General features: G+C 40.6%; 47 protein-coding genes (2 of these 47 running past the window's edge). 21 read left to right on the top strand and 26 right to left on the bottom strand.

What is annotated here, in order from left to right; translation table 11 throughout:
* From aroB to QL986_RS07730, 7 genes are all read right to left on the bottom strand, one after another.
* On the bottom strand, window positions 1-82 hold the 5' end (the start) of the coding sequence (gene aroB, locus QL986_RS07700; RefSeq protein ID WP_033104301.1) for a 3-dehydroquinate synthase. Its footprint begins 989 nt before the window's first position; only the first 82 of its 1,071 coding nucleotides appear in the window; it begins with the start codon at window positions 80-82; its stop codon lies off the left edge, out of view.
* Between the two features lie 29 nt (window positions 83-111).
* Entirely contained in the window at window positions 112-630 is a 519-nt protein-coding gene (gene aroK, locus QL986_RS07705) for a shikimate kinase AroK (protein WP_008466255.1), read from the bottom strand.
* A gap of 447 nt (window positions 631-1,077) precedes the next feature.
* On the bottom strand, window positions 1,078-3,168 hold the full coding sequence (locus tag QL986_RS07710) for a type IV pilus secretin PilQ family protein (RefSeq protein WP_036955760.1): 2,091 nt from the start codon (window positions 3,166-3,168) through the stop codon (window positions 1,078-1,080).
* Window positions 3,155-3,691 (bottom strand): pilus assembly protein PilP, encoded by a 537-nt coding sequence (locus QL986_RS07715; protein WP_008115036.1) that lies wholly within the window; start codon window positions 3,689-3,691, stop codon window positions 3,155-3,157. The genes QL986_RS07710 and QL986_RS07715 overlap by 14 nt, the downstream gene beginning before the upstream one ends.
* A complete protein-coding gene (locus tag QL986_RS07720) occupies window positions 3,691-4,293 on the bottom strand; it encodes a type 4a pilus biogenesis protein PilO (protein WP_008115035.1) in 603 nt (200 codons plus the stop codon). The genes QL986_RS07715 and QL986_RS07720 overlap by 1 nt, the downstream gene beginning before the upstream one ends.
* Window positions 4,283-4,855 (bottom strand): PilN domain-containing protein, encoded by a 573-nt coding sequence (locus QL986_RS07725; protein WP_008115031.1) that lies wholly within the window; start codon window positions 4,853-4,855, stop codon window positions 4,283-4,285. Before QL986_RS07725 ends, QL986_RS07720 begins: the two co-directional genes overlap by 11 nt.
* Window positions 4,843-5,922, bottom strand: coding sequence for a pilus assembly protein PilM (locus QL986_RS07730; protein WP_013463905.1), 1,080 nt, complete (start codon window positions 5,920-5,922; stop codon window positions 4,843-4,845). The genes QL986_RS07725 and QL986_RS07730 overlap by 13 nt, the downstream gene beginning before the upstream one ends.
* Before the next feature lie 131 nt (window positions 5,923-6,053).
* On the opposite strand from QL986_RS07730, the gene QL986_RS07735 reads away from it, so the two are divergent.
* A complete protein-coding gene (locus QL986_RS07735; RefSeq protein WP_290191438.1) occupies window positions 6,054-8,528 on the top strand; it encodes a PBP1A family penicillin-binding protein in 2,475 nt (824 codons plus the stop codon).
* A 48-nt stretch (window positions 8,529-8,576) separates the two neighbouring features.
* Here the strand turns inward: QL986_RS07735 and metL are convergent, their stop codons facing one another.
* Window positions 8,577-10,922 (bottom strand): bifunctional aspartate kinase/homoserine dehydrogenase II, encoded by a 2,346-nt coding sequence (gene metL, locus QL986_RS07740; protein ID WP_290191439.1) that lies wholly within the window; start codon window positions 10,920-10,922, stop codon window positions 8,577-8,579.
* Between the two features lie 49 nt (window positions 10,923-10,971).
* The gene (gene metB, locus QL986_RS07745; protein WP_290191440.1) at window positions 10,972-12,219 is read right to left on the bottom strand and encodes a cystathionine gamma-synthase; all 1,248 of its coding nucleotides are present in this window, start codon (window positions 12,217-12,219) and stop codon (window positions 10,972-10,974) included.
* A gap of 198 nt (window positions 12,220-12,417) precedes the next feature.
* On the opposite strand from metB, the gene metJ reads away from it, so the two are divergent.
* The gene (gene metJ / locus QL986_RS07750; RefSeq protein ID WP_008115021.1) at window positions 12,418-12,738 is read left to right on the top strand and encodes a met regulon transcriptional regulator MetJ; all 321 of its coding nucleotides are present in this window, start codon (window positions 12,418-12,420) and stop codon (window positions 12,736-12,738) included.
* A gap of 68 nt (window positions 12,739-12,806) precedes the next feature.
* Here the strand turns inward: metJ and QL986_RS07755 are convergent, their stop codons facing one another.
* Complete coding sequence (locus QL986_RS07755) at window positions 12,807-14,048, bottom strand: malic enzyme-like NAD(P)-binding protein (RefSeq protein ID WP_016899301.1); 1,242 nt, start codon at window positions 14,046-14,048, stop codon at window positions 12,807-12,809.
* A gap of 524 nt (window positions 14,049-14,572) precedes the next feature.
* The gene (gene rpmE, locus QL986_RS07760) at window positions 14,573-14,788 is read right to left on the bottom strand and encodes a 50S ribosomal protein L31 (protein ID WP_008115018.1); all 216 of its coding nucleotides are present in this window, start codon (window positions 14,786-14,788) and stop codon (window positions 14,573-14,575) included.
* A 230-nt stretch (window positions 14,789-15,018) separates the two neighbouring features.
* On the opposite strand from rpmE, the gene priA reads away from it, so the two are divergent.
* The 5 genes from priA to QL986_RS07785 all read left to right on the top strand — a co-directional run bounded on the left by priA (window position 15,019) and on the right by QL986_RS07785 (window position 20,126).
* Complete coding sequence (priA, locus tag QL986_RS07765; RefSeq protein WP_016899302.1) at window positions 15,019-17,202, top strand: primosomal protein N'; 2,184 nt, start codon at window positions 15,019-15,021, stop codon at window positions 17,200-17,202.
* A gap of 20 nt (window positions 17,203-17,222) precedes the next feature.
* Window positions 17,223-17,750, top strand: coding sequence for an SPOR domain-containing protein (locus QL986_RS07770; RefSeq protein WP_008115014.1), 528 nt, complete (start codon window positions 17,223-17,225; stop codon window positions 17,748-17,750).
* A gap of 80 nt (window positions 17,751-17,830) precedes the next feature.
* Window positions 17,831-18,349 carry an ATP-dependent protease subunit HslV gene (gene hslV / locus QL986_RS07775; protein ID WP_008115012.1) on the top strand — a complete coding sequence of 173 codons (519 nt, stop codon included), beginning with the start codon at window positions 17,831-17,833 and terminating at the stop codon, window positions 18,347-18,349.
* Between the two features lie 12 nt (window positions 18,350-18,361).
* Window positions 18,362-19,690, top strand: coding sequence for an HslU--HslV peptidase ATPase subunit (gene hslU / locus QL986_RS07780; protein WP_290191441.1), 1,329 nt, complete (start codon window positions 18,362-18,364; stop codon window positions 19,688-19,690).
* Between the two features lie 61 nt (window positions 19,691-19,751).
* On the top strand, window positions 19,752-20,126 hold the full coding sequence (locus QL986_RS07785) for a gamma-butyrobetaine hydroxylase-like domain-containing protein (protein WP_290191442.1): 375 nt from the start codon (window positions 19,752-19,754) through the stop codon (window positions 20,124-20,126).
* A 71-nt stretch (window positions 20,127-20,197) separates the two neighbouring features.
* Here the strand turns inward: QL986_RS07785 and QL986_RS07790 are convergent, their stop codons facing one another.
* Window positions 20,198-22,078 carry a methyl-accepting chemotaxis protein gene (locus tag QL986_RS07790; RefSeq protein ID WP_290191443.1) on the bottom strand — a complete coding sequence of 627 codons (1,881 nt, stop codon included), beginning with the start codon at window positions 22,076-22,078 and terminating at the stop codon, window positions 20,198-20,200.
* Between the two features lie 428 nt (window positions 22,079-22,506).
* Here QL986_RS07790 and rraA point away from each other — a divergent pair, with 428 nt between their 5' ends.
* Both rraA and QL986_RS07800 read left to right on the top strand, forming a co-directional pair.
* Window positions 22,507-23,004 (top strand): ribonuclease E activity regulator RraA, encoded by a 498-nt coding sequence (rraA, locus tag QL986_RS07795; protein WP_008115004.1) that lies wholly within the window; start codon window positions 22,507-22,509, stop codon window positions 23,002-23,004.
* A gap of 1 nt (window position 23,005) precedes the next feature.
* Window positions 23,006-24,055 (top strand): formimidoylglutamase, encoded by a 1,050-nt coding sequence (locus tag QL986_RS07800; RefSeq protein ID WP_290191444.1) that lies wholly within the window; start codon window positions 23,006-23,008, stop codon window positions 24,053-24,055.
* 6 nt (window positions 24,056-24,061) lie between these two features.
* Here QL986_RS07800 and QL986_RS07805 read toward each other — a convergent pair whose 3' ends face one another.
* Window positions 24,062-25,786: a GGDEF domain-containing phosphodiesterase gene (locus tag QL986_RS07805; RefSeq protein WP_290191449.1), complete on the bottom strand. Its 1,725-nt coding sequence runs from the start codon at window positions 25,784-25,786 to the stop codon at window positions 24,062-24,064.
* Window positions 25,787-25,845: 59 nt separating this feature from the next.
* A complete protein-coding gene (hutI, locus tag QL986_RS07810) occupies window positions 25,846-27,093 on the bottom strand; it encodes an imidazolonepropionase (protein ID WP_290191445.1) in 1,248 nt (415 codons plus the stop codon).
* A gap of 110 nt (window positions 27,094-27,203) precedes the next feature.
* On the opposite strand from hutI, the gene hutC reads away from it, so the two are divergent.
* The 3 genes from hutC to hutH are packed head-to-tail and all read left to right on the top strand — an operon-like array spanning window position 27,204 to window position 31,163.
* A complete protein-coding gene (gene hutC, locus QL986_RS07815) occupies window positions 27,204-27,932 on the top strand; it encodes a histidine utilization repressor (protein WP_290191446.1) in 729 nt (242 codons plus the stop codon).
* 22 nt (window positions 27,933-27,954) lie between these two features.
* On the top strand, window positions 27,955-29,634 hold the full coding sequence (gene hutU, locus QL986_RS07820; protein WP_290191447.1) for a urocanate hydratase: 1,680 nt from the start codon (window positions 27,955-27,957) through the stop codon (window positions 29,632-29,634).
* Window positions 29,631-31,163: a histidine ammonia-lyase gene (gene hutH, locus QL986_RS07825; protein ID WP_024602136.1), complete on the top strand. Its 1,533-nt coding sequence runs from the start codon at window positions 29,631-29,633 to the stop codon at window positions 31,161-31,163. Before hutU ends, hutH begins: the two co-directional genes overlap by 4 nt.
* Here the strand turns inward: hutH and QL986_RS07830 are convergent.
* Entirely contained in the window at window positions 31,160-31,930 is a 771-nt protein-coding gene (locus QL986_RS07830) for an NADP-binding protein (protein ID WP_016899310.1), read from the bottom strand. The genes hutH and QL986_RS07830 overlap by 4 nt on opposite strands.
* Window positions 31,931-32,551: 621 nt before the next feature.
* Here QL986_RS07830 and secA point away from each other — a divergent pair.
* Both secA and mutT read left to right on the top strand, forming a co-directional pair.
* Complete coding sequence (gene secA / locus QL986_RS07835) at window positions 32,552-35,260, top strand: preprotein translocase subunit SecA (RefSeq protein ID WP_016899311.1); 2,709 nt, start codon at window positions 32,552-32,554, stop codon at window positions 35,258-35,260.
* Between the two features lie 70 nt (window positions 35,261-35,330).
* The gene (mutT, locus tag QL986_RS07840; protein WP_016899312.1) at window positions 35,331-35,729 is read left to right on the top strand and encodes an 8-oxo-dGTP diphosphatase MutT; all 399 of its coding nucleotides are present in this window, start codon (window positions 35,331-35,333) and stop codon (window positions 35,727-35,729) included.
* Window positions 35,730-35,837: 108 nt separating this feature from the next.
* Here the strand turns inward: mutT and QL986_RS07845 are convergent, their stop codons facing one another.
* From QL986_RS07845 to pmbA, 3 genes are all read right to left on the bottom strand, one after another.
* Window positions 35,838-37,910 carry a M13-type metalloendopeptidase gene (locus QL986_RS07845; protein WP_036955748.1) on the bottom strand — a complete coding sequence of 691 codons (2,073 nt, stop codon included), beginning with the start codon at window positions 37,908-37,910 and terminating at the stop codon, window positions 35,838-35,840.
* Window positions 37,911-38,149: 239 nt separating this feature from the next.
* Window positions 38,150-38,629, bottom strand: coding sequence for a DUF721 domain-containing protein (locus QL986_RS07850; protein WP_013463884.1), 480 nt, complete (start codon window positions 38,627-38,629; stop codon window positions 38,150-38,152).
* Between the two features lie 109 nt (window positions 38,630-38,738).
* Entirely contained in the window at window positions 38,739-40,088 is a 1,350-nt protein-coding gene (pmbA, locus tag QL986_RS07855) for a metalloprotease PmbA (RefSeq protein ID WP_013463883.1), read from the bottom strand.
* A 145-nt stretch (window positions 40,089-40,233) separates the two neighbouring features.
* On the opposite strand from pmbA, the gene yjgA reads away from it, so the two are divergent.
* The gene (gene yjgA / locus QL986_RS07860) at window positions 40,234-40,758 is read left to right on the top strand and encodes a ribosome biogenesis factor YjgA (RefSeq protein ID WP_013463882.1); all 525 of its coding nucleotides are present in this window, start codon (window positions 40,234-40,236) and stop codon (window positions 40,756-40,758) included.
* A 116-nt stretch (window positions 40,759-40,874) separates the two neighbouring features.
* Complete coding sequence (gene hemN, locus QL986_RS07865; protein ID WP_013463881.1) at window positions 40,875-42,248, top strand: oxygen-independent coproporphyrinogen III oxidase; 1,374 nt, start codon at window positions 40,875-40,877, stop codon at window positions 42,246-42,248.
* Between the two features lie 72 nt (window positions 42,249-42,320).
* Here hemN and QL986_RS07870 read toward each other — a convergent pair whose 3' ends face one another.
* The 3 genes from QL986_RS07870 to QL986_RS07880 form a co-directional block, all read right to left on the bottom strand.
* Window positions 42,321-42,836 (bottom strand): DUF2489 domain-containing protein, encoded by a 516-nt coding sequence (locus QL986_RS07870; RefSeq protein ID WP_013463880.1) that lies wholly within the window; start codon window positions 42,834-42,836, stop codon window positions 42,321-42,323.
* Window positions 42,837-42,848: 12 nt separating this feature from the next.
* Window positions 42,849-43,433: a Der GTPase-activating protein YihI gene (gene yihI, locus QL986_RS07875; protein WP_013463879.1), complete on the bottom strand. Its 585-nt coding sequence runs from the start codon at window positions 43,431-43,433 to the stop codon at window positions 42,849-42,851.
* A 732-nt stretch (window positions 43,434-44,165) separates the two neighbouring features.
* Complete coding sequence (locus QL986_RS07880) at window positions 44,166-44,798, bottom strand: c-type cytochrome (protein ID WP_013463877.1); 633 nt, start codon at window positions 44,796-44,798, stop codon at window positions 44,166-44,168.
* Window positions 44,799-45,079: 281 nt separating this feature from the next.
* Between QL986_RS07880 and yihA the strand changes: the two genes are divergently transcribed.
* Complete coding sequence (gene yihA / locus QL986_RS07885; RefSeq protein ID WP_013463876.1) at window positions 45,080-45,736, top strand: ribosome biogenesis GTP-binding protein YihA/YsxC; 657 nt, start codon at window positions 45,080-45,082, stop codon at window positions 45,734-45,736.
* On the opposite strand, the gene QL986_RS07890 is transcribed toward yihA, so the two are convergent.
* The 3 genes from QL986_RS07890 to polA all read right to left on the bottom strand — a co-directional run bounded on the left by QL986_RS07890 (window position 45,737) and on the right by polA (window position 50,075).
* The gene (locus QL986_RS07890) at window positions 45,737-46,255 is read right to left on the bottom strand and encodes a DUF1285 domain-containing protein (RefSeq protein WP_013463875.1); all 519 of its coding nucleotides are present in this window, start codon (window positions 46,253-46,255) and stop codon (window positions 45,737-45,739) included.
* Window positions 46,252-46,839 (bottom strand): YceI family protein, encoded by a 588-nt coding sequence (locus QL986_RS07895; RefSeq protein ID WP_013463874.1) that lies wholly within the window; start codon window positions 46,837-46,839, stop codon window positions 46,252-46,254. Before QL986_RS07895 ends, QL986_RS07890 begins: the two co-directional genes overlap by 4 nt.
* A gap of 500 nt (window positions 46,840-47,339) precedes the next feature.
* A complete protein-coding gene (gene polA, locus QL986_RS07900; RefSeq protein WP_013463873.1) occupies window positions 47,340-50,075 on the bottom strand; it encodes a DNA polymerase I in 2,736 nt (911 codons plus the stop codon).
* A 510-nt stretch (window positions 50,076-50,585) separates the two neighbouring features.
* On the opposite strand from polA, the gene elbB reads away from it, so the two are divergent.
* The 3 genes from elbB to QL986_RS07915 all read left to right on the top strand — a co-directional run bounded on the left by elbB (window position 50,586) and on the right by QL986_RS07915 (window position 54,588).
* Window positions 50,586-51,233: an isoprenoid biosynthesis glyoxalase ElbB gene (elbB, locus tag QL986_RS07905; RefSeq protein ID WP_028834474.1), complete on the top strand. Its 648-nt coding sequence runs from the start codon at window positions 50,586-50,588 to the stop codon at window positions 51,231-51,233.
* A 223-nt stretch (window positions 51,234-51,456) separates the two neighbouring features.
* Window positions 51,457-51,849, top strand: a complete 393-nt coding sequence (locus QL986_RS07910; protein ID WP_016899314.1) for a cytochrome c5 family protein — start codon at window positions 51,457-51,459, stop codon at window positions 51,847-51,849.
* A gap of 174 nt (window positions 51,850-52,023) precedes the next feature.
* A complete protein-coding gene (locus QL986_RS07915; RefSeq protein ID WP_013463870.1) occupies window positions 52,024-54,588 on the top strand; it encodes a diguanylate cyclase in 2,565 nt (854 codons plus the stop codon).
* 13 nt (window positions 54,589-54,601) lie between these two features.
* Here the strand turns inward: QL986_RS07915 and rep are convergent, their stop codons facing one another.
* On the bottom strand, window positions 54,602-56,620 hold the full coding sequence (rep, locus tag QL986_RS07920) for a DNA helicase Rep (RefSeq protein ID WP_016899315.1): 2,019 nt from the start codon (window positions 56,618-56,620) through the stop codon (window positions 54,602-54,604).
* A gap of 113 nt (window positions 56,621-56,733) precedes the next feature.
* On the opposite strand from rep, the gene QL986_RS07925 reads away from it, so the two are divergent.
* Window positions 56,734-56,997 carry an accessory factor UbiK family protein gene (locus tag QL986_RS07925; protein WP_008112735.1) on the top strand — a complete coding sequence of 88 codons (264 nt, stop codon included), beginning with the start codon at window positions 56,734-56,736 and terminating at the stop codon, window positions 56,995-56,997.
* A gap of 48 nt (window positions 56,998-57,045) precedes the next feature.
* On the opposite strand, the gene QL986_RS07930 is transcribed toward QL986_RS07925, so the two are convergent.
* Window positions 57,046-57,671, bottom strand: partial view of an NAD(P)H-binding protein gene (locus QL986_RS07930; protein WP_028834472.1) — the 3' portion only. It continues 19 nt past the right edge of the window; only the last 626 of its 645 coding nucleotides appear in the window; its start codon lies beyond the right edge, outside the window — the gene reads right to left on this strand; the stop codon is at window positions 57,046-57,048.

Raw genomic sequence — 57,671 nt, forward strand, 5'->3', positions numbered from 1 at the left:
GACGGCCTGTATCTTGAAGTGCAGATTGACCAATATAAATAGGATAACTTCGCTCGTCTAAATTAACAGTTAATTCAAGCATGCTGGGTTAGTCCTTTTTAATACTGGCTTTTAAAAATCCAATTTCTCGATGATTTGGTTAGCAACAACTTTCGCGCTCTGCTCATCAGTGCGTACAACAAAATCAGCTACTTCTTTATATAATGGTTCACGCTCTTCTGCTAAGCGCTCAAGTACATCACGAGGTGCTTCTTCTGTTTGCAGTAATGGGCGACGCTTGTCGCGTTGCGTACGTGCAACTTGCTTTTCAATCGGTGTCTCTAAGTATACAACAATACCGCGAGCCGAAAGCTTGTTTCGAACTTCTTTACTCATTACTGAGCCACCACCGGTTGCAAGTACAATACCTTGCATTTCGGTTAAGTCACCAATAACAGATTCTTCACGAAGTCTAAAGCCTTCCTCACCTTCAAGATCGAATACCCAGGCAATATCTGCGCCCGTGCGACGTTCGATTTCTTGATCAGAATCAACAAATTCAAGGTGTAATTGGTCAGCGATGTGACGACCAATCGTGCTTTTGCCAGCCCCCATGGGGCCAACTAGAAATATATTACGTTTCTCAGCCATATCTTTTAGTACAAACGAACTCTAAAATTTGAAATAAAACCCCGCCTAACGACCTGGCCCCAAAATTAAGAAAGGGATTATCTCAGTAATCGGTCGGGTATTTCAAGTCAATTAGGATAAAAAGCCATATAACGAGTAATTAAACTAAATAATTACCCACTGGTTAACAAAAAAGCACCTTATTATAGGCAAGTTTATCTTCTAGGGTTAAAATTTATGCAATTAAGGTTACTACATTGTTGCTTCATGAAAGCTTTCGCATGGTAACTTTACAAGAGCCTGAATTACAAACAACATAAACGCAGCCTTAAATACATCCGCAGTACAGTACATGATCAAAATTATATACTGTCTTATTGTACATTTATAGGGAGTGTTCACACCACGATAACTAAATTACATACCCATACTATCTAGGCTGGTATTCAACCTAGATAGCTTAAATATTTAGTCTATTTGGATTTTAGGTGTGACAAAAATCAGCAGTTCGCGCTTTTCATTGAACTCGCTTGTGCTTTTAAATAGTCTTCCTACGTAAGGAAGGTCGCCCAATAAAGGTACTTTTTTGGTCGAATTAATAATTTGCTGTTGGAAAATACCACCCAACACTACCGTTTGTCCATTCTCAACGAGTACTTGAGTCTCAATTTGTTGCGTATCGATGGCAACCGCTGGGCCTGTACCTGTTTGAACCGTATCCCCTCGGGTATCTTGAGTAATGATTAAATTTAAAATAACTTTGTTATCGGGTGTGATATGAGGTGTCACTTCTAGGCTTAGTACCGCCTTTTTAAAACTTACGGTTGTTGCACCACTTGAAGCTGACTCCACATACGGGATCTCAGTACCTTGTTCAATACGCGCTTTTTGCTGATTAGCAGCAGTAATACGTGGGCTTGCAATGATTTCACCTTTGTTTTCTTCTTCAAGGGCGGTTAATTCTAAATCAATTAATGTTCCGTTAGCCAATTTAGCAATGTGCATACCTATACTTGCCGATGGATTCGCCACAGGTAAATTAACGTTAAGTCGATCAGAAAGGCTAGGAATATTACCATTAGAAATCGTTTCAGCTCCTTCTAATGTGCCAGAAACACCGTCTGAGCCTTGCTGATCACTAAACCCCCAACGAACCCCCAAGTCTTCAGTTACGTTGTCACGTACGGTTACCATACGCGCTTCAATAACCACTTGTTTAACCGGTATATCTAAGGTCTCGACCATACGACGAACACTTTCAATACTTTTTGCAGTGTCTTTCATTAATAACGTATTAGTACGTTGATCAACAGACACGCTCCCTCTGGCTGTAATAATACTATTGGTATCTGTTTTTAATAAGTCGGCAAAATCTTCTGCTTTTGCATAATTTAAGCGGATGTATTCACTGTAAAGTGGCTCTAAATCCTCAACTTGCTGTTTAGCTTTTAACTCTTTTGCTTCACGGGCAGCCAGCTCTTCAGATGGTGCAACCATTAAAATAGAACCGTCCATGCGTTTGTCTAAGCCTTTTATTCTAAGCACGACATCTAACGCCTGATCCCACGGAACCCCATCAAGGCGAAGAGTAATATTGCCTGTCACTGAGTCGCTTGTTACCAAGTTAAAATCATTGTAACCAGCAATAATCTGTAACACAGCACGAACAGAGATATCTTGAAAATTAAGCGTCATAGGACGACCCAAGTACTCTTTACCACCATCTAAGTAGGCATTTTGCGTTTCATCTTTCTCAACCGTTAAGGTAAAAATATTCTCAATTTGCTGATAGGTATAGGCAAAAGCAGTGTTCGGTTCAATCACTAAACGTGTAAGGTTATCTTCTTTAAACGTTTCAATACTGCTCACCACAGTACCAAAATCAAGTACATCTAATTCATACAATAAATCATCTAAAATATCGGTATGATGAAACTCGGCAATGATTTTTCCGCCGCTTTCATGCACCTCTACAGCTGCCTGAGTATCTTGTAGATAAACAAGTACTTTCGCTTCACCTTTTTCTCCACGTCGAAAGTCAATTGCTTGAATACCGTTAATATAATTAGACGTGTAAGCAGGCTTATCTTCGCTGGTTGCTAAAATTTGCTCTGTGAGTGGGTTATCAGAAATTCTAATAGAAACTAAATTATTGTTTACTTCAGTCTCATAAATTTTTAATCGGTCCAAGTTAATGGTCACTTTTAAACCCGCACTGGTCATCATACTCGTGATGTTACTGATACCAGCTTGGTTGATAGCGATATTCGTCAACCCTTCATCTAATTCTACCCCATCAAATAGTAGCTCTATTCTTGCAGGGCTATTAAAAACTTGTACTGCTGGTTGCTGCTGCAACTCTTCATCAAAAACTAGCTGTAATTCGGTTTCACCTTTAAGCAATGGATTATACCGAACGTCATAGAGTAAAGGGGCTGCACTTACGGCTTTTGTCATTAGTAGTAAAAAAACAAACAATAAAGCAGATAAAATACGATGATGCGAACACTCACCTTTGTGCATATAGGGTATACCTTTTTTCTTATTAATTTGCGCCATTGGTTGCCGCCTCTAACATTTCTAATTTGGTCAAACGTTCTTTCCAACAACCTGACCCATCAGGGATTAATTCTACTAATTCAATATAGTCACTATTAACACTGCTTACTTTTCCGTCATAGGTGCCTAAATAGCTTCCTATTGTTACTCGGTGCAAGGTGTCATCAGCAGCTGTAATGAGCGCCCATGTTTTGCCGTTCGATCCTATTGTGCCCCTCATTGCTAAATTATCTAATGGGTACTTCTCCAGTGGCTGACGAACACGCTCTGGATCTGGGTGAAGACAGTTTTTAACTTGTGTTAGCTTGTTTTGAATAATTTCTGGTTCTGGCGCTACAAAAGGGCTACGTAAATCTTTGGCGTTATACTCAAAGTGCTCAAACTTAACTAGCTCAGGTATTTTTTCAATACGTGCCGTGGTATTTGCCTTAACCTGATCAATAAATTCTTTTTGCTCCGATGTATCCTCGTTACAGCCACTGAGCAAAAACATCGCAGTGGTTAAAAAGAGAAGCTGCTTCATCATCTCACCCCCTCTTCATAACGGTAAGTTTTTGCTACTACACTGAATGTTAGCTGCTTTTCGCCAGATGATAAAATAGAAAAGTCATGTAAACTGACAATTCTTGGTAGTTGAGCCACTTTCCCTACAAATTCGCCAAACTCATGATAAGTACCTACCACTTCAATTTTAATTGGCAACTCGGTATAAAACTCTTTTTCAACTTCTGGCAACCAACCAATTTTTAAAAATGTTAACCCGCTGGTTGTTCCCACATAAGAAAGGTCGTCCAATAATCCTGGCGTCTCATTTGAAGTAGGTAGGCGTTTTAATAATTGAGAGAATTTATCTTCCATCTCAACCATTTGCTCACGATAAATATCAAGCTTACTGGCAACTGCATATTTAGTTCGGTAGGTTGTGCGTAACTCAATTTCCTTAGCAACGGCATTGTGGTAGCTGTCTATTTCATCCGACACTAATAAGCTGTAGCTAAAAAACAACACCAAACAAGCTACAAAAGTTCCGCATATTGCTTTTACAATAACAGGCCACTCACCGATGTTATCGAGCTCGATTTCATTCCAATCGATTTCTGTAAACGATTTAAAATCAAGGTTCATTACGTACCTCACCTATTTTGCCAAATGGTTTTACGTAAAACTCCATATTAAAATCGCTGAGTAAACGTGAAGATTGATCGCCGGCAACAATACCTTGCATAGTCGGGCGCTCTAATAAGTAAGAGCTTTGTACCTGTCTGAGCATAGTAGATAAACGATTATTAGACTCACTTTTGCCTAACACATGAATTTGATTACCTTTGCGCTCCAGCTTGGTTAAATAAACCCCTGCAGGCACTATTTTTGCCACTTCATCCATTATTTGGGTGCCTAAATTACGACTACTTTGTAACTCTTCAATTAAACGCATACGTTGTTGTAAGTTTTCTTTTTTCTTGTCTAGATCACGTATGTCGCGAATTTTATTGTCGAGGGTTGTAATTTCTGAACTAAGATAATTATTTTTTAACGTCTGTCCTTCTTTTAGAGCACCATAAAACACACTCAGCATATACATACCAGCAAAACAGACGATAACCACAGCCATAAGAAGTGTTATAAATTTCTTTTTAGACTGCTCACGCTGTAGCTCACGCCAAGGTAATAAATTTATATGTGGCATGATGAAAAGCTCCTCAACGCCAGGCCAGTCGCAATTGCAAATTGAGTGCGGTGGCGCTGTATTATATTACGATCAACTCTAGGGGATATTTCCATCTTATCAAATGGTTCAACAACAACTGTGTGTATTCCTAATTCTTCAATCAGCAATCTATCAATGCCTTTAATCATCGCTGAGCCGCCCGTCAATACAATATAGTCCAATTGTTCTTTACCTGTGGTGGTTAAAAACATTTGAACAGCACGACGAACCTGCTGGAGTAACGATGTTTGAAAAGGAGCTAACACTTCAAATGTATAGTTTGGAGGTAAATCACCGGTTGTTTTGCCAATTTCAGCTTCATCAAAGCCTTTGTTGTAGTAAGCAACGATACTATTTGTGTATTGGTCGCCACCAAATACTTGGTCACGGGTATAAATTGTCTCACCAGATTGCACTACACTCACCAAGGTGAGTACAGCACCAATATCAACCACTGCAACCGTTTTGTCATATGCATCTGATGGTAACTGTTGGTAGTAAACATCCATAGCGCGACTTAGCGCATAGCTTTCAACATCCACTACTTTTGCGGTTAAATTCGCAGCACTTAACGCACCGACTCTGGCTTCAACGCTTTCGGTTCTAGCGGCAGAGAGCAGTACATTTATTTTGCTCGGGTCAGCACTATTTGTAGAGAGCTTTTCAAAATCAAGACTCACTTCATCTAGTGGGTAAGGAATTAAGCTGTCGGCTTCAATTTCAATCTGCGACTCTAATTCAGCGTCGCTTAAGGAAACATCCATGAAAATAACTTTGGTAATCACGGTTTGCCCAGAGACGGCAACAGACGCGAATTTTAGCGACTTTGGTAGCTTTCGTTTTAACTTGATTATCACATTACCAATTGCTTCAATATCTTGAATATTACGCTCGCTCATAGCGCCTTTTGGCATAGGTTCAATTGCAAGTGCTTCTAGTCGAAGCCCAGTTTCTGTTTCACTTAAAAGTACGGCCTTGATAGAGTGCGATCCAATATCAATACCTACCATCATTGGTGACGGTTTTTTTATTAGTTGACTTAGCATGTTTGCAACTTTGCCTTTGTTTTAATAATAAACAAGTTATAATTTATATCTTAAAAAATATTATTCAATTTTTAATCAATATATACTAGCAGTCTCAACCTGTAATTGGGAGTCCGTTTAGGGAAATATCAGTGATTTTATTAAAAAGAACTTTACAATTTTTGATCATTTGTGTATTACTTGCACTAATTACATTGCTCAGCCTTTATTACTACGTTAAATCCGATATTCCCAGCGTGCAAGTTTTAAAAAACGTGCAATTACAAACGCCTATGCAAGTATTTACTAAAGATGGGCTTTTAATCAACCAATTTGGTGAAAAAAGACGGATCCCTGTAACTATAGACCAAATTCCCCAGCCTTTATTGCAGGCTTTTTTGGCAACTGAAGATAACCGCTTTTACGATCATATCGGTATTGATCCAATTGGTATTGTGCGCTCAGCGCTAGTACTTATTTCTACTGGTGAGAAAAAGCAAGGTGCCAGTACTATTACCATGCAATTAGCTCGTAACTTCTTTTTAACACGAGAAAAAGCCTACATTCGTAAAGTAAAAGAAATATTTATTGCCATTCATATCGAAAACCTCCTCTCAAAAGATGAAATATTTGAGCTTTACCTAAATAAAATAGAATTAGGAAATCGTGCCTTTGGTATTGGTGCTGCGGCTCAAGTTTATTATGGTAAAGAACTAAAAGAGTTAACTCTTGCGCAAATGGCAATGATTGCTGGTTTACCAAAAGCTCCTTCGGCACTTAATCCTATTCGTAATCCAGAACGTGCTAAAGCAAGAAGAAATGTGGTGTTAGGAAGAATGCTTGAAGAGAAGTATATTTCAAGAGCGCAGTATAATGAAGCCACTAACCAACCAATTACCGCGTATTTTCATGGAGCTGAAATTGACTTATACGCGCCGTACATTTCAGAAATGGTACGAGCAGAAATGGTGTCACGCTACGGTATAGATAAAGCCTATAACTCAGGGTTTAAAGTGTACACTTCTGTTGAATCAGATGTTCAAAAAGCAGCACAAACAGCTCTAGTTAATAACCTGCATGCCTACGATATGCGCCATGGTTTTAGAGGCCCTGAAGCCATATTGTGGGATCCGCAAACAGAGCCGCCATTAACGCAGTCGAAATTATTAAATACTTTAAAAGCTGTTAATGAATTTGGCCCTTTAAAAACGGCTGCGGTGTTAAGCGTGAGCGATAAAAGCGCTGAAGTTATACTTAAAAGCGGCGAGCGCACAACCCTTACTTGGGATAACCTAAAATGGGCACGTAAGTTTATTACACGCTATCGCCAAAGCTTTGCGCCTGAAACAGCAAGCGATATATTAACTCCAGGCATGCAAATATGGCTGCGCAAAAATGACGATAATAGCTATATTTTAAGTCAAATACCTGAAGCGGCGAGCGCCATTGTTTCTTTAGACCCACAAGACGGGCGCATAAAAGCCATTGTTGGTGGATATAGTTTTGAACAAAGCCAATATAACCGAGCTGTACAAGCTAAACGCCAAGTAGGCTCAAATATTAAGCCGTTTATATATTCAGCTGCGCTTGAAAAAGGCTACACACTAGCGTCAATTTTAAATGATGCTCCTATAAATCAATGGGATAAGAGCCAAGGCGTTGCATGGCGACCAAAAAACAGCCCAGCTATTTATAATGGCCCAATTCGCATTCGTCGTGCTTTAGCCCAATCTAAGAATGTAATTTCCGTACGTTTATTAAGGGGCGTTGGACTGCAAAGAACAGCCGATCATTTATTAAAATTTGGTTTTGACGATAAAGATATAAATCGTAGTGAGTCACTGGCATTAGGCAGTGCATCCATTACGCCGCTTGAATTAGCACGCGGGATGAGTGCTTTTGCTAATGGCGGTCACCTAATTGAGCCGTACTTTATTTCACAAATCCAAGATGCAATGGGTAATACGTTATTTAAAACCAATCCCACCATTATTTGTGATGATGAAACGACAACACCTAGCTCGCTAATGCTAGGTGAGCAAGTAGCACCAAATTGTGCGCCGCAGATCATCTCTAAACAAAATGCATTTTTAATTGCCAGCGCAATGAATAGTGCTATTTGGGGTGGCGGTAGCTGGTCACATAAAACCGGTTGGAGTGGAACAGGCTGGCGTGCACAAGCGCTAAAACGTCGCGATCTTTCTGGTAAAACAGGCACGACAAATGATTCTGTAGATACTTGGTTTAGTGGCTTTAACCGCGATGTGATGACATCAGTTTGGGTTGGCTTTGATAACCCAGGTAATACACTGGGACGCTCAACCTACAATAACAACTTAGGAAGTGGTCAAATATCAGGTGCTGAATCAGGCGCAAAAACAGCTCAGCCTGCATGGGTTGATTTTATGCGCGCCGCACTGGATGGCAAACCTGCTGCGCCCATCGAACCACCTGAAGGCTTAGTTTCTATTCGTATTGATTTAGAAACCGGATTATTAAGTCATAAAAACGATTACACCAGCCGTTTTGAATACTTTGAAAAAGGCACCGCTCCTACCAAGTATGTGTTATCACAACCAAATGATATATTTGAAGAAAACACTAAAACTGAAGAAGAGCTATTTTAAATATAGCGAACAGTAAAAAGGCCGCAAATTAGCGGCCTTTTTGATGGTCTAACTAATATTTTGTACCAACCAGTATAAGTCAGAGTGAACGCCAGCAGCAGTCACTTCTTTACCCGCACCGGGGCCTTGTATCACTAATGCGTTTTGGTTATACCACTGGGTATTAATCACAAAAATATTATCGCCAGGGGTCAAATTCGCAACCGCTTCGCTTTTTGGTACATAGGTAATCCCTACCTTAGCGTTTAACGTGTTGTTTTCAAACTCTAATAACCCGGTGTAGCACAGTGCAGCATTTTGTTGCTGAGCCGCTTGCGCATGCTGCTCAATAAATGCATCTAAACGAGCCTTATTATCAATAAAGTTATTCCAGCTGCCTGCACTTAACTCATCGGGCATCAAAGCGGATAAAGAAATGTCATCAAGTTCCAATTCAATACCTAATTCACGCGCTAAAATAAGCAACTTACGTTGCATATCTCGTCCAGATAAGTCTTCTCGAGGATCAGGCTCTGTGAACCCCAAAGCTTGCGCTTCTAGAACTAAATCTGAAAACGCTTTACTGCCATCATACATACTGCATAACCATGACAGCGTGCCTGAAAAAACGCCTTCTATTCGCGTTATTTTATCGCCACTATTTTGTAAATCAGCCAAGGCAAAATTAATCGGTAGTCCGGCCCCTACACTTGCATTATAACGCCAATGCAAGCCACGTTGAGCAAGGCTTTCACGTAGTGTTTGATACCACGAAAGCGATGCGGTTCCCGCGTATTTATTAGCACTAATTAGATGGCAGTTTAATTCAACTAACTTACTATAAAGCTGACTAAAATGTTCACTGGCGGTAATGTCGATCACTATTTTGTGTTCATACTCAAGAGTATCTATGTATGACAATAAATCGGCTTGTTTATAGGAGCTTGCATGGTTTTCCCATTGAAGTTGCCAGCTTTCACAGTCTAATCCATTAGCATTCACCAGCATCTGCTCTGAGCGTAAAAGCGCTACTAACTTGACGTTAAAATCAGTTGATAAGCGTGCTAGTTGAGCAGGTAATTGGCGCATAAACTCAGCACCTACATTACCAAGTCCTGCAATAATTAAAGCTATTTCTTGTGCTTTATTAATGAGCTTGTCATGTAATAGGCTCAGCACATCACTTTCAAGTACTTGATCGGTTAATAGTAACGTATATCCCTCACCGTAATGGGTAAACCGAGGCTGGATAGATTGTGTTTGTAATAAGGCTTCACTTTGCTTACCAAGCGGCGCTACCTCTTGATCAGGTGCAATAATCGCCACCCCATTTAAGTTTGACTCACTAATATTGGCGCGGCCAGCAAAATAATTAGCCACCTGATGTGTCGCTGACGCAGGGACTAGTAAGTAGATTTCGCCTTCGTGTTCAAAGTGATGCAAACTATGCTGAATAAGTTGGCTAACATGTGCTACTTCGCCTTCACTCAGATCATCAACAATGAGTAAATCCACATTATTTACTGTGGTTAAAAAGCGTTTTTGTTTACTCATTCCTAGTTTAACTATTTCGGTATGACTGCCTTGAGGATCGTAACTACTGCGAACAACTAATTCTATATCGGTATCTTTTAATGGCGATAATGTTTTAGCGTGTAATACTGGATTACCTAACCTCGCTAATAAATTCGCTTGATCACGGCACACTCGCGCATACTTAACCGCATTAGCAACCTTACGCGGATCAGTACTAAAAACACCTTGAGTGTCAGTCCAAATAGAGACTTTTTTAGCATTGCAATACCGCGCTAATAAAGTGGCACTGTAATCACTGCCATTTCGCCCTAAGGTCACTGTTTCACCATGTAAATCAGCCGCAATAAACCCCGTAACTACATTAATTTTACTCGTCTGTATGGCTTTTAAGCACTGCTGCTGATTATTAGCATGCTGCAGCTGTCCGGTATCTAACGTAAATAACTGCCTAGCGTCATGGGCACAAGCGCTAACGTTAAGCTGTTCTAAGTAAGCGCTTAGTAACCTTGCAGACCACAATTCACCATGTGCTAATAACGCAGCTTCAGCTAATGTCCCTTGCTTAGCCTGCTTGGTAATAATACTGAGCTCAGTTTCAAGTAAATCAAGCGCATGGTGCTTAGCGTTAGCTATTAATAATTGCTCAATTAGAGCTATTTGATGGTTGCTCAATAGCAATACAATATCAGCAATAGCTTGAGTGTCTTGCTGTTGGTAGCTTTGCCACAGTTTAACTAAGGTATCGGTGGTTTTACCGGCAGCCGATACCACCACACAATCCCCAGCTTGAGCGTGAGTTAAAATAATATTTGCGACACTTTTAAAGCGATCCGCTGAGCTTAAACTCGAACCACCAAATTTATGAACCTGATTTACCATATTAATACCGACTCGCATTTATGTTTTGTATTTTGAAGATTGGTATGCACTACCATAACGCCGGATGCGCCGCGTTTAACTTTACTGAACCAAATGATTCACTAGCACCACTTTTTGCCGATAGGCCGGGATTGGCTTGCCCTGGGCGCACCAAATTAAATACCCTGTCTAAGTCAGCGAGTAAATCATTTACATCTTCAATACCCACCGAGATACGAATAAGCGTGTCGCCTACTCCGGCTTCTGCACGCGCGGTTGCGTCCATGCCGGCGTGGGTCATAGTCGCAGGGTGACAAATCAAACTTTCTACTCCACCTAATGATTCCGCTAAGCTAAATTCATTTAAGCGCGTTAAAAACGCTGCAGCATCGTTTATATCGCCTTTTATATCAAAGCTAACCATAGCACCAAAGCCAAGCTGCTGCGCCTTAGCTAGCGCATGTTGAGGGTGTGATTCAAGACCTGGGTAGTAAACTTGGGCAACAAACTGGGAGCGTTCTAAATACTGTGCAATGGCGAGTGCATTTTCTTGGTGTTGCCTTAAACGCACGTTTAACGTACGTAAGCCTCTGAGCGTTAAATAGCTATCAAATGGCGCGCCGGTGATGCCAATGTTATTTGCCCACCACGCTAACTCTTCACCTAACTCAGCAGTCGCTGCGATAACCGCGCCACCAACAACGTCTGAATGGCCATTGATATATTTTGTGGTTGAGTGCACCACAATATCAGCGCCAAACTTAATCGGGTTTTGTAATGCTGGCGATAAAAATGTGTTGTCGGCGGCAACCAGTGCACCACACTGTTTAGCTGTATCAGTTACCGCTTTAATATCTGTTAAGCGTAAAATAGGATTGCTAGGTGTTTCAATCCAAATCAGCTTAGGTTTAATAGCAAGGATGCGTGTCAAACTGTCGCTTTTGGTAAAATCGACCACTTCTAGTTTTAATAAGCCGCGCTTTTCTAGCGAAGTAAATAAGCGATAGCTGCCCCCATAACAGTCATGAGGGATCACTAACGTATCGTCACTATTAAGTAATTGTGTTGTTAGGTGAACGGCTGCCATGCCTGTTGCGGTAATAATGCCTTTAGCGCCACCTTCAAGCTCCGTGAGCGCCTCAGCCAAAATGTCACGATTAGGGTTACCACTGCGGCCATAATCATATTGACGCTTTGTATCAAAGTCAGCAAATGAGTAAGTTGTTGATAAATAAAGCGGTGGAACAACCGCACCATGCTGTTTGTCGGCTTCTATTCCACTACGAACAGCAATTGTTGCCTTATTTTTTTCACTCATTTTCGCTACCTTTACTAATTTGGATGTTTAGACGTCTAAAAGGTAGCGCATGCAATTTAAGATGTCAAAACATTTAAATGTCTAGATAGCTAAATAACTAGTATTTGACTATCTTTTTTAAACCGATAGAATTTCACGCATATTTACACGCTTTGATGCTGTGTGAGCAATTTATAATCTGAGGCAACGATACATCTTATGGCTAAATGGAATGGTGAATATATTCACCCATACGCAGAACACGGGAAAAAATCCGAACAAGTAAAGAAGATCACCGTTTCGATCCCGCTAAATGTATTAAAAGTATTAACTGATGAACGTACTCGTCGTCAAATAAACAACTTACGTCATGCAACAAATAGCGAGCTTTTATGCGAAGCGTTTTTGCATGCGTTTACCGGGCAACCGCTGCCTAATGATGATGATTTGCGTAAAGATAACGCAGAAAAAGTACCTGAAGAAGTGAAGAAAATAATGCAAGAAATGGGACTAGAAGTGCCTATTTTAAATGAAGACTAGAAGGGTCTTTATACAAAAAAACCTCAGCAAATGCTGAGGTTTTTTTTGCGCTAATTTACACTTAACAATTACGCCATGTAGTTTTCTGGCATATCAATTTGTGCAACGCCAGAGTCTACCGCCGCCTGCGCAACCGCTTTAGCTATACGTGGTAACAAACGTGGATCCATTGGTTTTGGTATAATATATTTAGCACCAAACTCTAATTTGTCGATGCCTGCGGCAGTAAGCACTTCAGCCGGTACGGGCTCTTTAGCAATACTGCGGATTGCTTCTACAGCAGCAATTTTCATCTCGTCGTTTATTTCACTGGCACGTACATCTAACGCACCACGGAAAATAAACGGAAAACACAATACGTTATTAACTTGATTCGGATAATCAGAGCGACCTGTAGCCATAATTAAATCGTTACGTGCGGCGTGTGCTAATTGCGGATCGATTTCAGGATCGGGGTTTGAACAAGCAAATACCACGGGTCTATCAGCCATTAATTTTAAATCTTCAGGGGCTAATAAATTAGGGCCCGATACACCCACAAACACATCGGCATCTTCAATTACATCTTGTAAAGTACGTTTATCGGTATTGTTTGCAAATAATTGCTTATATTCATTCAAGTCATCACGACGCGTATGAATAACTCCTTTGCGATCTAACATATAAATATGTTCACGCAACGCGCCACATTTAATTAAAAGCTCCATACAAGCAACAGCTGCAGCGCCGGCACCTAAACATACAATAATTGCATCTTCAATTGCTTTGCCCTGTACTTCCAGCGCGTTTAGCATACCCGCAGCCGTTACAATAGCCGTACCATGCTGATCATCATGAAAAACAGGAATGCTACAACGCTCTATAAGCGCTTTTTCTATTTCAAAACATTCGGGCGCTTTAATATCTTCTAAATTAATTCCACCAAAGGTGTCGGCAATATTAGCCACTGTGTTAATAAAGTCTTCGGTAGTACGGTGCTTAACTTCAATATCTATAGAGTCTAACCCTGCAAAACGCTTAAATAGTAGCGCTTTACCTTCCATAACGGGTTTTGAAGCGAGTGGACCTAAATTACCTAAGCCTAAAATTGCGGTGCCGTTAGTAATAACCGCAACCATATTTCCTTTACCAGTATATTTGTAGGCATTTGCTGGATCAGCGGCAATTTCACGAACAGGTTCTGCGACACCGGGGCTGTATGCGAGCGCGAGGTCTTTAACCGTCTCAGCGGGCTTGGTCAGCTCAATACTGATTTTACCTGGAACGGGATGGGCATGGTAATGTAGTGCTTGTTCACGAAAATCTGACATAACGCGATTATATCCTGCAATTTAAGTTAAAGTGAGAGGTAGTTTTAATCTACGATACCTTTATTATTTTTAAATTCCAAGCAATATCAGGTCTATCCTGTTATATGCTAGAACTGTTAATTTTAAGTGATTTATCAGCAACTTCCCTAGATTATCCTGACATTTTTAAAATATAAATTCGTCATAAAAATGAAAAACACAGGTACTTTTTGCCCTTGTTCTATTTTTATAAAGCGTATTTTTTAGTCTTAAATTAAAATAGTGAAATACCGAATTTTATTTAACTTTAAACACAAATAACCTCACGTTACCTGCATTTGAGTACCATCTTTAAAGTTTAACAAATAAAAATATAGAGAATATTGGCTGTTTTGTCTGCAAATGTTTATGCATACTCAGAATAAGAACAGGAAATAGTTATGCAAAAAAAATAAATACAAAATTGCTAAGAAAGCAGGTAGGAAAGTAAATTTTGGCCACAAAAAAAGCACCCTAAGGTGCTTTTTTTACATAGAAACAAAAAATTATTTTTTGCTGCTAAGTGCACCGAAGCGCTTGTTGAAGCGATCAACACGGCCGCCAGTGTCTAAAATCTTTTGCTTACCAGTGTAAAACGGGTGACACGCAGAACATACGTCTAAGTGAATGTCTTTACACAGAGTAGAACGAGTTTCGAATTTGTTTCCGCATGAACAAGTTGCAGAAATTACTTCGTACTTAGGGTGAATACCTTCTTTCATAGGAACCTCTAGTTAAGGCCGCATCGCTCTCCAAACCCGAAGTCTGGCACCATACGTCGTTAAAACAAATTTATTGGCCGCGAATTTTATCCAACAACCCGCACGCACACAAGCTTTAATTACCCTTTTTGCTAAAAAGTCGGCAAACACCTATTCATTACTGATTTGTCGGTAGGCTTTTAATGCTATTTTTAGTACATTAAACCATTACGTTAATTGGTTGAGTTGTTATGCGTTTTGCTGAAGTTGCAATAAAAGTCCCCTTGCCTCGCACCTTTGATTATAAAGTGGATGAGCAATTAGTACCGCTGACTCAATTACAGCCCGGTATGCGCGTGTTAGTCCCTTTTGGTAATCAACGTAAAGTAGCGGTTATTCTTAGCTTAAAAACGGAAACAGCAGTCCCCGAAGGCAAAATAAAATCTATTATTGAAGTTATTGACGACTCACCGGTATTATCTGCGCAGCATTTAGAGCTACTGAAATTTACAGCGCGTTATTATTGCTATCCACTCGGTGAAACTATTCATATTGCATTGCCCAGTGCACTGCGCCAAGGTGAGTGCCCTGATAAAACCAGTATAAACATGGTGACATTAAGCGAAAAGGGGGCACTTTTACCGTCTTTAAAAGCTAAAACACAGCTTAATTTGCTTAAGCAATTATCAGCATCCGGTAAATCATCATTAACCGAACTCAAAGCCCTCGGGTTTAATAAAAAAACCATTGATACCCTTTTAGATAAAGAGCTAATAATTCAAACCATTGAGCACGACAATCAATGGCAACATACCTCGCCAACGGTTGGCAGCAAGCCTCGTTTGAATAAAGAGCAAGCCATTGCCTGCACTGCAATTAATCAAAGTACGGGGTTTAATAGCTTTTTGCTAGAAGGTGTCACTGGCAGCGGAAAAACCGAAGTTTACCTGCAATGCCTAGAAGAAGTATTAAAACGTGGCGAACAGGCGTTAGTGCTCGTTCCTGAAATAGGACTAACGCCTCAAACGGTCAATCGTTTTAGACGTCGCTTTCCTGACACCCCTATTATGTTATGGCACTCGGCATTAACCGATAACGAACGTCTACAAACATGGCGCTTTTGTGAAAAAGGCAGTTGCGCCATTGTTATAGGTACCCGTTCGAGTATTTTTCTGCCATTTTTAAAGCTTGGGATGATTGTGGTTGATGAGGAGCATGATGCCTCATTTAAACAACAAGACACTTTACGCTATCATGCCCGTGATTTAGCTGCGTATCGTGCCTATCAGCATCAAATTCCACTTATTTTGGGTAGCGCCACGCCGGCATTAGAAACACTGCATAAAGCTATTAATAACAAATACCAGTTGCTTACATTAAGTGAGCGCGCACAAACCGCCACCGATAATCAGTTTAAGCTGCTCGACATGAAAGGTCAGCCTGATCGAGCCGGTATTGCGCATGCCAGTCTTGCAATAATGCGCCAGCACCTAAATAGAGGAAAGCAGGTGATGGTATTTTTAAATCGCCGTGGGTTTTCTCCTACCTTGATTTGTCATGAATGTGGTTGGTTGAGTGAATGTAACCGCTGCAGCACCAGTGCGACTTTTCATAAGGCAATAGGCCAAATGATTTGCCACCATTGTGGCGATCAATATCATGTACCGCATCAATGCCCTGACTGTGGTAGTACGCAAATCTTTCCTAACGGCAAAGGCACCGAGCAAATAGAAGAGTTTTTAAGTAGTGAATTTGCAGACACCCCGATCAGCCGTATCGACCGTGACTCAACTCGGCGTAAAGGTAGCCTTGAAAAAGCACTGGATGAAATAAACCAAGGCGGCGCACGTATTTTAGTTGGTACGCAAATGCTGGCAAAAGGTCACCATTTTGCTGATGTTAGCCTAGTACTTATTTTAGATGTCGATAGTGGTTTGTATTCGTGTGACTTTAGGGCTACTGAGCATTTAGCACAATTAGTAACTCAAGTTGCAGGACGCGCGGGACGTTCTGGCGAACCCGGTGAAGTATTATTACAAACGCACTTTCCTGAGCACCCGCTATTACAAGACTTAGTTAATAATGGCTATCAAGATTTTGCCCGCTTTGCACTCACTGAGCGAAGTGATGCACAGTTGCCACCCATTACGAGTATGGCAATTGTTCGCGCACAAGGGCATAACATAAAGCAAGTCGTCGACTTTCTAACGGATTTGGTTCCTGTCAATGGGGTATCTGGTATACAATTGCTCGGACCGATCCCCGCGCCTTTAGAAAAAATTGCGGGAATGTATCGTTTTCAATTACATATTCAAGCGCAAGATCGACGCATACTACATCAGTATCTCGCGCAAATGGTTGATTATCTCAGCACTAGCAAACTTGCACAAAAAGTTCGCTGGAGTTTAGACGTAGACCCTACAGACATGATTTAGGTAAGGCCACATATAACACCATGGCACAGCACGATTATATTAATAAAAAACCAAAAAATAGAAAAAATACTAAACAAGAGCCGGCTAAAAAACCCTTCCCGTTTTTGTTAATCATTATTGCCTTGTTACTAATCGGTGGTTTTGCATACGGACTCTGGTTTGTTAAAAACAATGCAGATCCAGAGCTTGTTGAAAAGCAAGCAAATCCAACACCCGAAAAACAAGTAGAAATAGCTAAACCGCGGCCACCTAAATTTATTAAAGAAATTAAAGAGCATGAGATTCAGGTTGAAGTAAAAGAACTTGAACAAAAAGGCCCTTATGTCATGCAATGTGGTTCATTTAGAACCCATCAGCAAGCTGAAACCTTAAAAGCTAAAATAGCGTTTGCAGGATTAATTTCAGAAATCAAAAAAACCACAGGCAGCAATGGTATTTGGTACAAAGTGCGTTTAGGGCCTTATGAAACCAAGCGTCATGCAGAAAGTGACAAGAACAAACTTAAACGAATTAATATTGTCGGCTGCGGAATTTGGGGCTGGACTTGAATTTAAACCATTCACCCATATAACCTCTTCATAATCGTTTTTTACGCGCTGCCCCTTGCAGCGCGATGATGAGGAATAACATGACTACAATCGTAAGTGTACGCCGTGATGACAAAGTTGTTATTGGTGGTGACGGCCAAGTATCTCTTGGTAACACAGTAATGAAGGGCAATGCCCGAAAAGTTCGACGCCTTTATAATGGCAAAGTTATCGCTGGGTTTGCTGGCGGCACTGCTGATGCCTTTACTCTTTTCGAACGTTTTGAAAGCAAACTAGAAATGCACCAAGGTAACCTCACTAAAGCGGCTGTAGAAATGGCTAAAGATTGGCGTAGCGATCGTGCCCTGCGTAAACTTGAAGCTTTACTTGCTGTTGCTGATGAAACAGCTTCGCTAATTATCACCGGCAACGGTGACGTGGTGCAACCAGAAAACGACCTAATCGCAATTGGCAGCGGCGGTAACTTTGCGCAATCAGCTGCAACCGCCTTATTAGAAAACACCGACTTAAGTGCTCGTGAAATTGTAGAGAAAAGTCTAACAATTGCTGGCAACATCTGTGTATTTACGAATAACTTCCAAACTATCGAAGAATTGTAATAGGAACTCGCTATGTCTGATATGACCCCAAGAGAAATTGTTCATGAGCTAGACCAACATATTATTGGCCAAGCTAAAGCGAAAAAAGCGGTTGCTATTGCCCTTCGTAATCGCTGGCGCCGTATGCAGTTAAACGAAGACTTACGCGCAGAAGTAACGCCAAAAAATATCTTAATGATTGGCCCTACGGGTGTAGGTAAAACTGAGATTGCTCGTCGTTTAGCAAAGCTTGCCAACGCACCTTTTATTAAAGTTGAAGCCACTAAATTTACAGAAGTAGGTTATGTCGGTAAAGAAGTTGAAACTATCATCCGTGATTTAGTTGATGTTTCAATTAAAATGACACGAGAGCAACAAACTAAAAAGTTCAAACATCGCGCTGAAGAAGCGGCTGAAGAACGTATATTAGATGTATTACTGCCTCCAGCGAAAGATCAATACGGTGAAGTTCAGCGCGATGAAAATTCATCGACACGCCAATCGTTTCGTAAAAAGTTACGCGAAGGCCAATTAGATGACAAAGAAATTGATATTGATTTAGCCCAAGCTCAACCTAATATTGAAATTATGGCTCCTCCTGGTATGGAAGAAATGACCAACCAGTTACAGGGAATGTTTCAAAACATGGGTGGTGATAAACGCACTAAGCGTAAGCTTAAAATTAAAGAAGCGTTTAAGTTACTTACTGAAGAAGAAGCCGGTAAACTGGTTAATCCTGAAGAATTAAAAGAACAGGCCATTTTTGCAGTAGAGCAAAACGGCATTGTGTTTATTGATGAAATAGATAAAATTTGTAAACGTGGTGAAGCCTCAGGCCCAGATGTAAGTCGTGAAGGTGTACAACGTGATTTACTTCCGCTTATTGAAGGCTCTACCGTTAATACCAAGCACGGCATGGTAAAAACTGACCACATGTTGTTTATTGCCTCAGGCGCATTCCAAATGTCTAAACCATCAGACATGATCCCTGAGTTACAAGGCCGTTTACCTATTCGTGTTGAACTTGAAGCACTCACAGCCGATGACTTTAAACGCATTTTAACTGAGCCACACGCATCACTTACGGAGCAACAACGCGAGCTACTCAAAACAGAGCAAGTCGCTGTTGAATTTAGCGACGATGCAATTGAGCGAATTGCTAAAGCCGCGTGGCAGGTTAATGAGAAAACCGAAAACATCGGTGCTCGCCGTCTGCATACTGTTATGGAAAGATTAATGGAAGAAATTTCATATGATGCTACTGAAAAAGCGGGTTCAAGTTTAGTTATTGACGCTGCCTATGTTGAAAAGCACCTAGGTGCGCTGGTTGAAGATGAAGACTTAAGCCGCTTTATTCTTTAACAGCCGTTTAATGTATACTAAAAGCCTCCAGCATGGAGGCTTTTTTGTAAGTGAGATGACGATGAAACAAGTAACTAAAGTGCACTATCATAGTGTAAGTAAAAATTTAGATGTGTTTTTTGATGATCATTCAGAGGCAACCTTCAGTACTGAGTTTTTACGGGTTCACTCTCCCTCAGCCGAGGTGCAAGGCCATGGCTCTGAGCCTATGAAATTAGTACTTAATAAACAAACAGTGAGCATTAAAAGCATTACGCCGGTAGGGCATTACGCGTTACGTTTAGAGTTTGACGATGGCCATGACAGCGGGCTGTTCAGCTGGCAATATTTTGCTAAGTTACAAGCTGAACAAACAAGCTTATGGGATACGTATTTAGAGCGTGTTAAACAACATGAAAATAACAAAGACAGCGTACCAATAAAATTTGTACCTTAGCGCCAGTGGGGATGCTTCTGCTTAGTTAGTAAGAAAAAAGCGGCAATTAAGCCACTTTTTTCTATGGAAAGTTATACTTTATATTTTGAGATTGCTTGATGAAGCACCCTTGATTGCTCAGATACCTCTTCACTGGTTTGCGCATTAGTTTGTGAGTGAGCGGCAGCTCCTTCAGCAATATCTCGAATACGGACTACATTTTTATTAACCTCTGATGCTACCTGACTCTGTTCATCAATAGCAGTGGCTATATGTGTACTCATTTCCATAATCGTTTGCACATCAACAGTGATTGCTCCTAGCAATTCACCCGCTTTTGTTGCTTGTGTAGCACTTTCGCCACCTTGAGTACGACATTGGTGCATGATACTCACAACTTCTTGAGTACGCTGTTGTAGGGTGTTAATAATGCCTTCTATTTCGCTGGTTGACTCCTGCGTACGCTGTGCAAGTGAGCGCACTTCATCTGCAACAACCGCAAAGCCACGACCTTGTTCACCCGCTCTCGCCGCTTCAATGGCAGCATTTAAAGCAAGTAAATTAGTTTGCTCTGCAATCGCACGAATTACATCAAGTACAGAACCTATGGTTTCACCATCTTTTTCTAGCTGAGACACCACGCTGGAAGCTTTACCAAGTGAATCAGATAAGGCATTAATATGCTTAATGGTTGACTCTACTTCAACCTGACCTTGCTGGGCGCTTACATTGGTCGATTCAGCTTTTTTAGCCGCAGCTTCAGTATTGTGTGAAATATCTTGAATCGTTGCCTGCATTTCTGTAGCAGCGGTTGCTACCATATCCGCTTCATGTAATTGCTCTTGCATACCAGAGCTAGTCGCTGAGGTTGTTTCAGATAGATTCCCTGTTGCTATATTAAGCGTTGTTAGAGCCGTATTTACTTCATAGATGAGATCTTTAAAGTCACTAATTAAACTATTAAAGTCTATGGTCATCCTCGTTACTTCATCTTTCCCTTTATGCTCTATAAACAAGCTTAAGTCATTGCTTTGTCTGATCTTACCTATTGCTTGATAAACTTTTTCTATAGGTTGGATAATTGAACGACTGGTTAAGTACACAAGTAGCATAACGATGATACTTGCAATTATAAAAATGACTATTGCTAATAATTGCGCCTGCTGCGCCGTTTCAGTTACTTGCTCTTTAGTCGCATTAGTGATCAAAGTGACCACTTCATCACTTTTCTTAACACTTATTCTCATTTTCCCTAGGGCACCCGAATTTAAATCGACGCCTAGTTCCACCTGCGCCTCTACCAATGCAGTAAATTTATTTTGGTAGTTGGTCATTAACGAGACCAATTGATTGCGTAAATTATTAGGTAGCTCTGCAGCATTTACTTGTTGTTTTAACTCGCTTGCTAATTTATTAAATCGATCTAAATACTTGGTATCTAAACGTAACATAAAATCTTTTTCAGCTCGGCGTAGCTGTAGCATAGTGGTGAGTAATTGGTAATTATTATGCTCACTAAGCAATGTTTCTATTTTATGAACTGCTTCTCGCAGCTCGCCATATAAAGCGTCTTTTGGGTGCAACCCGATTTTACGCTGTAGTTTTACAACATTTTGAAAGTCGTCATAGTACTGTTGGGCTAACGTAGAAAATTGATTGACCTGAGCCGTAGCAATATTTAAATCTGCAGATAAAACAGATAGCTTTTCTAGTTTAAATTGTAGTTTTTTATATTCTTGTGCAAATAGCTCTAAACTAGACTCATCTTTGTAAAACAAAAAGTCTTTTTCGTATTTACGCATCGAAAGCTCATGCACTTCTAGCTCTTCAGCGTACTGAATAGTTTCATTTAATTTAAGCATAATACGTGCTTCATAAATGATGATGCACAGCATAACAATCATGGCTAAGCCAACGATTAATGCGTTAAATTGTAAACGACGTTTAATCGTTAGATTCTGTAAAAAGTTCATTGTAAATACCTATATTAAATTTGCCAGTTCAGTATAACGTGATGCTTTCTTGTATTAACATAATTTTGTTACATGAAATAAACAATAATGCCTATCATTAAAAACCATAAAAAAGGGCTACCAGTAAAATTTAACCATTAACAAACTCCCTTTATACAAATGGACAATATAATCATCGGCCTGATCACAGTATTGTTTAATTTTAACAGTCTCGCCAATCAGAACTTAAATCTCTCGCACTTATAAACGCTCAGTCCATAGCTTTAAAAATATTTATTTATAAAGATGACAATTTTATTAAAAAATTATGAGTCGTGTTATTGATTTAGTTCTATTTCTGGCTAAATTTACTGCAATTAAGTCGTTGTTATTGAATATAAGGAGGGTATACTAAGTCACTAACTTATGTATCTTTTGAGGATAAAATAATGGATTACAGCACTTCTGATTTATGTGACCATTTCGCTGATGTGGTTGACGTGCTTGAACCTATGTTCATCAACTTTGGTGGTCGACACAGTTTTGGTGGCCGCATTAAAACGGTAAAATGTTTTGAAAATAATGAACTGATCCGTCAATTGCTTTCTCAAGATGGTACAGATCAGATTTTACTTATTGATGGTGGAGGCTCCACTCGCAGAGCCTTAATTGATATTGAACTGGCTGAGCTGGCACTTGAAAACAATTGGCAAGGTATTATTGTATATGGTGCACTGCGCCATGTTGATGAACTTGAAGAACTGGATTTAGGAATTCAAGCCATTGGATCAATTCCGGTTGCAGCTGACAGTGAAGGCGCGGGTGAAAGCGGCATAGGCGTTAACTTTGCGGGTGTATCATTTTTCGATGATGATTTTGTTTATGCCGACAGTACAGGTATTGTACTTTCTGCTGAAGAATTAGAGCTAGAAATAATAGAACTGTAGCGTGACAGCACACCTTAAAGTATATAACGAAAGCACGCTCAAGCGCATTTGTTCTAACCGTGCTGGTGAACAAAAAGCGTGGCAGTCAATGGCATTACTTGACGCAAACGTTAATATACAACAAGCGCTTACTGATGCTGCACAGTTTGGTATGCGCTTTGTTTTACTGGGCGTTTGCGAAGACATTGGACCTAGAGCCAATTTAGGTAAAGGCGGAGCACAACATGCTTGGCCCGCTTTTTTACAACACTTTTTAAACCAACCTCACAATCACGCTATTGCCATGCAAAAAGTGTTACTGCTTGGCGAAGTAAACCTCGATGACTTAATGGAACAAGCACACCCGCTTGATAACCAAAATCCTCTCGATTTAGACCAATTACGTCAGTTGTGCGCTGAGATTGATGTGCGGGTTGAAGCAATTTTAAGCATGATTTTTAAAGCCGGTCTTGAACCCATCATTATTGGTGGCGGACATAATAACTGCTTAGGTATTATTCGCTCGCTTGCAAAATATAAAAACAGCGCAATTAACGCCATTAATTTAGACCCCCATGCCGACTTTAGAGAGTGTGAAGGCAGACACAGTGGCAATGGGTTTCACTACGCCTATCAAGAGCAGCACCTTAACAGTTACCATGTAATTGGCTTACATGAGCTTAAAAATAATCAACAAATTTTTAATGCGATGCAAAGTGCAAAATTTAGTTTCACCAGCTATCAAGCGATTAATGTTAGGCGAGAAATAAGTTTAACGGAGGCAACTAACAATGCACTAAACGCATTTGATAACGCACCGTTGGGAATAGAAGTTGATTTAGATAGCCTAACCAACATGCCTGCAAGCGCATTTAATTATTGCGGTTTTGATGTTAGCGATGGCGAGCATTATGTTTATTTAGCTGCAAGTAATCATCACAGTGCTTATTTACATTTATGCGAAGCAGCACACTCGCAACATCCTCACTCTCTTGCTGCGGGTAAATTACAATGTGGTCAAGTAATCAGCGCCTTAGTAAATACCTACCTACAAACAAAGCAAAAAATCTAATCTTCCCTAGTCTTCTTGTGCCTGTAACCACTGTTTAAACCAACTCATTAACCCCAAGCTACTTAAAGGGTGTCCGAAGTAGTAGCCTTGTGAGGCATAAGCTTTCAAACTTTTCACAAATTTAAGTTGGTCCAGTGTTTCAACACCTTCAAAAATCACTTTTGTTTGTTGCTGATTATGCATTTCTACCATACCGCTTACTAAGCTGCGTATATTATTTTGATTACTAAAGTCTGCAGTTAATGCAGGCGATACTTTAATATATTCCACCGCTAAATTAGGTAACTTAGAAAGTAATACAGGGTTATCACCTAAACCATCAACACACACTTTTAAACCTAAACTATTAAGCCTTGCAATCATGGCTCTGCCTTTATCATCTAGGCTGGTAAAAACATGAAGCGGACATTCTAAAATTAAATCACCAGGCCTGAGTTGATGCTCACCAATAACCCCATAAACAAAATCAACAAACTCTTCGTTGAGCATTTCTGGGCCAAATAAATTAACACTCAAAGGTACCGATATCCCTTCCATACGAAGTGCCATGGCTAATTCACCAGCACGCTCTATAACAAAGGTAGCCAGTGAATAACCAAGCCCTGCAATTCTAATATCATTGATAAATCGGCTTGCCGATAAGGTGCCTTGCGCGGGGTGTTGCCAACGTAATAACAATTCTAAAAATTCAATTTGGCCATCGCCGTTGCGAATAACGGGTTGAAAAAACAGCTCAAACTCATCAGCAAAGCTGATATTCGCAAGCTCTGTTAATCGCGCTTGTTGCTCTAAATGCTCAACCGTCATTTGTTGATGATAAGCCACTATTTGTTTACTTGGCTGACTATCAAGTGCCAAGTAAGCATGACTAATTAAATCATCAAAGTTCGTACTTTGTTGATCGCAATGAACATAACTGGCTCTTACCTTTACTTCAATAGTGCAATTTGCCACGTTAAAGGGCTTTAATGTAGCGCCAATAATTTGCTTGATAAGCTGTTGATGTAAATGATTATGGCTTTGTAGATCACAAATAAACGCAAAATTTAAGCCGCCTAAATGCGCTAATTTAGCGTGCGGAGCAAGGAACAACACTTCATCACTGTCTAGTAAGTCTTTTATTCGATTTGCCGACTGCGACAACAATAAGTCACCAAAATCTCGTCCAATATGTTGATTTACCTGCGAAAACCCCTCTAGCCTTAATACAATAAGTGCGGCTCTGAATGAACCTTCATCAATAAGCTCATTATATTTTTGACGTAACTGTTGTTTATCGGGGAAGCTGGCTAAGGGTGAGTTTTCAACATACACCTCAGGCTCGGTTTGCGGCTTTAAAGGCGCAGTAGCTTTAGGCTCATTATCAGCTAAAAAACCACTGACTGAGAGCAGTAAAATAGCCATGAGCAACCACGCTAAATGCAGCGTAAAAAAGAGATACCCTATTAATAATAAAACAAGAAATGCGCTTGCACAGGCACTGATAAGAAGCGGTTTTTTTTGCTTTTGTAACTTCGCTTGATATAAATTAAAACCAAAACCTAGCGCTAGTAAAATAGCGAGCCAAGGTATTGCGCTACTCACCATAGCTAAGCCAATGAGCCCAGTACATAAAAAGCTGAGTCTCATTACGTTACTTTTAACGGTTAATAGCGTGGCAACCATTGCCATTAAAAGTGCACCACTTAAAAAAATAGCTAAATTGCTGTAGCTCAATAACGTTCCATCCATAGCTGACGTACTCACTGACATTAAATAAAACATAGGTTTAAGAGTTAATTTTATACAAACTAACTAAGTTTACCCAATATCCATAGATTTAACAGTTTATTTACCCCAAACTGATAACTTAATTGTGCAGGATGGTCAATTTGCCAATGAGCGATATCTGCGCGAGCGCCAACTTTTAACACCCCTCTATCAGTAAAACCTAAAGCACGAGCCGCATGTGCTGTTACGCCAGTTAATGCCTGCTCTGGGGTGAAATTAAATAAGGTGCAGGCCATATTCATCATTAATTGCAACGAACACAAGGGTGATGTGCCGGGATTAAAGTCACTGGCGATCGCTATGGGTACTTTGTATTTATTTAACAGCTCAATTGGTGGGTATTTCGTTTCTTTTAAAAAATAAAAAGCCCCAGGCAGTAATACCGCCACAGTGCCTGCGTTTGCCATAGCTTTAACGCCTGCTTCATCAAGGTATTCTAAATGATCAGCCGACAGGCCATTGTATTGTGCTACCAGCGCTGCACCGTGTTGATTTGATAATTGCTCGGCATGACACTTGATTGCCAAACCCTGTTTTTTAGCTGCATCAAATACGCGTTGAGTTTGTGCGTAGCTAAAGCCAATGTCTTCACAAAATACGTCAACGGCATCTACTAGGTCATTTTCAACAAGCGTGCTTAGCATTTCATTGCATACCAAATCTATGTAATCATCACTGCGGTTTTTAAACTCCAAAGGTAGCGCATGTGCCCCTAAATAGGTGTTAACTACTTCAATGGGGTGATGTTGATTTAACAGCCTAGCCACCTCCAATATTTTTTTCTCATTGTCTATATCAAGCCCATACCCTGACTTAATCTCAACCGTCGTCACCCCTTCAGCTAACAATGCATTTAAACGCTCTTTTGCTGCTACAAATAACTGTTCGTGGTCAGCCTCTCGGGTTGCTTTAACTGTACTTGCTATTCCCCCTCCCTGCGCGGCTATTTGCTGATAGCTCACGCCCTGCAAACGCTGCTCAAACTCTTGCGCACGAGAACCGGCAAACACTAAATGTGTATGGCAATCAATTAAGCCTGGGGTTAACCATTGCCCTTTTACACTTAATATCGGGGTGGCTAACACATCAAAATTAGGTACGTCAGCTTGCTTACCTAGCCACACTATTTTGCCATTTTTAATAGCTAGCGCCGCATTTTCTATCGCCCCATAAGGCGCATCAATATTGCTATCCATGGTCGCAATGTTGGCATCTGTGAGCAATAAATCGATATCATTTAACTGTTCTGTAGATTCTGTGGCTTGCATAAGTTTCTCCGCGATAATGTTCAAACGAGTTTAACAACACATCTTGTATATACAAGGTAATTATGCCATCTTATTAAGTATTGTTTATTTTTAATACACCAAAAGCGTTTATGCCAACACCTAAATTTACACAAATAAAACAGTTTATTGTGGACAAAATACGCAGTGGGCTTTGGCTTGAAAACCAACGCGTGCCCTCAGAAAATGAACTGGCAAAGCAGTTTGCGGTAAGCAGAATGACCGCACGTCGAGCGTTAAGTGAGCTAACTGATACAGGCATTTTAACCCGTAGCCAAGGGCTAGGTACTTTTGTCGCAAGCTTTAAGTCGCAGTCATCACTACTGGAAATAAAAAACATTGCACATGAAGTCAAAGAGCGAAACGGAAACTACAGCTGCACAGTACAGGTGTTGGAATCAATCAATGCCGTGGCGCCAATTGCTATTGCTTTAGGTGTTGAGGTAGATAGTGTGGTGTATAGAAGTGTCATTATTCATAACGAAAACGACAGTCCCTTGCAAGTTGAAGAACGCTTTGTAAACCCGTTACTTGCCAAGGATTATTTACAACAAGATTTTACCGCTCTCACCCCACACGAATACCTATCAACGGTTGCCCCTTTAACACAAGCAAGGCACACCGTAGAGGCTATAACGCCAAATAATGAAATGTGTCAATGGCTTAACTTATATAACGAAGAGCCATGCTTACAAGTAATACGCCGCACTTGGTCGATTAACGGGATTGTTAGCTTTGCACGACTTATATCGCCGGGTAGTAAGTATCGCTTGGGCGGGCAATTAACATTTAAAAATAATAATAAAGCGCATAACGCTTAATACTATTTAACAGGAGTGAACAATGAATCATCGACTGGACACACAACGCGAAATACGCGCGCAACATGGCAATAAAATAACCACCAAAAGCTGGCAAACCGAAGCGGCTAAACGCATGCTAATGAATAATTTAGACCCTGATGTTGCAGAGCACCCTCAAGCTTTGGTGGTGTATGGCGGGATTGGCCGTGCTGCCCGTGATTGGCCAAGTTATGACAAAACAATTGAAACGCTTGAACGCCTAGAAGATAACGAAACCTTATTAGTGCAATCAGGCAAACCTGTGGGTGTATTTAAAACTCATAGCAATGCACCACGGGTATTAATTGCCAATTCAAACCTAGTACCGCACTGGGCAAATTGGGAGCACTTTAACGAGCTAGATAAAAAAGGCTTGATGATGTATGGCCAAATGACCGCTGGGTCTTGGATTTACATTGGCTCTCAAGGCATAGTGCAAGGCACTTACGAAACGTTTGTGGCTATGGCAAAACAGCATTTTGCTGGTAATGCTAAAGGTAAGTGGGTATTAACGGGTGGTCTTGGAGGTATGGGGGGCGCACAACCATTAGCGGCTACTATGGCAGGCTTTAGTGCCTTGGTGGTGGAATGTGATGAAAGCCGTATCGATTTTCGGATAAAAACAGGATATGTCGATGTAAAAGCCACAGATCTTGAGCATGCACTAAAATTAATAACAGATGCTTGCATAAAAGGTGAAGCGCTTTCTGTGGGGTTACTAGGTAACGCCGCCGATGTGTTTAGTACCTTAGTAAAAAGTGGGGTGACCCCCGATATAGTTACCGATCAAACCTCAGCTCATGATCCACTTAACGGTTACCTGCCACAAGATTGGAGTATGGAATACGCAGCTAAAATGCGAATCGATAACCCACAAGCAGTTGTAAAAGCGGCTAAACAGTCAATGGCAGTCCAAGTAAAGGCGATGCTGGCACTACAAAAAGCGGGCGCAGCAACAACCGACTATGGCAATAATATTCGTCAAATGGCCCTAGAAGAAGGCGTGAGTAATGCATTTGATTTCCCTGGGTTTGTGCCTGCGTATATTCGTCCATTATTTTGTGAAGGTATTGGCCCATTTAGATGGGTAGCACTATCGGGCGATCCCGAAGATATTTATAAAACCGATGCAAAAGTAAAAGAGCTCATTCCAGATGATAAACACCTGCATAATTGGCTTGATATGGCGCGTGAGCGAATTCAATTTCAAGGCTTGCCTGCACGTATTTGTTGGGTCGGTTTAAAAGATAGAGCGCGCCTTGCTGTTGCCTTTAACGATATGGTTAAAAGCGGTGAGCTTAAAGCGCCGGTAGTTATTGGACGAGATCATCTCGACTCAGGCTCAGTTGCCAGCCCTAACCGTGAAACTGAAAGTATGAAAGATGGCTCCGACGCGGTCTCCGATTGGCCACTATTAAATGCCCTGCTTAATACCGCAGGCGGTGCTACTTGGGTATCACTTCACCATGGCGGTGGTGTAGGCATGGGGTTTAGCCAGCACTCAGGCGTAGTGATTGTTGCCGATGGTACTGATGAAGCAGAACAGCGTCTTGCTCGAGTATTATGGAACGATCCCGCCACCGGTGTAATGCGCCATGCTGATGCGGGTTATGAAATTGCAAAAAACTGTGCGCAACAGCAGCAGCTAGACCTACCAATGCTTAATGAGGACAAGTCATGATTTCATATACACTCAAACCGGGTCAGCTTGACTTAAACACGCTAAGAAAAATTAACAAATCAGCCATACACTTAACTCTGGCCAATGATGCACAGGCGCAAATAGCTGCCAGTGCTCAAACAGTCCAAAACGTGATAAACGAACATCGCACTGTATATGGTATTAATACTGGCTTTGGGTTATTGGCCAATACTAAAATCGCTGACGATGAACTCGAACTATTACAACGCAGTATTGTGCTTTCACACGCCGCAGGTATTGGTGAGTTAATGGATGACAGCACCGTTAGATTGATGATCACACTAAAAATAAACTCTTTATCGCGCGGTTATTCTGGTATTCGCTTAGCTGTGCTTGAGTTTTTTATGCAGCTGCTTAAAAGTGAAGTTTACCCTTGCGTGCCTAAAAAGGGTTCAGTGGGTGCATCGGGCGATTTAGCACCGCTTGCGCATATGTGTTTGCCTTTATTAGGTGAGGGTAAAATGCGTTATCAAGGTGAGCTGATAAGCGCTACACAAGGGCTAAAAATTGCAGGTCTTGAGCCACTAACATTAGCTGCAAAAGAAGGGTTAGCCTTATTGAATGGCACCCAAGCATCCACTGCATTTGCACTACAAGGCTTATTTAGAGCCGAAGACTTGTACGCACAAAGCTGTGTTATTGGCTCTATCAGTATAGAAGCGGCCATGGGCAGTCGCGCGCCATTTGATGCGCGTATTCATGACATTCGTGGTCAGCAAGGGCAAATAGATACGGCTCACGTATTTAGAGAATTACTCGATACCCACTCACAAATTAGTGACTCACATATTAATTGTGAAAAAGTACAAGACCCATATTGCCTGCGCTGCCAGCCGCAAGTACTTGGTGCATGTTTAACCCAAATACGTCAAGCCGCCGAAGTACTACTGTGTGAATCAAACGGAGTAACCGATAACCCTCTCGTATTTGCCGATGTAGGGGATATTATTTCAGGCGGAAACTTTCATGCTGAGCCCGTCGCTATGGCCGCTGATAACCTGGCGATTGCTATTGCTGAAATTGGCGCCTTAGCTGAGCGACGTATTGCCCTACTGATTGACTCTAATTTATCAAAATTACCGCCATTTTTAGTAAAAAACGGCGGAGTAAATTCAGGATTTATGATTGCTCAAGTCACCGCTGCTGCACTGGCCTCTGAAAACAAATCCTTAGCACACCCAGCTTCGGTAGATAGCTTACCGACTTCAGCTAATCAGGAAGACCATGTTTCCATGGCAACGTTTGCAGCACGACGACTGGTTGATATGGCTAATAATACGCAGGGCGTACTGGCCATAGAATGGCTCAGTGCTGCCCAAGGGCTTGAGTTTAGAGCACCACTACGCGCGTGTGATAAAGTAGAAAGTGCCAAAGCACTGCTACGCCAACATGTTAGCTATTACGACAAAGACCGGTATTTTGCTCCCGATATTGAAGCGGCCAACACGCTACTAAGTGAAGGTAAGTTGTGTGACTTCATAAGCCACTCCCCCTTACCTTCTTATTAAATACCATACTGATAACTAAAACCCAGTGCTTCTATCGCTGAGCCAATAACTTTGCGCTCAGCGACCTCATTACTACTAAAGCTCGGCATTTGTGTGCCATACAGCTCACACTTTTGTGCATAATAATCTGCTTTGGTCGGGTGCGCTGGGTTCACCACGTTATAAATGCTCTGTCCTTGCGACCAGTTATTAAGGACCGCATAAATAGCATTGATCACATCTTGTTGATGCACCATATTCACCACTTGCTGACTAGAGGTATTGAGTTCTTTACCCGCCACAAAACGACCAGGCTCTCTGTTTGGCCCCAACAATCCGGCTAAGCGAAGCACTTTACCTTGCTGTTCAAGCACTTGCTCTTCAGCGTCATACAGCTTTATTTGTCGCTCGTTAGTGCCTGATATATCGCTGCTTTCACTATAAACGCCAGGTTCTTGATCATACACCCCAGTCGATGAGCACAATAAAAAGCCTTTGCAATTAAGCTCAGTTGCCAGCTTTAACGCCTGCTCAAGCACTTGCGGATAATCACTTTCGCTATCTCGACTGCGAGGCGGGATTGCACAGACCCAATACGCATTTTGTAAATCAACTTGGTGCTGCAACTCACCGTTTTGTAAAACAAACTGACGTTCAAAATCAAATTGATGAGTGTCACTTCGATGAGTCCCCTGCACTTGCCAACCTTGTTTTTGTGCATCAATACATAAGGCTTGGCCAAGCCAGCCAGCGCCAAGAACGACTAAATTATCTTTGTTGGTTTGCACTTTATTTACCCTTATTAAAACTCAATCAACGCGTTTTATAGCGATAAAAAATATAATTAACTTTATGCGACTAAAAATAATATTAGCAAACGCTGGTTGCAGAAGATATTAACACACGCTTTTTTTGCAATTAGTAATCTCTTTAATGATACCGCAACCATTCATTACATACCTGCAGATAAAGCGTATGACTTAAGTGACTTATCGAGAGTAATATATAAAACGATTGCTCAATTTAAGCTTTAAAAAACGATGGCTGCTAACAAGGTGTTTAAGGGTGAAATTTAAGCGCTTTGCTCTTGTTTTTAATTTATTCAGCACCATATCTTTAGGGTCTGTTTATCTGCAGTTTTAATCAAGTTTCGTTACATAACGCTATTTTTATGAGCGAGATCTCATTTTTCTGTTTTAAATGAAGATCTTTTTATTGAGGTAGTTTGATGTTTAGCAGAGTCTGGTATAGTAGCGCAGGTAATAAACAGTGCTTTTTAAGCAGCTTAATACAAAATTGCTAATTAATGTGTCCTAAAGGTTAATTTAAAGAATACATTAATTATCAATTGTAAAAAATGGGTTAGCCGATGCACGGCTAGCAAAAAAACACATTGTAACGGTTTTATCATGATATCTAATTTATTTACCAAGATTTTTGGTAGTCGCAATGACCGCACTATTAAAAACCTAAGAAAGACGGTCGCACTGATCAATGCACTTGAAACGCAGCTAGAAGCGCTTTCAGATGAAGATTTAAAAGCTAAAACAGCCGAGTTTAGAGAGCGTTACGATAACGGACAAAGCTTAGGCGATATTCTACCAGAAGCATTTGCAGTGGTACGTGAAGCATCAAAACGTGTAAACGGTATGCGTCATTTCGACGTGCAGTTATTAGGTGGTATGGTTTTACACCAAGGTCGTATCGCAGAAATGCGTACCGGTGAAGGTAAAACACTCACAGCGACACTGCCGGCTTATTTAAATGGTCTAACAGGTAAAGGTGTTCATGTCATTACCGTGAATGACTACTTGGCCAAACGTGATGCTGAAACCAATCGCCCATTATTTGAATTTTTAGGGTTAACCGTAGGCTGTAATGTTCCGGGCATGATGCCACAACAGAAAAAACAAGCTTATGCAGCTGACATCACTTACGGTACCAATAACGAATTTGGTTTTGATTACCTGCGTGACAACATGGCATTTAGTATTGATGAGCGCGTACAACGCCCATTATTTTATGCTGTAGTGGATGAAGTGGATTCAATCCTTATTGATGAAGCACGTACGCCACTGATTATTTCTGGTCCCGCTGAAGATAGCTCTGAGCTATACACTGAAATAAATACCATCGTTCCTCTACTTGAATTACAAGAAAAAGAAGACGAGGAAGGAATTGAAGGTGATGGCGATTTCACCATCGATGAAAAATCTAAGCAAGTTCATCTTACTGAGCGTGGGCAAATAAAAGTTGAAGAGTTACTTACCGAGCGCGGCCTAATTGAAGAAGGTGACTCACTATATTCAGCAGCGAGCATTACCCTACTTAGCCATGTTTATGCAGCTCTTCGTGCGCACAAGCTTTATCAAAAAGATGTTGACTACGTTATTAAAGAAAACGAAGTCATCATTATTGATGAGCACACAGGTCGCTCTATGGAAGGACGTCGTTGGTCAGAAGGTTTACACCAAGCTGTAGAGGCAAAAGAAGGTGTGAAAATTCAAAACGAGAACCAAACATTAGCCTCTATTACGTTCCAAAATTACTTCCGCTTGTACGAAACGCTAGCAGGTATGACAGGCACAGCCGACACAGAAGCGTTTGAGTTTCAGTCTATCTACGGTTTAGACACTGTGGTTATGCCAACCAATAAACCAATGATCCGCGATGATCGCGCTGATTTAGTTTACTTAACTCAAGAAGAAAAGTACGAAGCGATTTTAGCAGACATTAAAGACTGTCAAGAACGTGGTCAGCCGGTACTTGTAGGTACTATCTCAATTGAAAGCTCTGAGTACTTATCGCAGTTTTTACGCAAAGAAAAAATTAAGCACAACGTACTTAATGCTAAATTCCACGCACAAGAAGCAGACATTGTTTCTGATGCGGGCTTACCAGGCACAGTCACCATTGCCACCAACATGGCCGGTCGTGGTACCGATATTGTACTTGGTGGTAATTGGAACAGCGAAGTTGAAAAACTTGAGAACCCAACTGACGAACAAATTGCTGAAATAAAAGCAGCATGGAAAATTCGCCATGATGCGGTAATTGATGCTGGCGGCTTACACATTATTGGTACTGAGCGTCATGAATCACGTCGTATTGATAACCAGTTACGTGGTCGTTCTGGCCGTCAAGGTGATGCCGGTTCAAGCCGTTTCTACCTATCGATGGATGATGCGTTAATGCGTATTTTTGCCGGTGAGCGCATGACTAACATGATGCGTAAACTAGGTATGCAACGTGGTGAAGCCATTGAACATCCATGGGTAAACCGCGCAATCGAAAACGCCCAGCGTAAAGTAGAAGCACGTAACTTTGATGTGCGTAAACAGCTACTTGAGTACGATGATGTAGCAAACGATCAACGTCGTGTTGTTTATTCTCAACGTAACGAATTGCTTGAAGAAGGTGATATTTCAGAAACGATTACCGCTATCCGTGGTGATGTGCTCGCGGGTGTGATTGATCAATACATTGCCCCACAAAGCTTGGCTGAAATGTGGGATATCCCAGGGCTTGAAGAACGCTTAAAACAAGACTTCTTGATTGAGTTACCACTTTCGCAGTGGTTAGCTGATGACAATAAACTGTACGAAGAAAAACTGCGTGAGCGTATTGAAGAAGCGGTTGAACAAGCTTACAAGCAAAAAGAAGAAATGGTCGGCGATTCTGTACTGCGCCAGTTTGAAAAAGCCATTATGCTTCAAAGTCTTGACCAACATTGGAAAGACCATCTTGCTGCAATGGATCACTTACGCCAAGGTATTCACTTACGTGGTTATGCACAAAAGAATCCTAAGCAAGAGTACAAACGTGAGTCGTTTGAATTGTTCTCTGAAATGCTAGAAAACTTAAAAGTCGATGTCGTCGGTATTTTAAGTAAAGTGCAAGTTCGCGCCGAAGAAGATGTTGAAAAAGTAGAAGAGCAACACCGTAAAAGTGAAAATGCCCCTCGCGAATATCAACATGAAGAAGCAGAGCATGTAGGTGGTGAAGCACCACAAAGCGCTCAGGTTATGGCGCGTAGCGAGCCAAAAGTGGGTCGTAACGATCCATGTCCATGTGGTTCAGGTCAAAAATACAAACAATGTTGTGGTAAATTAAAATAACACCACTTTGTTACGTTAGATAAAAAGCGACGCTTGCGTCGCTTTTTTTATGCTATTTAAGGGAGAGGTAATGACTAAAGTAATCATCAATGTTGCTGTGGGTGTAATTAAAAAAAATAACAATGTGTTTATTTGTAAACGTGCAGATGAACAGCACCAAGGTGGCTTATGGGAATTTCCAGGCGGAAAAGTTGAAGCCGGAGAAAGTGTTTTTCAAGCACTGAAGCGTGAATTATTTGAAGAAGTAGGACTGACTATTCATAGCTCAAGCGAACTTGTCACTATAGAGCACGACTATGGCGATAAATGCGTACGACTTAATGTACACGTGGTCAGTAACTTTAATGGTCAAGCTCATGGCGCAGAAGGGCAACCAAGCGAATGGGTAAGTATAGACGAACTTGATAACTATGATTTTCCTGCAGCCAATGTCGAGATTATCAGCGCCATAAAAACGAAATATAGCTAGTTTTATCATCAGGTATAAAAGTAACTAAAAAGCCAGTGGGCATCATGCTCACTGGCTTTTTATTTTGCGATTAGTGGGGCTAACCGCTTAAGCTAATTTCAGCTTAAATTACCAAATTTTTACGCGATCTTCAGGCTTGATATACATTTTATCGCCCTCTTTAACATCAAACGCTTGGTAAAATTCCGGCATGTTCGACAAAATACCAATCACGCGATAATGACTCGGTGAATGTGAATCGGTCATTAAACGATTGCGCAATGCTTCATCACGGTATTTACGACGCCAAATTTGCGACCAGCCCATAAAGAAGCGTTGGTCGCCCGTATAGCCTTCAATAATGGGCGCTTTAGAATCACCCAGCGATAATTGATACGCTTTATAAGCGACGGTTAAGCCGCCTAAATCACCAATGTTTTCACCCAGTGTCAGCTCACCATTAACGCTGGCATCTTCAAACGGTTTATATTGATTATACTGCGCAACTAAGGCAGCACTTCGCTGTTCAAACTGCTTAAGGTCTGACTCGCTCCACCAATTACGTAAATTGCCATCACCGTCGTATTTTGCACCTTGGTCATCAAAGCCATGGCCTAACTCATGGCCAATAACCGCACCAATAGCACCATAGTTAACCGCATCATCTGCTTCTAAATTAAAGAATGGAGGCTGCAAAATCGCCGCAGGGAATACTATTTCGTTATTCACTGGGTTGTAGTAAGCATTCACTGTTTGTGGCGTCATATGCCACTCAGAGCGATCAACTGGCTTACCTAATTTAGCAATCATATCTGCATAAGCCCACTCACTGTAGCGAATATAGTTACCTACTAGTTCATCAGGATTAATTACTAAATCTGAATAATCTTTCCATTTATCTGGGTAACCAATTTTAGGCGTAAACTTATCCAGCTTTTCTTGCGCCGCAACTTTTGTTTCAGGGCTCATCCACTCAAGGTTTTCAATTGCCACTGAATAGCCTTTAATCACGTTATCAACTAATTCTTCCATGCGCGCTTTCGCTTCTGGCGGGAAGTTCTCTTTAACGTAGACTTTACCTAAAATTTCACCCAGTACACTGTTTGATGCATCAACGGCTTGCTTCCAAAGTGGCGCTTGCTCTTCAACACCGCGCAATGTGGTGCTGTAAAAATTAAATTTCAAATCCACTAAGTCTTTATTTAGCAACTGCGCGTAATTACTAACGAAATGGAATTTTAAGTAGTTTTGCCAAACCGATAAGTCTGTATTTTTGAAAATGTCTGCAAATTTTTCAAAGTAACTTGGTTGGCGCACAATCAACTCTTGGGCATCAACACCAACGGCTTCAAAGTAAGCACTTAAATCAAAATCTCCCATTAACGTGTTAGCTTCAGCTACTGACATTTTATTATATGATTTTGTTGCATCACGACTTTGTACCCGACTCCACTGTGCATCAGCAAGTGTCGTTTCAAGGGCAAGTATCGCTTTGGCTGCATCAGCGGCATTATTAACGCCAGCTTTAGCTAAAATATCGGTAATATAGGTTTGATATGCCGCGCGAATTTTTGTGAATTTTTCATCATCTTTTAAATAATAATCACGGTCAGGTAAACCAAGTCCCGCTTGATAGGCATAAAGCGCATTTTCACTTGAGTTTTTAGCGTCATTATTAACATACCAGCCAAAAGGAAGATCTCCGCCTTTAACTTGTAGCTGTGCCATCAGTGTGACCAACGCGGCTTTATCTTTTACTGTATCAATGCTTTTAATAGCTGGCTCAAGTGGTAACATCCCTAACTCTTCACGAGCATTTTCAGCCATGTAGCTAGTATAAAATGCGCCGATCTTATATTCATCTGAACCTGGCTTTGCGCTGCTATTGGTACTGGCATTTTCTAGTACTGTTTTCATTGCTTTTTGCGATTCATCATATAACTGTGAGAACGACCCATAGTTTGACTTATCGCCAGGGATTTCAGTTTTTTCTAACCATTTACCGTTTACGTGGTAGTAAAAATCATCCTGTGCACGAACACTTTTATCGATATTTTGTAAATCAACACCTAAGGCACCAGGGGTTGCTACCGGTGCGGTTACTGTTGTTGCTTCTGCTTGCATTTCTTGTGGCTTTTCGCCGCAACCAACCAAACCTAACGCCAATGCAATACTGGCGGCAGTCATTGTTATTTTTTTCATAAGAATTCCGTATATTAATTAGAATAAATACGCATTTCATTAAGATTTGATAACTCAAAAAAACAACAATAGGATGCAGTCTATTATCTGCTTAATGAAATACGCATCAGCTACAACCTAATTTAGGAAGTACTAACTAGGCATCATAAACCTGATTTAAATAACAATAAAATCGAATATGTAACAAAGTATTTTAAAGCCAGCAAAACAAACCGAGCAAGGTGTTAAATGGTATTTAATTAAGGTTTATTTTTACCATGTAAAGCTAAGCGTTGAAGCTTTTCTTTTAATGACGGTGGAGCAGAATCGGCGATCGCATTTAAATAATCAGCCGTTTGTTCACTCATTTTAAGGGAGTTCGTTGGTTTGCCATCAGCCACTTTAAGTCGAGTGCTTAACCGTTGAGTTGCCTGTGGATTGGCAGTAATTTTTATTTGCCCAAGCTCGGCCATACCCGCGGCTCTAAAATGCGATTGCATGTCCATTTTTAAATAATTAAGCCTAAGGGCAATAGGTGCAGAAACGGCTTCTATCATTAAGGTGCCGTCACGGTAATTACTTACTCGGCACTTTTCACCTAACTTAGGGCCTAAGAAATCGCGCAACAATTGTTGCTGTGTATCCAGTGCTTGGCTTTTTCCCGCATAGGCTGCTAAGCGGTTGTTCAGCCCAGCCATAATATCGGTTAACGGTTTTGGCGCATATCTATCTTTAGCCATATCACACCTTAGAAACATCAAAAGAAAGCTTGCTTAAATTAAGCTTAATTTAAGCAAGCAAAGTGGGTTTATACCAATTCACTGAAATAAATATTATTGCGGATGGGTATTAAGCACCTGCTACTTGCATTTGTTCAATCAGTACTGAACCAGTCTGAATCCCGCCGCGACGCTCTATATCGCCACCTATAGCGGAAATACCTTTGAACATATCTTTTAAATTACCAGCAATCGTAATTTCGCTTACTGGGTATTGTATTTCCCCATTTTCAACCCAAAAACCAGCCGCACCGCGAGAGTAGTCACCGGTTACGGTATTCACGCCCTGCCCCATCAATTCTGTAACTAATAAGCCCGTACCCATGGTTTTTAATAATGCAGTTAAATCTTGATGCGTCTGTTCTACTAACCAATTATGAATACCGCCAGCGTGCCCTGTTGGGGTCATATTCATTTTACGTGCAGCATAGCTTGCTAATAAATACGTTTGTAACTCGCCACCGTGAATTATTTCTCTGTCGAGAGTTTTAACCCCTTCGCTATCAAATGGCGATGATGCTAAGCCTTTAAGTAAGTGCGGACGCTCTGAAATATTAACGGTTTTGCTAAATACCTGCGTGCCTAAGCTATCCAATAAAAAGCTGGATTTACGATACAGTGCGCCACCACCAATTGCTGATACCAAATGGCCAAACAATGAATTAGCAATATCGGCTCTAAAAATAACCGGCACTTTCATGGTGCCTAGTTTTTGGCTGTTTAGTTTTGCTAGGGTTTCTGCTGCAGCTTCAAGTCCAACACTTGCAGCATCTTTTAACCCCGCTTGATCGCGAGAAATCGTGTAGGCTGAGTCGCGCTGCATATGCTCGCCCTCTTTACCTATCACCATAGTGCTTATGCTGTGGCGAGTACGTGGAAAGCCGGCAATTAAACCATGGCTGTTACCATATACTCGCAAACCTTGATGCGATGAAAAGCTAGCGCCATCTGAATTCACAATTCGCTCATCGGCGTTTAATGCGGCTTGCTCTGCGGCATGACATAAATCAATCCCTTGCTCTGGGCTTACATCCCAAGGATGAAACAAGTCTAGATCTTTAGGGGCAAACTCAAGCAGTTCTTTATCAGCAATGCCATTACATGGATCGTCTGAAGTGAATTTAGCAATATCGATGGCTTTTTCGACCACAGCACGTAATGTTTTAGGATTTAAATCAGCCGTTGATGCCGAGCCTTTGTTATTGCCAACATACACGCTAATACCTAAACCACCGTCTTGATTAAACTCAATGGTTTCTACCTCCCCCATGCGCGTACTTACCGACAGCCCCGAAGTGCTAGACATAGCAGCTTCTGCAGCGGTAGCACCTAGTTTTTTAGCATGTTCAAGTACTTCTGATACAGCGTCTTTTACTTGAGAGATTTGCGAATAAATTGGATCTTGGTGTTGGCTTTTCATAAATTCTGTCCTGAGCCCTGAAGGCCATATTGCACACATTTTTTATATTTAAATGCTAACACACTCACTGCACCACATCAGCTAATATTAATCACTAAAAGAATCGCGTATAATAGATGAAGTTATTTTTATTTAAGAGCACCCCATGGCGAAGAAAAAAGGCAAGCCTGCTGAAATTGAAGAAGAAATTATATATGTATCAAAAAGTGAACTTAAGCGCGAAGCGCAAGAGTTTCATCAGTTAGGATCTGAAATTGCCAAAATGGGTAAAAAGCAGCGTGAACGCCTGCCGCTCAATGATGACTTAAAAGAAGCAATGGTGGTTGCTGATAAAATAAGTAATAAAAGTGATGCTTACCGCCGACATTTAAATTACATCGCAAAAACCCTTCGTACAGTAGAAAATATTGAAGAAATTAAAGCGATCATTGATGTCATGCTTAATAAAAATAACCAAGCTGAGGTTATGATCAAAAAAATTGAGCAACTGCGCAGTGATTTAATTGAACAAGGCGATGACTTAATCAACGAAACAATTGAACAATATCCAGCTCTTGAGCGCCAAAAAATGCGCCAAATGGTGCGTAATGCTGCCAAAGAAGTAAAAGCCGAAAAACCAGCGAGAAGCTACAAAGAGTTATTTCAGTACTTAAAAGACGCCATAATGTAACGCAGCCGCGTTATATATTAAAAAGGTGCTGCGGCACCTTTTTTTGTTGTAGATCAAAACCTCCTCCTCTTTGCTTTTTTACAATACGCAGCAACTTAAAAGATAAGGTGCGCGTGATGATTAAACTTCCTCAATGGGATCAAACTTTAATAAACAAATACAATGTATCGGGCCCGCGTTATACGTCTTACCCGACCGCGCTTTCGTTAGCTGATGGTTATCAGCAACAAGATTTGATTAGCGCTATTGAATCATCGCAAACCCGTTCGTTGTCTTTATATATTCATATTCCTTTTTGTAGTCAGCTTTGTTATTACTGTGGCTGTAATAAAGTCATTACTCGCCACCAATCTAAAGCCGATACCTACCTAGACTTTTTAGCTAAAGAAATTGCAGCACAAGCGCCGCTGTTTCAAGATTATCGGGTTGAGCAATTACATTTGGGGGGCGGCACACCAACTTTTTTAACCGCAGCGCAAATGACGCGCTTAGTAACGCTACTAGAGCAACACTTTAACTTTAGCGATACCTGCGAGCGCGGTATCGAAATCGACCCTCGCTCACTGGCTGACAATATGCTGGTTGATTTAAGCGAGTTGGGGTTTAATCGTGTGTCATTTGGTATTCAAGATTTTAATGATCAGGTTCAGCTGGCTGTTAATCGCCCTCAGCATGTTGATGAGGTAAAGCAATTAATTACCCAAGCAAAACAGTTGGGCTTTAAATCAATTAATGCTGATATGATTTATGGCCTGCCACTACAAACACCTGAGAGCTTTACACAAACGATTGAGCAACTTATTGCCTTAAACCCTGATCGCGTTTCAGTATTTAACTACGCTCATTTACCAGAACGTTTTGCCGCCCAACGTAAAATTAAAGACGCCGATTTACCCAGTGCGCATAATAAGCTCACCATGTTTAAAAATACCCTAGAGCAAATGACGCAGGCGGGCTATCAATTTATAGGTATGGATCACTTTGCAAAAGTTGATAATGAGCTAGCCATTGCACAAAATACGAATCAGCTGCATCGTAATTTTCAAGGCTACACCACTCATGGCGAGTGCGACTTATTGGGCTTAGGTGTCTCGTCTATTTCACAAATAGGCACAGCGATATTACAAAATAAAAAAGAGTTAAAACATTATTATCAAGCAGTTGATGAGCAAGCAGGCAGTGCCATTAATAAAGGCATGCATTTAACCCAAGATGATCTTATTCGCGCCGATGCGATTAAGCAGCTTATTTGCCAGTTTGAGCTTGATATGAGCGTATTCGCTAACAGACATAAAATCAGCTTTAATGACTACTTTCAAGATGCTTTAGAGGCACTCGCACCATTAATTGCCGATGAAATGGTAACAATAGAAAACAACCTAATTAGCGTAACACCAAAAGGGAATTTATTTATTCGTATTATTTGTATGTGCTTTGATGCGCATTTACAAAAACAGATAAATGCCACTCGCTTCTCACGCGTTATATAATTTAAAACTAGCACGCATAAAAAAAAGCAGACCAAGGTCTGCTTTTTTTATATATGCCGTAAAATCTAAGCGCTAGTTAAAAACCACGTTTTCGCTGCCTTGGGCTGCTTTAAACTCAACAATAATTTTTTTACAGTCAGCTTCAATTTCATCACTCAGTGATTCTTCTGCGCGCCAGCGCGCCGTGTCTTGCTTAAAAATTTCTTTTTTAGCGTACTTTTTGCGCGAATCATGGGTTGGCATTTCTTTTACCACGTCGTACATTTTATAAATACCCGGGTATGCACTCGTTAGGTCGCGCTCAGTATCAAAACTATATTGCGACATAAGCACCCAAATACGTAAGCACCCCTCAGAGTAATCACATTGCTTTTCATTCATAGCACGTGCAATTAAATGAATACTATCGGCTAACTTCGCATTACGCTTTAAACGCGACTGTTTTAGCTTTTGCTGTTGCTCTGTCTGTTTTTTGCTAATTAGCTTTTTTTGCACATTTAGCTTATAGAGCAACTGACCCGCATAAAATGCCAAGCCCGCTATAATAGCAGCACCTACAACTAAGGCTAAGATCACTGCTGTACTCATTGCGTGTCCTTATTACTTATCTTCGTCGTCATCTAGCCATTCATTCGCTAGATCGTTTGATAGGTATTGATCAAAGTCTGAATTACTGTCTTCATCGCTGAAGTCATCTTCAAACTCTTCTTCATCTTCAATGCCTAATAATTTACAAAGCACTTGGTGACGCGCTATGCGGCTATTAAAGTATTTTGCATCTTTACCCGTTAGCATTTCACCTTGCTCATGACGCTCAACTAATTTAAGTAAGCGCTCATCATTTTCAAGGGCTTCTAACTCTTGTTCAGGCGTTAATTCTGGTTCAACAGCCTTTTTAAGCTCTGCTACAGGTTTAAGGTTACGTTTCATTTCGATTTTTGGTTCAGCAGCAGGTGCAACCAATGGCACTGCTTTTTTACTACCAACGCGTTTATCTTTAGCAGCCGAACCTGCTTTTTGAGTGTCATTACTCAATGCATCCGGTGCATTACGTGAACCAGGCTTAGCGCCCTTAGTTTTTTTAACACGTTGCTCTTTCAATGCGCGCATTTCTTTAAGCTTATCTTGACTTAAACGAACGGGACCATTTGATGGAATTTTACGTGACTTTTTCTTTCTACTCATATCTTGATCGTCTCACTTAAGAGGTTTTGAGCGAGGCGCAACTCAATGGGCATCGCGGTGCTGGCCTAGCCAGGAGAATTCAGTTTGGGCGTTTTGCGCGCCAAAGCACAGTTAAGGTGCTTTTTTTAAACGGGGGGTATTGTAACAGGACAAATAAAAAGGCGGTAGAGAAAACATCTCTACCGCCTACTAATCTGAGCGCCATTATATGGACACTTCTCCCTTCGACTTTTTAGTCTTTATTGTTTTTATTATTATTTTCTATCCGTATTTTTATTATTTATCTTCCGTGTAGCATTCCATTTTGTTTTTATTATTAAACTTCCATGAGTATTTTATTATTTTCGGTCTTCCTAACACTTTTTTGATATTTCCTTTGGTAGCACACTCTATGTGCTATTCAGTCGTGCCGCGCTACTATCCTTATAACGTTTTCCTATTTGTTATTGTTTTTGCGACAGGGGTTAATTTACTCGTTAATAATTTTGTTACAACTAATTTATATCTTTTTTCTTGTACTACATATGACAAAAAACACTAAAAAATATAAATTACAATAAGTTACATTAAAAAATAAAAATAAAATGAGATTTTTCTTACACCAAAGTATGGTCAATGTCTTACAAGAGAAGGAGCTTTATCGGTCACGGCAGGCACAAAAAAAGCAGCTAAAGCTGCCTTTTTCACTAATTAACATTATATTATGTTAACAACATCTAAATAAATACGACTTTAGTGTAGACCACCAAGGTATTTAGAGAGTGTTTCAATGTCTTTATCTGTTAGTTTCTTTGCAATGTCCTGCATAACACCATTTAGGTCGTTATTACGAACACCATCTCTGAACTGTTCAAGTTGTGACTTGATGTATTCTGGATGTTGGAAAGAAATCTTTGGGAATTTAGCAAGTGAAGAGCCATTACCACGTGGACCATGACAAGCCGCACATGATGGGATACCGCGCTCAGCATCACCTGCTTTATATAACATTGCGCCTGTTTCTTGAACATCTTTCGGTGTAGCACCTTCAGACATGTTCAAAGAAGCAAAGTAAGCAGCCAAGTCTTTCATATCTTGATCACTTAATGGCATTGCCATACCGCTCATTACTGGATTCATACGACCTTCTTTACCGCCCGAAGTCATACCTAATTTAAATTCAGTAAGTTGCTTGTATATGTAATCTGCGTGTTGGCCTGCAATTTTTGGGTAGATGTTAACCGGCGCATTACCGTCTGGGCCGTGACAAGCCGCACACGTTGCTGATTTTTCTTTACCTGCGTTTACATCGCCATCAAATGCTGTTGCGTTGCTTGCTGACAACGCACCAAGCAATATAGTTAAAGATAGTGCTATTTTTTTCATGGTGAATTCTCTGTTTCCGACCCTGTATCATCTACAATATGGATGTTGTGATTTTTATATTCTACACGATATTAAATTCTCTGGCACGTTTTCTACACACATTAAACCTATAAATTATAGGGTTTTGAGTAAAATTAAACGCTAAGCCAGTTAAAATGTACTGTCAGCAATGATCTTACATGCTCAAATACACTTTTTAATAGCTACTTTATAGTATAAAATACGCGCCACGGGTGAATTTGGTTTACCCAATGTTATTTTTTTAAGTTTTAGGAGAGCCTGTGCTCAAATCTCGTATCAAGTATAACACTGCGTCTTTTGTTACAAGCGCGCCAGACATCACTAAATTACCTGCTGATACGGGAATTGAAGTCGCGTTTGCCGGTCGCTCTAATGCAGGTAAATCAAGTGCGCTAAATGCCCTAACCGATCAAAAGTTAGCACGAACCAGTAAAACACCCGGCCGTACTCAGCTGATCAACACCTTTGAACTTGCCGATGTAGATAATATGCGCCTAATTGACCTACCTGGCTATGGGTTTGCAAAAGTGCCGATTGAAATGAAAAAGAAATGGCAAAAATCGCTAGGCGAATACCTGCAAAAACGTCAAAGTTTAAAAGGTATTGTGGTATTAATGGATATTCGTCATCCATTAAAAGATTTAGACCGCGACTTAATTAATTGGGCTGTAGGCAGTGAAATTCCGGTATTGGCACTATTAACTAAAGCCGATAAGCTAAAGCAAGGTCCGCGTAAATCACAAGTTCTTAGCGTACGTCGTGAGTTAAGTGAATTAGATGGCGATATTACGGTTCATGCATTTTCATCACTTAAAGGCACCGGCTTACCAGAAGTCGCTAAAAAGCTAGATGAGTGGTATTTAGGCCCAATCGTGGCCGTTCCACCTGCTGATTTAGTAGCGCCAGATAGCGAATAATTACTGTAAGTAAAATTTCTGCTGTGCGGAGGTAATAAAATAGCCGAGCTCATCTGTTTCGGCTATTTCAGCCCACTGATAAAACACATTTCGCGCAACTCGCGCAAAGCAGCCGTAGGGTAACTGCATATAAGGCACAGCCGCACCTTTGTAGTCATTGATATAAAGTGACTCAGAACGACTTAATAGCCATGTGCGGTTTAAGTTATCAATACAACAAATAACACTTCCCTCTGATGTCTTTTCACTATGCCAATTTACAATAATAAAAGGCGCATCCTTCACCTCAATCGCGATTTTTTCTACGGGTGTTTTTAAGTAAAACTGCCCATCTTCGTTGCATAATACACTGGCAAAAAGTTTCACCATTGATTGACGGGTAATTTCACTACCTGCGTAAAACCATTTACCTTGCTCATCAATCAATAATGGTAACTGCCCGCAGTGAGCGGGCTGCCATTGTTCAAAAGGTTTGCTTGGCTCGCTGAGTTGCTTGCTAAGCTCGTTAAGTGAAATCACTGTTTTTTAAATGTCAGTGCAAAAGTAACTGGCACGGCAGTAGCAATTGAAGGTAATCCGGCTAATTTTTGTAACTGCATTACCCCTTCGGTGATCTTAAAGTCATCACTGTTGATAATGATAGGAGTGAATGATGCCACACTTAAATCTCCATTGGCCGCACTGCTTACGAGTACATCAACAGCAAGTGGCTTTTTATGACCATGAAAGTCTAGCTCAGCGCTAATACCTTTTAATACGTACTGCCCTGGTTGCTTAATAAGTGACAACTTATCAGATAAGTCAGCGGTTAATACTGCGTTTGCAAACGTGTCAGACTCAAACAATATCTTACTTAAACGTTCGTTACGGATAGGGATAAAGGTTTCGGCTGAGGTTAAATCAACGTTTACGCTAAATTGACCCTGATCGCTCAGCTGCCCAGCTAACTGAGTAAAGTGACTTGCTTCAGCAATGCTATTTTTTTTAATTGATACAAAACTTAATTGGCTTTTATCGTTCAATAGTTGCCAGTTTGCCGATGCAGCACCTGAAACTAGTAAACATGATAAAGATAAACCTGCGATAGCTAACGTTTTAAACATAATGCACTCCTAAAATAAAAAGACTTATACCGGTAAAAATAATACTTTGATCAGCCCAGCTGAAAATCATTAGTTACTGTGTGGTAAATCGAAAATGCTAAGTAGACTGATGGTATCACTTGAAACGCTAAGTGCAATTAGAGAATAAATTTAACGCTTGGATGCAAGACAATAAAAAAACGGCCCATCAAATATATGATAGGCCGATATAGCAAACTGGGGAGAAGCTATTAATACGTTGCATCTTACGATGCATCATCAACAGGATGTCCTACAGGATGAGGACGGGCGGCACTTTACCAAAAGCAAGTGTAAAAATACAAGCATATTATTGATAATCGTAGCGAATTGACGAACCTCTAACGATTTAATACAAACTGCTGTTTAATTTAACTTTTTTTTAACCTGCAAGATAAAGAAAAAGCGCCTAGCGGCGCTTTATGATTCTCTTTTTTGACTCTGTATTTGGCCTATATTAAAACCAGTACAGTAGCGCTAAATTAGTGTGCTTGTTCCCAGTTATCACCTTCGTCAGCTTCAACAATAAGTGGTACATCTAACTGCGCCGCTTGTGACATCAGCTCACAAATCTGTTTGGTATATTGCTCAGTACATTCTGTTTTAATCTCAAATACCAATTCATCGTGTACCTGCATGAGCAGCTTAACTGTATTAGGTGCTTGCTGATTAACCCAAGCATGCACGCTTAACATCGCTTTTTTAATAATATCAGCCGCAGTGCCTTGCATCGGTGCATTAATTGCTGCGCGCTCAGCGCCTTTGCGACGAGCGCCATTGCGCGCATTTATTTCTGGTAAATGTAAGCGACGGCCAAAAATTGTTTCTACATAGCCATTTTCGGCCGCTTTCTCACGCGTTGTTTCCATGTATTCTAAAACACCTGGAAAACGCTCAAAATATTTATCAATATAATGCTGCGCTTCATGGCGTGGTACATCAAGTTGACGTGCTAAGCCAAATGCTGACATGCCATAAATTAAGCCAAAGTTTACCGCTTTAGCTTTACGGCGCATATCTGATGTTACCTCTTCAAGCTCAACCCCAAATACTTCAGCAGCCGTGGCACTGTGAACATCTAAGCCATTAGCAAATGCGCTTAGTAATCCCTTATCTTGCGAGAGATGCGCCATAATACGCAGTTCTATTTGGCTGTAATCGGCAGCCACAATTTTATACCCATCTGCGGCAATAAACGCTTCACGAATACGACGCCCTTCCTCTGAACGAATAGGAATATTTTGTAAATTAGGATCGCTTGAGCTTAATCGACCTGTTGCTGTTACCGCTTGGTGATAAGAAGTATGCACTCGCTGCGTGCGTTCATTGACTATCAAGGGTAACTTATCGGTGTAGGTTGATTTGAGCTTAGATAAACCACGATGCTCAATAATCACTTTAGGCAATGGGTAATCATGCGCTAACTCTTGTAGTACTTCTTCTGCTGTAGAGGGCGCGCCTTTAGGTGTTTTTTTGATAACGGGCAATTCGAGCTTTTCAAATAACAGCACCTGTAGTTGCTTTGGTGAGCTTAAGTTAAACGGTTCGCCCGCGATTTCAAACGCTTCTTTTTCAAGCTCAAGTAATCGCTCACCTAAACGTTGGCTATGCGTGGCCAACATGTTGCTGTCGATAGCAACACCGGTGCGCTCAATATCAGAAATAACACTTACTAGTGGCATTTCTATATCTTCAAACACCGATTTTAGTTTTTCATCCGCTTCAAGTTTCGGCCATAACACTTGGTGCAAACGCAAAGTAATATCGGCATCTTCAGCGGCATAAGGCGCTGCTTTTTCAAGTTCTATTTGATTAAATGTAAGCTGCTTTTTACCTTTACCTGCAATATCTTCAAAGCTAATATTTTTGTGGCCTAAATATTTAAGCGCCAACGAGTCCATATCATGACGGGTGCCTACGCTATTAAATACATAAGACTCCAACATAGTGTCGAACTTAATACCATTTAATTCATAGCCTGCATTGGCAAGCACGCTTTTATCGTATTTTAGATTTTGACCTACTTTAGCTTTATTTTCGTCTGCTAATATCGGCCCCAACTTTTGCATCACAAATTCAAGGCTTAACTGCTCGGGCGCACCGGGGTAATCGTGTGCTATTGGTAAATAAGCCGCTTCCCCTGCTTTAACCGCAAAGCTCATACCGACCAATTGCGCTTTCATATACTCTAAACTGGTTGTTTCTGTATCAAAAGCAAATAGCTCAGCTTCATTAAGCTGTTCTATTAATGTCTCAAATTGGGCCTCAGTTAAAATAGTTTCATAGTGCGCATCTTCAACTTTTGGCAGCTCATTCTCTTGCGTTGGGACTGCTAAATGTGTGTCGGCATCTTTTGGGTTGTCTAGCAATTCAGCTAGCCAACGACGAAACTCACATTCACCGTATAAGGCAATTAATTCGTCTTTATTCGGTGTTTGTAATTTAAAAGTATCAAGATCAGATTCAACCTCAACATCACATTTAATAGTGGCAAGCTCATAGCTTAACGGTAAATGATCAATCGCTTTTGCCAGTTTCTCGCCTATTTTACCTTTTATATCAGAAGCATTATCAATTACGCCCTGAAGCGATCCGTACTTTTGTAACCATTTAACCGCTGTTTTAGGTCCACAACCCTCAACGCCAGGAATATTATCTACTTTGTCGCCCATTAAAGCTAAATAGTCGATAATAAGTTCAGGTCCAACACCAAACTTTTCAACCACAGTTTCGGGATCTGAAATGCTGTCGGTCATGGTATTAATCAAGGTTACATGCTCATTGACCAACTGCGCCATATCTTTATCACCAGTCGATACCAGCACATGACGTTGTTGCTCAGAGGCAATCCGTGCAAAAGTACCGATTACGTCATCGGCTTCCACGCCCTCAATACTAATTAACGGAAAACCCATTGCTTTGATAATACTGTGCAGCGGCGCTATTTGAGTACGCAGATCATCAGGCATTGGCGGACGGTTCGCTTTATACTCACTGTACATATCATTTCTGAAGGTTTTACCTTTGGCGTCAAATACCACCACCATATGTGAGGGATCATATTGTTTGATTAAACTTTTAAGCATGTTTACCACGCCATAAATGGCACCGGTGGCCTCACCCTTAGAGTTGGTTAGATGTGGTGGTGAATGATAAGCACGAAACAAATATGAAGAGCCATCAACTAAAATAAGCGGGTTTTCGGGGATCTGAGCCATGGTAAAATTGGATCCTAAATACAAAAAAGTAATATGAGTGTAAGCATGCCATAAGGCAGTAAATAAAACGACTGTGAATTAATGTGAGTAATCGCGCTACATTTTTAGTAAGTTGTGGATAACTATGTAGATAACACCCACAAGCAATTCATCCGAAGCACCTTGAAATGCCTAGATTAATTTGTAATTTATTGTTTTGTTTAAAAAAAGATAATTCGAGGTTCTTTTTTATTATTTTTTTATTAATGTGGAAAAAGCATTTATACCGTCACTGATTTTATAACCCACCTTAATTATTTACGTCCATTTAAATAACTGGATGAGCATTCTAGCATAATGGATCAAAGATCATAGCGATCCTTTATAATTTTTTTCATGGCTACTAATCACTAAATGGCATATAGCGCATAACAACGTGCTTTGCGCCTAAAAAACGAGCAAATAAATTTTTAAATCGGCTGATTCATCGTGTTAAACTTTATTTAAGAGACTTTAATGGAGCGAAATGATATGAAAAATATAGCTGTAATTTTAGCAGGTTGTGGTGTGTTTGATGGTAGTGAAATTAATGAGGTGGTACTGACTTTATTACACATTGAAAAAAATAATGCTCAGTATCAGTGCTTTGCACCTGATATAGAGCAGTACCACACCATTAATCACATCACTGGTGAAGAAATAGCACAGCCGCGAAATGTATTAGTTGAATCAGCTCGCATCACCCGTGGCAATATAAAGTCACTCGCTGAATTAGACGTTACACAATTTGATGCACTCATTGTCCCTGGGGGCTTCGGGGTAGCTAAAAATCTATCTGACTTTGCTATTAATGGCACTAACGCTAAAGTAAACGAGGCAGTACTTAGCGCTTGTAAAGCGTTTGCGGATGCAAAAAAAGCCACGGGTTACATGTGTATTGCACCGGCTCTATTGCCTTTTATTTATCATAAACCTCAGCTTACTATTGGTAATGATAGCGACACAGCCGAGGCTCTTAGCACATTAGGCGCTGAACACGTAGAGTGTAAAGTGGATGATATTGTTATTGATAAAAGCAATAAACTCGTTACGACACCGGCCTATATGTTGGCACAGTCTATTATGGATGCAGATGCAGGAATCGATAAGTTAGTGCGTAACGTATTAGCTATGAGTTAGTCGTAAGGGCTTTGATCGCATTAAAGGCGTGATGATCCCGTTTTATAATTTAACTATGCGCTAAACCATGTAATTTTATTGAGTTAAGACAATCATTAGTCGTATTTCTAAATAAAATCGACTCTGAGCATTTTATAAATGACTTAGTGGAGTTATAATTGGTTTAAATTCCGTCATTTAAAATCGTGATTGATCACGTTCAAATTGAAGTGGGCAAGGCAAAATGAAAAAACTATCAGCTGCAGCATTACTTGTGCTAGCAACCACCGCATACGCACAGCCATATGATAACTCTATGACTGAAGATGCAATTAAAAAACGTTTAGCGCCTATCGGTGCTGTTTACCTTGAAGGTGAAAAAGTAGCGGTTGCTGCACCAACAGGGCCTCGTTCAGGCGAGCAAGTATATCAAGCGGCCTGTTTTGCTTGTCATGGTACAGGTGCTTTAGGCGCTCCTAAATCAGCTGACGATTGGGCTCCTCGTATTGCTAAAGGAAAAGATACCTTATTAGATCATGCAATCAACGGCTTCAATGCAATGCCGCCACGTGGTACATGTATGGATTGTTCTGATGATGAAATAAGCGCAGCAATCGACTTTATGACTGCTAAATAAAATCAGTCAGGCTAAAACTATAAATGAAAGGCTTACTCACAGTAAGCCTTTTTTGTTTCTAATTATCGATTTTTCGCAGCATAATTAAGATAAATATCTACTTGACGCAAAATGTTAAAAGTGGAACTATAATGATTAATAACTATACAAAAAATTATAACTGGTTAAACATCATTGGAAGATAAACTCATTGTACCGAGTAGCGTAGTGCGCCAAAATAAACGACTAAAAGCACTATTGAAAAAGTACAAACATGCCTACCACCTCCACAATGCCCTGATACAGCTATCAGAGCAAGCAAGTACTGTTGCCGAATTAACCTTACTTTACCCAGCTATTCATGACATTTTACAAAAGTATGTCCCGAGTAAAAGCTTTTATGTGGTGCTTGTTGAGCCGCAATCACAACAGTTGGAACTGTCTTATTTTTCTGATGAAAAAGATGGAATTTCTGTACCACTTAATCGGGAGAATAATTTTGAAGAAGGCGCAACGGGTTATGTGTTTAAGCAAGGAAAGACCACTTATTTCACTAAGCAACAAATGCATGATGCTGCACAGCAAGGCTTATTTAAAGCATTAGGTACACCTGCAGAACACTGGGTAGGCGTTCCAGTTTATCAAGAAAAAAATATTATTGGCGTATTAGCAGCGCAAAGTTACGACACTGAGCAAGGTTATAGTTCGCAACAAATAAACCTACTTGAAGCAATGTCACTTTATTTAGCGACAGCTATTGAACGCGTTAAGAAACGAGAGTTGCTCGAATCAGAAGTAAAACTAAGAACCCGTGCATTAACGCAAAGCAATGATGCTTTAAATGTTGAAATACAACAGCGAAAAAGCGCCCTGCAACGCCAGCAAATATTATTTAAAATTTCAGAGCTGACAACTCAAGCTAAAAACCTAGATGATGCTTATTTTCAAATACACGAAATAATAAAAACCATCACTTACGCAAAAAATCTTTATATTGCCTTGTATGATAAAGAAACGGGCTGGATTAGTTTTCCTTACAGTGTTGACGAATTTCAAGGCAGCACCCAACCAAGGCGCTTTGCAAAAGGGTACAGTGAGCTGGTGATCAGCACCGAAGAAACACAAATAATTCACCCGCAAAGAGCACAAGAGTTATTAGATAGTGGCATTGTAGAGCGTGAAAAACCAATTGATGAATCTAGAAGAGCCACCAGCTGGCTTGGCGCTCCGCTAAAAACATCGCAAGGAGTTATAGGTTTAATTGTTTGCCAAGCTTATAATAATGAACACCTTTTCACACAAGATGATGCAGAACTCATAACCTTTGTATCGCATCAAATTGCCACGGTATTACAAACAAAATTAGCCTCACAGGCGCTGAAAAAGAGCCACCAAGAGCTCGCTTCTCGAGTAAACGAAAAAACCAAAGAGCTAAGCCAAGCAAATTTGCATTTACAGATGCAAATTGATGAGCGTAAAAAAATAGAGCAGCAGCTGTATCACGATGCGCACCATGACTCATTAACAAGCTTGCCTAATCGTAATTTATTTTTAACGCAGCTAGAAAAAACGCTACAGTTTTACCAACGTCACCCTGATGAGCACTTTGCGGTACTGTTTATTGACCTTGATAAATTTAAAGATATAAACGACCAGCTTGGGCACCATGCCGGAGACGAATTTTTAATTAGCGTGGGTCAGTTGTTCTCTCAATGTATCCGTGAGCATGATTTATTAGCACGCTTAGGGGGAGATGAATTTGTAATTTTACTCACTCATTTAACCGAGCCAAACCAAGCTGAAGATGTTGCAAATCGAATCATCAACATCATGCGAAAACCTTTTTGTACAAAAGGTATTTGTGTGCAAAGCGGCGCGAGTATTGGTATCACTTATTCAAAACAAAGCTATAAACATACAGATGAAATTATTAGAGATGCTGATGCCGCAATGTATTACGCTAAAAACTCTGGTAAAAATCGCTTCGAATTATTTCACCCGTTACTCACAGAGCCAATGCTGCAACATGAGTCACAAACATTGCACCATCTTGATGTATTACCTATGACGTTTCGTAGCTCAGATATTATTTCTATGGATGAGCATTATCAATATGCCTCATTATTTGAAGCGTTTGGTGAACACCCTGTACTTGGCTTTACTAGTTTTGATATTTTAAAGAAATTTGCAAGTGATAAAGAACAGCATATAAAAGTAGAACTCCAACTGATTTTACAAGCGTATCAACAAGCGAAAGACTCTGAAATAAGCGTTGCTCTTCTGCCTTGCTCAAGTCTGCTTTTAGAAAAGCATGAGTTCTCTTTATTAACTGCTGCACTAAAGCAGCCATTAAACATTGATCCACTTTGTTTGTTGTTTGATGATCAAGAATTACGTTACGCCAGTGCGCTGCAACTAGAAAACTTAAAACAGCTTAAAGCGCTGGGCTACTCTATTGGTCTAAATAATTTCGCAAAGGATAAATGCGAGCTTAATTTAGTGACCGAGATAGAATTTGATTACTTACTATTAAGCTCCACTTTCAGTAAACGAATATTGCAGCAGGAATGCTATGACTTGCAGCTACAAGGTTTGCTGGCTATCACTAAACTTAAACACATTAAAGTGATTGCTAAAGGCCCGTCAATATTAAACTTCAGAGCCCTTTTAGATAAGCATGGCTTGAACTTGTTTGTTGCCAAACAGCACCCACTTAAAAGCGCGATACGTTCAACACTTATAAGCTCAGAATCAAAATAACGCTAAACACATGCTATTGTGGTTTTTTTAGCATTGCCCTTAAATTTGCAACCCGAGCTTGGCCTTTTTCCATGCGTTCAGCTTGAGTATTAGGCGCTTTTTTGTTTTCAAAGGCTAAGTCATCTTGTGGTAGCTCTTGCACAAACCGGCTGAGCTCCGTTTGCGATGTTTCACCAAATTGACGACGAATTTTAGCATACGTTAAGGTTAGCTCTTGCTGCGCGCGGGTAATACCTACATAGGCAAGGCGGCGCTCTTCATCTACATTATCCTCATCAATGCTTACTTGGTGTGGTAATAGCCCCTCTTCCATGCCTACCATAAATACATAAGGGTACTCGAGTCCCTTTGAAGCATGCAGCGTAAGTAATTGTACTGCATCTGCTTCATCTTCTTCCTCGTTACGCTCTAGCATATCGCGCAGGGTCAATTTACTAACCACTTCAGCTAACGTCATTGGCGGATTATCGGCATCGCCAGTCAGCATATCGGTGATCCAACGGTACAGCTCCGAGACATTTTTCATCCGCATTTCGGCGGCTTTGGCACTCGGTGATGATTCATATAAATAGGCTTCATAATTAATATTTCGCACTAAATCTTTGACCGCTTCTAAGGTATCGCTGCGTACTGCGTTATCCGACAGCTCAACCACCCAACGGGCAAACCCAGCTAACGCATTAAAACCACGTCCTTTTAGTCTGTATCCTAAGTCGTTATCAAAACAGGTGGCAAACAAGCTTTGATGTTTTTCATTGGCTAAGGTGCCTAGTTTTTCAAGCGTCACCGTGCCTATTTCACGCCGTGGCGTATTCACGATTCTTAAAAAGGCATTGTCATCATCTTGGTTCACTAAAAGACGTAAGTAAGCCATGATATCTTTAATTTCAGAACGTGAAAAAAACGACATCCCGCCGCTAATTTTATAAGGTATACGGTTACTCATTAACGACTTTTCAAAACCACGCGCTTGGTGATTACCCCGGTACAAAATCGCGTAATCTTTATAGCTGGTGCGCTTCATAAACTTATGAGAAATAATCTCTGCAACCACACGCTCAGACTCATGCTCTTCATCGCGACAACCAATGACTTTAATTTGCTCACCATAGCCAAGTTCACTAAAGAGCTTTTTTTCAAACTCATGGGGGTTATTTGCAATTAATATATTAGCCGCTTTAAGAATGCGCCCTGCACTACGGTAATTTTGCTCTAGTTTTATTAATCTTAATCCTGGATAGTCTTTACTTAATAGCACCAAGTTTTGTGGGCGAGCACCACGCCAAGAGTAAATTGACTGATCGTCATCTCCTACCACAGTAAAGCGTGCACGTTCACCAACCAGCAATTTTACTAATTGGTATTGGCTGGTATTAGTATCTTGGTATTCATCCACCAGTAAATACCGAAAACGCTGCTGCCAACGTTCACGTGAAGTGGCGTTACTGCTTAAAAGCAGCGTGGGGATCATAATTAAATCATCAAAGTCGAGTGCATTATAAGCGCGAAGTTGGTTTTGATAGCGTGCGTACAATTGAGCGAACAAGGCTTTTTGTGGCTCTCTGGCTTCGCGAATAGCTTGCTCTGGTAAAATGAGTTCATTCTTCCAGCTACCAATTTGCATTTTAAGTAGATTAAGTAAGTCTTTGTCTTTTTTAAGCTCATCTTCGGTTAAATCACCGAGTAGTTGATTCGTATCTTGGTCGTCAAACAGCGAAAAACCAGGCTTAAAACCCAGTGTTTTTAACTCTTTTTTGATGATTTCAAGCCCGAGTGTATGAAATGTAGAGACCCATAAACCTTTAGACTCTTGCTTTCCTAAGGTTTGCAAAACCCGCTCGCGCATTTCTTTAGCCGCTTTATTGGTAAAGGTAACCGCCGCAATATTACGCGCTTGATACTCACACTTCTGTACTAAGTAAGCAATTTTGTTGGTGATAACTCGTGTTTTACCCGAGCCTGCGCCAGCTAATACTAAGCAAGGACCACTAATGTACTTTACCGCTTCATCTTGTTTAGGATTGAGTTTCATAACGACCAGCTGATTGCAAAAAGACGGGCAATTTTAACGTAATCACTACAATACGCCTAGCCAATAAGGTAATATTAGTTATTATCATTTTAGGCAACAGGCAAGGGACGACTATGATTAACCCAGCAAAACTTGAAGAAATTGCGAAACAGATCACTAATAACATGCCACAAGGTGTAAAAAACCTGGCTGATACACTTGAAGGTAAAACCAAGCAAGTGTTACAAAATAAGCTTGCCGAAATGGACTTTGTAAGCCGTGAAGAGTTTGATATTCAAAGCCAAGTGCTGATCCGCACCCGTGAAAAGCTAACTGAATTAGAAGCAAAAGTAGCGATACTTGAACAGCAATTATCGGCAAAAACAGACGCAGAATAATAAATATAACGCCATAGACGAACCTGCTTTATGGCGCTAATCACTCAGTTATTCAAATAGCTCGTCGAGCACATAGTAACCCGTTGCTTGTTGCTGCTCTATGCTCACCCTTAGCAATTTATTAGCTACTTGCTCACCGGTTATTGGTCTATACCGTTTGAAGATGCCAAAACGCGTTAACAGTGGCAGTACCACCTCACCTAACTTTTCTGCAATTCTAAGCTCTGATCGCTCGCCGACTAACAAAGACGGTTGCAATATACTCAAGCGCGAAAAACCAAGCTGCTTTACCTGCTGCTCAAGTTCCCCTTTGATTTTTAGGTAACGGCTCATGCTATGCGCATTTGCGCCACTTGATGACACCAAACAATAATGAGGAACACCGTTATTGGCCGCCATTTGCGCACAAATAAATTGGTATTCAAAATCAACTTTACGCTGTGCTGCTGCGCTTCCAGCTTGCTTTAACGTGGTGCCTAAGCAGGAAAAAAACACGTCACCTTTGAATAACTCAACGTAATGTGTCAGGTTCTCAAAATCAATAACATGGCTAGTTAATTTAGGATGAGAAAAGTCTAATTGGCGGCGCGATAAGCTCACTACTTTCGTATAGCAAGGAGATGCTAACAGCTGTTGTAATAACTGGCTGCCCACTAAGCCGGTACTGCCGATTA

Origin of the sequence: Pseudoalteromonas sp. APC 3250, assembly GCF_030407915.1 — a bacterium.
Lineage (GTDB): Bacteria > Pseudomonadota > Gammaproteobacteria > Enterobacterales > Alteromonadaceae > Pseudoalteromonas > Pseudoalteromonas tetraodonis.

What these genes read in the sequence shown, in the direction of transcription:
- hslU (WP_290191441.1), top strand. Translation starts at nt 18,362, where the DNA reads ATGTCTGATATGACCCCAAGAGAAATTGTTCATGAGCTAGACCAACAT.
- QL986_RS07770 (WP_008115014.1), top strand. Translation starts at nt 17,223, where the DNA reads ATGGCACAGCACGATTATATTAATAAAAAACCAAAAAATAGAAAAAAT.
- hutU (WP_290191447.1), top strand. Translation starts at nt 27,955, where the DNA reads ATGAATCATCGACTGGACACACAACGCGAAATACGCGCGCAACATGGC.
- metB (WP_290191440.1), bottom strand. Translation starts at nt 12,219, where the DNA reads ATGAGTGAAAAAAATAAGGCAACAATTGCTGTTCGTAGTGGAATAGAA.
- QL986_RS07720 (WP_008115035.1), bottom strand. Translation starts at nt 4,293, where the DNA reads ATGAACCTTGATTTTAAATCGTTTACAGAAATCGATTGGAATGAAATC.
- hutI (WP_290191445.1), bottom strand. Translation starts at nt 27,093, where the DNA reads ATGCAAGCCACAGAATCTACAGAACAGTTAAATGATATCGATTTATTG.
- QL986_RS07880 (WP_013463877.1), bottom strand. Translation starts at nt 44,798, where the DNA reads ATGAAAAAAATAGCACTATCTTTAACTATATTGCTTGGTGCGTTGTCA.
- QL986_RS07850 (WP_013463884.1), bottom strand. Translation starts at nt 38,629, where the DNA reads ATGGCTAAAGATAGATATGCGCCAAAACCGTTAACCGATATTATGGCT.
- hslV (WP_008115012.1), top strand. Translation starts at nt 17,831, where the DNA reads ATGACTACAATCGTAAGTGTACGCCGTGATGACAAAGTTGTTATTGGT.
- QL986_RS07725 (WP_008115031.1), bottom strand. Translation starts at nt 4,855, where the DNA reads ATGCCACATATAAATTTATTACCTTGGCGTGAGCTACAGCGTGAGCAG.
- hutH (WP_024602136.1), top strand. Translation starts at nt 29,631, where the DNA reads ATGATTTCATATACACTCAAACCGGGTCAGCTTGACTTAAACACGCTA.
- QL986_RS07895 (WP_013463874.1), bottom strand. Translation starts at nt 46,839, where the DNA reads ATGTTTAAAACGTTAGCTATCGCAGGTTTATCTTTATCATGTTTACTA.
- rpmE (WP_008115018.1), bottom strand. Translation starts at nt 14,788, where the DNA reads ATGAAAGAAGGTATTCACCCTAAGTACGAAGTAATTTCTGCAACTTGT.
- yjgA (WP_013463882.1), top strand. Translation starts at nt 40,234, where the DNA reads ATGGCGAAGAAAAAAGGCAAGCCTGCTGAAATTGAAGAAGAAATTATA.
- pmbA (WP_013463883.1), bottom strand. Translation starts at nt 40,088, where the DNA reads ATGAAAAGCCAACACCAAGATCCAATTTATTCGCAAATCTCTCAAGTA.
- QL986_RS07845 (WP_036955748.1), bottom strand. Translation starts at nt 37,910, where the DNA reads ATGAAAAAAATAACAATGACTGCCGCCAGTATTGCATTGGCGTTAGGT.
- QL986_RS07910 (WP_016899314.1), top strand. Translation starts at nt 51,457, where the DNA reads ATGAAAAAACTATCAGCTGCAGCATTACTTGTGCTAGCAACCACCGCA.
- polA (WP_013463873.1), bottom strand. Translation starts at nt 50,075, where the DNA reads ATGGCTCAGATCCCCGAAAACCCGCTTATTTTAGTTGATGGCTCTTCA.
- priA (WP_016899302.1), top strand. Translation starts at nt 15,019, where the DNA reads ATGCGTTTTGCTGAAGTTGCAATAAAAGTCCCCTTGCCTCGCACCTTT.
- QL986_RS07925 (WP_008112735.1), top strand. Translation starts at nt 56,734, where the DNA reads ATGATTAACCCAGCAAAACTTGAAGAAATTGCGAAACAGATCACTAAT.
- QL986_RS07790 (WP_290191443.1), bottom strand. Translation starts at nt 22,078, where the DNA reads ATGAACTTTTTACAGAATCTAACGATTAAACGTCGTTTACAATTTAAC.
- aroK (WP_008466255.1), bottom strand. Translation starts at nt 630, where the DNA reads ATGGCTGAGAAACGTAATATATTTCTAGTTGGCCCCATGGGGGCTGGC.
- metL (WP_290191439.1), bottom strand. Translation starts at nt 10,922, where the DNA reads ATGGTAAATCAGGTTCATAAATTTGGTGGTTCGAGTTTAAGCTCAGCG.
- rraA (WP_008115004.1), top strand. Translation starts at nt 22,507, where the DNA reads ATGGATTACAGCACTTCTGATTTATGTGACCATTTCGCTGATGTGGTT.
- hemN (WP_013463881.1), top strand. Translation starts at nt 40,875, where the DNA reads ATGATTAAACTTCCTCAATGGGATCAAACTTTAATAAACAAATACAAT.
- yihI (WP_013463879.1), bottom strand. Translation starts at nt 43,433, where the DNA reads ATGAGTAGAAAGAAAAAGTCACGTAAAATTCCATCAAATGGTCCCGTT.
- QL986_RS07870 (WP_013463880.1), bottom strand. Translation starts at nt 42,836, where the DNA reads ATGAGTACAGCAGTGATCTTAGCCTTAGTTGTAGGTGCTGCTATTATA.
- QL986_RS07805 (WP_290191449.1), bottom strand. Translation starts at nt 25,786, where the DNA reads ATGGATGGAACGTTATTGAGCTACAGCAATTTAGCTATTTTTTTAAGT.
- rep (WP_016899315.1), bottom strand. Translation starts at nt 56,620, where the DNA reads ATGAAACTCAATCCTAAACAAGATGAAGCGGTAAAGTACATTAGTGGT.
- mutT (WP_016899312.1), top strand. Translation starts at nt 35,331, where the DNA reads ATGACTAAAGTAATCATCAATGTTGCTGTGGGTGTAATTAAAAAAAAT.
- elbB (WP_028834474.1), top strand. Translation starts at nt 50,586, where the DNA reads ATGAAAAATATAGCTGTAATTTTAGCAGGTTGTGGTGTGTTTGATGGT.
- QL986_RS07785 (WP_290191442.1), top strand. Translation starts at nt 19,752, where the DNA reads ATGAAACAAGTAACTAAAGTGCACTATCATAGTGTAAGTAAAAATTTA.
- QL986_RS07710 (WP_036955760.1), bottom strand. Translation starts at nt 3,168, where the DNA reads ATGGCGCAAATTAATAAGAAAAAAGGTATACCCTATATGCACAAAGGT.
- QL986_RS07755 (WP_016899301.1), bottom strand. Translation starts at nt 14,048, where the DNA reads ATGTCAGATTTTCGTGAACAAGCACTACATTACCATGCCCATCCCGTT.
- metJ (WP_008115021.1), top strand. Translation starts at nt 12,418, where the DNA reads ATGGCTAAATGGAATGGTGAATATATTCACCCATACGCAGAACACGGG.
- hutC (WP_290191446.1), top strand. Translation starts at nt 27,204, where the DNA reads ATGCCAACACCTAAATTTACACAAATAAAACAGTTTATTGTGGACAAA.
- QL986_RS07730 (WP_013463905.1), bottom strand. Translation starts at nt 5,922, where the DNA reads ATGCTAAGTCAACTAATAAAAAAACCGTCACCAATGATGGTAGGTATT.
- QL986_RS07715 (WP_008115036.1), bottom strand. Translation starts at nt 3,691, where the DNA reads ATGAAGCAGCTTCTCTTTTTAACCACTGCGATGTTTTTGCTCAGTGGC.
- secA (WP_016899311.1), top strand. Translation starts at nt 32,552, where the DNA reads ATGATATCTAATTTATTTACCAAGATTTTTGGTAGTCGCAATGACCGC.